A 57,671-nucleotide genomic window follows, 5' to 3' on the forward strand; every position below is an offset into this window, starting at 1 on the left:
TGTGCTGAAATCGGGTTGCCTGCCACATCGGATACGCTGGCTGTGGCAGTGAGTGTGCCATCGTTTAATGCGCTTGCATCAATCGGATCGGTAACATACTCGCCGTTTTGCACAAGTGCCGTGGATTCAACTTGGTTTGTGCCATCACTGATGATCACTGTCACGGTTTGACCGTCTTCCACATCGCTCACCGTGCCACGTACAACCATGGCGGCGCTTTCACCATTGCCATTAATCACGCCGTCGGCTGTTTTATCAATGCTGGTTGTAATTTCTGCTAACTTATCTATTTCGACTATATCTATTGCAATAGCTTCATTACCAGCGAGGTCAGACACCTCAGCATTGGCAACAATATCACCATCGTTTAAAGAACTTGCATCAATAGGAGCTGTAACATATTCACCATTTTCAACAATTGCTTGTACTACTATGTCTGGATTTACACCGTCTCTTAAGCTAATTGTGACAACTTGACCATCTTCAATGCCAATTACAGTACCACGCACTACAATTTCTTGGTTTTCGTTACTGCCATTAATAACCGAATCAGCCGTTTTATCAATGCTAGTTGTTATTGCTGCCGTTGTGTCTATCTCAACATTATCTTGTGCACTAACAGGGTTACCTGCTGCATCAGTAACCTCTGCAGTAGCGACCATCGTACCATCATTTAGGCCAGTTGCGTCCATTGGTCCAGTAACATATTGACCATTTTGAACTACTGCTTGAGTAATTACAGGAGGATTAATGCCATCGCTCAAAGTTACAGTAACTATTTGGCCATCTTCCACATCTTCTACAGTACCGCGTACAACCACACCTGCATTTTCTGCTGAATTTACGTTGTCTCGAAGATCATCGTCTTGTCCGTTAATGACTCCATCATCTGTTTTATCTATTGACGCGGTGATTATTGCGCTATTATCTAATTCAAAAGTATCTTCAGCTGTGGCGGTATTGCCTGGCGTATCTAACACAGTTGCTGTGGCAGTAATTTCACCATCTTCTAATGATGAAATATCGACGCCTGACAGCTCATAGTTTCCATTTTCAACAATTGCAGTAACAACGACTTCATTGCCTACTGAATCTGTAAATACGATGGTAACTTCTTGGCCATCCTCTACACCATTTACTAAGCCACTGAGCGAAATGTCGGTATTTTCAGAGCTGCCATTTATAATGCCGTCTTCGGTTTTATCGATACTAAGGGTTAACGTGCTTTGTGTGTCTTTTGCAAAAGTAACCTCTTGAGTTGCCTCATTCCCAGCGGCATCAAAAATGCTAATTTGTGCTGAAATTGCGCCATCTGCTAACGATTCAATATCACCACTGATTTGCCAATTGCCATCAGCATCAACCTCTGTTGTTACAACTACTTGCTGATTATTACTATCTGTAAAAGTAACAGTAACTAATTGGCCTGCCTCAATATCTGTAACCGAGCCGCTGAGTTGTACATTATTTTGCTCAGCGCTATTAATAACCCCGTCAACATCTTGTGCTACTAAGCTTGCAGCAACAGAGCTATCATATTGGGCTTCATCAGAAGCACTCGCGGGATTTCCTGAAATATCTTGAGCAGTTGCATTTGCGCTAATAGTGCCATCATTTAGCGATGAAATATCAACGCCGGTTATTTCATAACTCCCATTAACTACAATTGCCGTTAACGTAATTGGGGGGTTAACACCATCACTCAATACAACAGTTACAGCTTGGCCATCTTCAATACCGGTTACTAAACCTCGTACCGTCACGTTACTCTGTTCTTCGCTGTTTATAACACCATCTTGTGTTGAGTCTATCTCAACAGTGAGCTGTGCGGTTTTATCATGTAAAATAACTTGAGAAGAGTTACTCTCATTGCCTAATAAGTCTTGTGCTTGCGCTGTTGCTGTGATCTCCCCATCACTTAACGAAGAAATATCAACTGCTAGTTGATACTGGCCATTTTCAACAATAGCCTCAACAGTCACTTCATTACCATCAACATCTGTTAAAGTAACTGACACTATCTGACCGTCTTCAATACCTTCAACTGTTCCGCTGACCAGTACTATGTTCTCTGAGTTATTAATTACGCCGTCTTCGGTTTCATTTACTTCAATTGTTATTATTGCAGTTGTATCTTTAGAGAAAGACTTTTGTGTTTGAGTATCATTACCCGCTATATCAATAGTGCTAACTTGGATAGTGTAATTTCCATCGGCTAAGTCAGCAAAAGGTTCTGGGCCGACACTCCACTGGCCATTAGTAACCGTAGCCTCATACGTTGCAATGGGGTTACCTTGCGAATCAAAAATGGTTACTGTTACCAGCTGTCCATCTTGCACATCTACCACTTCGCCCTCGAAATCAATGGGCTGATTAGTGTTTAGGCCATCTTCAAAATCAATAAAAATATCTGCTTGAGTATCTTTAATTTTTGTCTCGCTAGCAGCGTCATCTTCATCTCCGCCAACTAACGACACTGTCGCAGTAACTTCACCGTCATTTAATGCTGTGATATCGATATTAGTAACAGACCACAAACCATCCTGAACTTCAGTTGTGACTATAATTTCGTTGCCGTCTGAGTCACTTAAAATTATTTGTACTATCGACCCATCTGGTACATTTTCAACAGTGCCGGAAAACTCCAAAGCCACAGCGTCATATTTATTAATAAAAATACCATCGCCACCGAGTTGCCCTACATTGAAAACAGGATCAGGTGTAAATTCAAGAAAGTCAGGATCTTCTACCTCAGCATCAGCAACGGGTGTGGTTTCGTAGCCAGATTCAGGAACTAGCTCTTGCCCTTGGCGGGCAATAAGTTGATAAGCCACTTGTGCGTCATTGGCATCATTTGATGATAAAGAAGTAACACTACTTGTATTACTTCGGGCATCAAATGTACTATTTTGACTTAAATCGGATACAAGCTGCGAAATAATATCCTGTGGGACCACAAGCTGTTCATTCGCTTCAGAGAAAACAAGCTTATTTTCTTCAAGTGCAATATCACTGCTGTTTAATACGGGTAGATCGGCAAATTGCTCTGGTACAGAGTCTACCTTGACCCAATCTCCATTATCCATAACAACCCATACATCACTTAGTAGTTCGACAATAACAACAGCTTTACTTATATTTTCCAAAGTGAATATCCTAAATAGTTAATGAGAGTAAACAGCGGCTTAGCTAAAAATAGATCTAATTATTATAAAATCCAGTAATTAAAACAAAATATTAACATTAATCAATACATTTTTACTGGCTTAATTATTGACAGATTAAAATAATAATACTTAATCATAATTAAATATCAATATTAATAATACAAAATAACTAGCAAAATATAATTACTGTACTAATACAACGTATGAAAGGACGAGTTGGATTCAATAAAGTTTATTTATTTGTAAATCTATAAATTAGCATTTCGACGGGGAATAAATTAACATCCCTAAAGGTAGTTTCATTTCCAAATTAGTCAAGAAAATGCAAAATGCACGTTTTATTCCCTTTCGAAAACAAGATATTGTTGATATGTGTAGTGATGAGTTGGCCAACGGCTCAGAGCAAACATCGTTTAAACAATTTTGTGATTTATTAGCAAGCCTTATCCATTACGATTATCACGCAACACTTGAGTCGCTTAAAAATAACTACGCCCCTTTTGATCCTAATAGTGACACGCGATCTTTAGCGCCGGTTTCACATGTTCAAAAAGCGCAGTGCCAACGTGATTTTGCAAAAGATTTTGCAAAGGTTTTAAACGCCGCTAACTTTGAAGTGATCACTAATCAAGATTTACAAGATGCATTAAACGAAGAGTCACTATTTAAAGTGCGCCTTGAGGTAGAGTTTGACGACTTTGAAGAAGTGGTTTTTTATCGCCGTGGCGAGTCGCAACTCACTGAAACCATAACCAGCTTTTGGGGCCTTCGTAAAAAAAAGCTGCATTTTACTAATTACGACCGCGTGGCGGTGTTCATTCGTTTTAAAGATAAAGCCCACTTTGAAGCTAAAAATAAAATACCTTTAGGGTTTGAACCAAGTTCGACCATAGTAAAGCTGTTTCAAAATGTACCAAAAGCCGACCTTGAAATGCTATTCCCTAATAGCGAAGTACGTATGCGCCCTATTGATAAAGTGATTATTGGCTCATCGGCTTTAATTGGCGGTGCCGTGGTTTTAATTACTAAGCTAGGCGCATCCATTTTATTGTTATTTGCGTTGATTGCTTATTGGGGTGGTTTTAGAAATGAGGCCGTAGAAATGACCCAGCAGCACTTTATTACCTTTGCTATTGGTATGGGGGTATTTGGCAGCTTTATTTTTAAAGAGTGGAGTAAATTTAAAAATCGTAAAATTAAATTTATGAAAGCGCTTAGCGATAACCTTTACTTTAAAAACCTCGATAATAACGCCGGTGTTTTTCATACCCTTATAGACGCCGCTGAAGAAGAAGACATAAAAGAAGCCCTGCTTGCTTATACGTTTTTACTTAAATCTACAAATGGCCTAAGCGCACAAATGCTTGATGAGCAAATAGAGGCGTGGTTTAAAACAAAGTATAAATGCGAACTCGACTTTGAAATTAGCGATGCACTTGCAAAATTGGAGCGTATGCATTTAGTCACGTGCAGTAATGAGGTGTATAACGCAATCAGTTTAGAGCAAGCAAAAACCGTTTTGGATAAGCGCTGGGATAATCTTTTTCAATATAATTAACCTGCATGGTTTACTTAACAACAAAAAAGCAGCTGAAGTTTCAGCTGCTTTTTACGTTATGAACTAAACAGCTTGATGCCTAGTAAACTTTGCATGCACTAACTTATAAAGTGCAGGCAATATTAATAGCGTAAGTAAAGTTGATGAAATAATACCGCCCACCACTACCGTTGCCAATGGCCTTTGTAGCTCAGCGCCAGTGCCAGTATTTAGCGCCATAGGAATAAACCCTAAACTTGCCACTAAAGCGGTCATAAGTACTGGGCGCAGGCGCGAAAGTGCACCTGTTTGTATCGCATCTATTAAACTAAGGCCGTCGGCTCTTAACTGTTTAATAAACGACAGCATAACCACACCATTTAATACTGCTACACCGCTTAGCGCAATAAAGCCAACGCCTGCCGATATTGACAGCGGCATGTCGCGTAACAATAACGCAAGCACGCCACCTGTCAGAGCAAGTGGTACGCCGCTAAATATTATTAACGAATCACGCAGTGAATTAAACGCGCTATAAAGCAAGCCAAATATAAGCAATAGAGTAACCGGCACCACTAGCGATAAACGCTTACTTGCCGATTCTAACTGCTCAAACGTGCCGCCATATTCAATCCAATAACCACTTGGTAAATTAAGTTCTGAATTTAAAGCTGTTTGTGCATCGCTTACAAAGCTTGCTAAATCACGCCCTTCTACGTTTGCAGTGACTACAACGTTACGCTTACCGCTTTCACGATTTACTTGATTAGGCCCTTTATCAATACTAATTGTTGCTACTTCGCCAAGCGGAACAAACGCAAGGTCGGGATTAGCACTTTTTGGCACAGCCACAGGCAAACGAGCCAGCTGTGTTACATCGCTAGACCAACGCTCATCTAAACGCACTAATAACGAAAAACGTTTATCACCTTCGTAAATAAGCCCAGTTTGTACACCGCCTACTGCAGCACTTACACTTTGCTGTATATCGGTTACGGTTAAGCCTAACAGCGCCATATGGTCGCGAAGCGGCGTAACCGAAAGCGTAGGCAAGCCTTCCATTTGCTCAAGGCGTACATCAGTTGCACCCGTAATGCTTCGCACAAGCGTTGTAGCTTTTTCCCCGTACTGTTTTAATGTTGATAAGTCATCACCATAAATACGTACTGCTACATCGGCCCGCACGCCTGCTATTAGCTCGTTAAAGCGCATTTCTATTGGTTGCGTAAACTCATAGTTATTACCAGGCACTTCATTTACTAAATGGCGAATTTGCTTAACCAGTTCTTCTTTAGGTAAAGCAGGATTAGGCCATTGTTCGCGTGGCTTTAACATTAAGAATGTATCGGCAACGTTAGGTGGCATAGGATCGTTTGCGACATCGGGCGTACCAATTTTTGAAAATACCTTTTCAACTTCAGGTATGTCTAAAATGGCTTGCTCTAACTCTTTTTGCATTTTTACCGATTGCTCAATGCCGGTGCCGGTAATGCGCAGTGCATGCATAGCAATATCGCCCTCATCAAGCTGTGGTAAAAATTCAGCACCCATATTTTTCACTTTAAAGCCAAGTGTAATTACAAGCACAGCAGCAATGCTTAGCATTACCCACGGTAACTTAAGCGATAAGCCAAGTAACGGTTTATAGCCTTTTTTAATACCGCGCATAACCGTATTTTCGCTCTCACTCACTTTACCGCGTACAAATACCGCAATAGCGGCAGGTACAAAGGTTACTGCAAAAATAAGTGCGCCAACTAATGCTGCAACCACTGTAAACGCCATTGGCTGAAACATTTTGCCCTCAACACCACTTAATGCAAATAGCGGTAAATACACCAGCATAATAATTAAAATGCCAAATACTGCTGGACTGAACACTTCTTTAGTGGCGGCGGTTACCACACTTAAACGCTCATTTAATGTAAGTAGCCTGCCATGTTTGTGCTGCGCAAGGCCAAGTTGCCTTAAACAGTTTTCAACCACAATTACAGCACCATCAACAATTAAACCAAAGTCGATTGCGCCTAAACTCATTAAATTACCCGACACGCGATTGCCAACCATACCGGTAATGGCAAATAACATACTAAGCGGAATAACCATTGCCGTAATAAGCGCACCGGTTACGTTACCCAGTAATAGCAGTAAAATAACAATGACTAACACTGCGCCTTCAAACAAATTGGTTTTTACGGTTTCGATGGTTTTATCTACAAGGCTTGTACGGTCATATACAGGCTCAACCACTACACCTGCTGGTAAGCTAAATTGTACATCTTTGAGTTTATTGGCCATGGCTTTTGCCACTACACGACTGTTTTCGCCAATAAGCATCATAGCGGTGCCAAGTACAGTTTCTTGGCCATTATAAGTGGCAGCCCCTGTTCTAAGCTCTTTGCCTAAACGCACGCTAGCAACATCCTTTATGCGTACAGGCGCATCATCACGCTTTGCAACCACGGTGTTGGCTATGTCATCAATGGTTTTTAATTGTCCTGGCGAGCGTACTAAGTATTGCCCATCAAAACGCTCAATAAACCCTGCGCCTTGGTTACTATTATTTAATTTAAGTGCTGTAATTACATCGCTAAGCGTAAGCTTATAAGCCAGTAGCTTTTCAGGTATTGGCGCTACTTGGTATTGGCGTTCAAAGCCGCCTTGGCTGTTTATTTCGGTAACACCTTTTACTTTTAAAAGCTGCGGGCGAATAATCCAATCTTGCAAAGTACGTAAATCTTCTGCGTTAAATGGCGTGCCATCGTCTTTGAGCGCACCTTTATTTGCATGCACAGAATAAGTAAAAATTTCCCCAAGGCCGCTCGCAATTGGCCCTAAGTTTGGCTCAATATTGGCAGGCAAGTCTGAGCGAATACTTTGAATGCGCTCTGATATTTGCTGGCGCGCCCAGTAAATATCGGTACCTTCGTTAAAAATAACAGTTACTTGCGAAAGCCCATAACGCGAAATCGAGCGGGTGTAATCAAGCTTGGGTATACCTGCCATTGCGGTTTCAATTAAATAGGTTATACGCTGCTCTGCTTCAAGCGGGGTAAACCCGGGTGCTTTAGTGTTAATTTGCACTTGCACATTAGTTATATCAGGTACGGCATCCACCGCTAAATTTTGGGTGTTATATACGCCAAAGGCTGCAAATAAAAGCGTGAGCGCAAGCACCATCATGCGGCGTTTAACCGCAAACGAAACTATCCAGTTAATCATGCTGCCTCCTAATGTGAATGGCTTGCGCCGCTTTTTAATATATCGGCTTTAATTACATAACTGTTTTGCGTTACATACTCACTGTTTGACGACAGCCCCTCAAGTACCTCTACCCACTCGCTGTTTTTAGCACCAAGTTTTACAGGGCGTACTTCAAACACATTGCCGCTTTTAATAAACACACTCGGTTTACCGTTAAACTCTTGCACAGCAGTAGCCTTTACTCGCACTGCAGCATTTACATTTGCGATACTAACGTCGCTATTTACGTGCATGCCTGGGCGCCAATGGCCGTCAGGATTTTTAAGCGCAATACGCGCACGTGCAATATGTCCGCCCGTCATCATAGGCGCGATAAAAAACACCTCACCTTCTGCGTGTAAATGATGATGTAGGTCGTATACTTTGGCGCTTTGTCCTATGGCAAGTTTTTCAATATTTTCAGGAAACGCGGACAGCTCAACCCATACCGTTTCAAGATTGACTATTTGCATTAACGCGCTACTAGCAAGCTCACCACGCTTTAAATATTGCTCGGTAACAACGCCTGTCATTGGGCTTTTTATGATGTAATTTTGCAGTGTTTCACGGTTGGTAATGCTTGCGAGTTTATCGCCTTTTTTAACGTGTTGACCAATGCTTACAAATATATCGTTAACTAAACCTATGTAAGGCGCCATTACTTCAACGCTGCCTTGCGCAGTGGGTGCTATAACACCAAATAAAGTATCGGTTAGTTCAACGCTACCCGCTTTTGCAATCTCAGTTTTAATACCAGCACGTTCAATTGCTGCCTCGCTTAGGGTTGTACGCCCCTCTTCTTGCTCATAGTGGTAGTTAATTTTTTGCCCTTTATAACTTGCCATTACATCAAGCTTAAACGAGTGCGGCTCATTCACGCTTACGGTACTGACCAAATAGTCATCTTCGGCTTTAAAGCGAATAAGCTGTGGTTTTTCACTTAAACGCTGTACGTTTATGGTTACGTCCAACTGATTTATATCCACAGCATCTTCGTTATCATACCCGTATACTCGTAGCTCGGTATTACCAGCAAACTGAGTTAATTTAAGCTCTAAATCAAGCACGTTATTGGTGAGTAAAAACCCGCCATGAGGGCCTTTTACTTGGTGTTCATCTTCATGGCCTTCTTCATGACCTTCTGCGTGATGATTAGCCGACGCCATAGCCGTGCTACTTAATAATGGGAATGCAAAAAATTGCGTAACTAATAATGCGATAAGTGTTTTGTTCATGATTGATGAGTCTCAATTAAAGATTGGCCAGTTAAGCGCTCAAGAGTAAGTAGTACTTGATATAGTTCGCTATGGGTGTTGATAAGAGCGCGTTTAGAATCAAATAAAGCTTGCTGCGCGTCTAGCAATTGCAATACCGAGATTTGCCCTTGTTGATAGCTCTTTAAGCTTTGTTCTATAAGCTTTTGCGCTTGAGGAATAACGTGCTGCGCTAAAAGTTGTGCCTGCTCAGTTTTACCTTGGTAGTACGCATACAGCGTGCGTATTTGTTGGCGCAACTGTATACGCAATTGCCCTTGTTGCTCATTAAGTAAGGTAAGTTGATGCTGCGCCGCCTCAATATTACCACTGTTAGAATTGCTTAATTGCAGCGGCATTGAAAACGAAAACACAAACGAGCTGGCGTCAGCTTGCTGGTTATAACGCACACCGCCGCCTAGCGTTAAATCACTTTGACCCGTAGATTTTTGCAGTGCCAAGTTGGCAGTTTGTTGCACATATTGTTGTTGTAGCAATGCAAACTCAGGGGCACTATTAACCGCATCAAGCAGTGCTTGCTCGCTTTTAAGAGGGGCAATGAAACTTAAATCACCTGCATAATAATCGCTATATACCTGTTTTTGCCAAAGCTCATTAAGCGCTAAACGGGCACGCTCAAATTCACTTTTTAACATGAGCATATTTAGATCTACTTGGCTTAATGCATAGCGCATACGAGTTACATCAGCACTTGAGGCAGCACCTGCTTTAGCACGCTTTTCAATTGCGTTAAGCGCCTGCTCAACAGTGTGTTTACGCTCACTGTTTAACGTAATTAACGCCTGAAATTTTAGTACTTGGTAATAACGCTCAGCGGTGGTGGCTAAAAGTGCTAACCGAGTGTTTTTATACTCAATTGTTTGCGCTTTTATATTAGCTGTTGCGTAATTTACGCGCTGTTGGCGTTTATCACCCAGCTCTATTAATTGGCTTAGCGCCAATGTGTATTGCGCCCCTTTAATGCCACTATAAGCCTGAGTGCCCATAATATTTTCAGCTTCAAAGCTTACAACGGGATTAGGCTTAAGTGCAGCTTGGTCTTTTAAAGCGCTTAAGATTTTTTGATGATAAGGATAGCGCTTAAGCACTGCATTTTGCTGCTCGGTATTTATTAGCGCTTGCTTAAGCGTTAATACGTTTTGAGGCTCTTTTTTTGCCAAAGCGCTCTGTGTGGATAATGCGCACAGTAGCGCCACCAGCATTAGTGGTTTTTTATTCATATAGCATGTCCGTTTTTTAACAAACAGAGTTGGCTTAATCACTGCACTTGTATTAAAAACATGCGCGATCAAGCAACCTAAATATGCACACAACTAGCCTAACAGCACTTATGCGCAGGCAGTTATTTACAAAGTATTTAAAATTAGAAACTAGCTATAAGAATTAGGTGGCGGAACATCTGGTGGGTAATTTAAACCATTGTAACAAGCATTGTTTGTGGCTTGGCTTTGCTCAGGGCTTATTGAATGGTTTATCGTACTGTAGTAGCCACAGTGGCAATGCTGATGGGCATGAATTTCAGTAGGTGATTGCGCATCATCGTCATTGGTATCGCTATGAGCGTGAATATGCGTGGCATGATCTACTTCTTCTTGTAAATGATACGCAGCAGCGTCACAGCTAATAAAGCTATGCACAAGCACTAAAAGTATCACAACTAAAAAGTAGTTTGAGCGCATTACCTACCTAAAACTATAAAATGCAATTTAAGAAAGCGCACAATACATTAAATTTATTCAAATGTAGAGAGCCGCTCACGTTATTTTCTAAATTCGCTTGGTGATACACCCACTGATTTTTTAAACCGTTTAGAAAAATTAAATATATTAGGATACCCCACATAAGCGGCAATATGAGCAACTGGCCAGCGGGTATTTAGTAGTAAGCTTTTAGCTCGTTTAATACGTAAATAAATTAGCTGCTGCATTGGGCTTTTGCCATATTGTGCTTGGCATAACCTATGTAAATGCGGCGCTGAGTAATGCACGTGTTCGCACATAGCCTCTATTGTCCAATCAAACTGTAAGCGTTCTTCTATCTCTAAAAACAAGCTGGTTAACCTGTTTTGCCCGCCTATTTGCGCTTCGCTTTGCAGCGTAGTGTTTAAATAATGGCTTAAAATAGGCATAACGCCTTCACGTAAAGTAGCGCTTTTCTCACTGTATAAAAGCTCCATAGCTAAATGCAATGACTCTAATTTTTGTTCATAAAGTACAAGCGCCTCAGTCAAATTTAAGTGCTTCCAACGATGAGTATTTGCAAGGTTTAACCAAATAACATCCCAATGCGGAGCATCAATTTTCACTTCAAAGCCTTGCTTAGCAGGTAACACAATCAGCGTATTTTCTGTCAACGTATATTTGTTATGTTCTGTTGTAAGCTTTCCTTGGCCTGACAATGTATAAAACAGGGTGTGCTCTAAAGGCGATGAGCGCGCAACACAATATCGCCCCGATAAATTAGAACACCCTGCTAGTGTTATGTGCAGATCTGGGGCTTGAGCGAGCGCCGCTACATCAATAAACCGCTCTGTACACTCGGGGCCAATATCAAGTACATCTACAATGGTGTTGCGCATAATTTAAATGATAGTTTTGGATAAATACAAGAGAGCTTTAAGCATAACCTCAATGCATTATTTTAGCTATATTTAAGCCACTACAATTGCCACACATGCAATAGGACACAAATGAACTCACTTCAGCACATAATTAACCGCCGCGATTGGGAAAATCCAATTTCGGTGCAAGTTAATCAAGTAAAAGCGCACAGCCCTCTTAATGGTTTTAAAACGGTTGAGCATGCCCTTACAAACACGCAATCACAAAAGCAAAGTTTAAACGGTCAGTGGGATTTTAAATTATTTGATAAACCCGAAGCGGTTGATGAGTCATTGCTAAGTGAAACACTCGCCAACAGCTGGCAACGTATTCCAGTGCCTTCTAACTGGCAAGTACACGGCTTTGATAAACCTATTTATTGTAATGTTAAATACCCCTTTGCCGTAAACCCGCCATTTGTACCAAGCGATAACCCAACAGGTTGCTACCGCACTGAGTTTACTATTACGGAAGATCAATTAGCGCAGCGTAATCATATTATTTTTGAAGGCGTAAACTCGGCGTTTCACCTATGGTGTAATGGCCAATGGGTGGGCTACTCGCAAGATAGCCGCTTACCCAGTGAATTTGATTTAAGCGATTTACTAGTTGCAGGCACTAACCGCATTGCGGTTATGGTAATTCGTTGGAGCGATGGCAGTTACCTAGAAGATCAAGACATGTGGTGGCTAAGCGGTATATTCCGCGATGTTAATTTACTTACTAAACCCCAGCACCAAATACGCGATGTATTTATAACTCCCGATTTAGACGCCTGTTATCGCGATGCAACACTACATATAAAAACGGCAATAGGTGCGCCAAATAACTACCAAGTAGCCGTACAGGTTTTTGATGGTGAACAAGCACTGTGTGAGCCGCAAATCCAAAGCACTAACAATAAACGTGTTGATGAAAAAGGCGGCTGGAGCGATGTTGTATTTCAAACAATTGATATACAAAACCCTAAAAAATGGACCGCTGAAACCCCTTATTTATACCGCTGTGTTGTAAGCCTGTTAGATGAACAAGGCAACACCGTAGAGGCTGAAGCCTACAACATTGGCTTTAGAAAAGTAGAAATGCTGAACGGGCAGCTTTGCTTAAACGGCAAACCGCTGCTTATTCGCGGTGTTAATCGCCATGAACACCACCCTGAAAACGGCCACACAGTTAGCACCGCCAACATGATTGAAGATATTAAGCTGATGAAGCAAAATAACTTTAATGCTGTACGTACTGCTCACTACCCTAACCACCCGCGTTTTTACGAGCTGTGTGACGAACTAGGTTTATACGTAGTAGACGAAGCAAACATAGAAACCCATGGCATGTTTCCTATGGGTAGGCTTGCCAGCGATCCGCAATGGGCTGGTGCATTTATGTCGCGCTATACACAAATGGTTGAGCGCGATAAAAACCACGCCTCTATTATTATTTGGTCATTGGGTAACGAATGCGGGCACGGCGCAAATCACGATGCTATGTATGGCTGGTCAAAAAGCTTTGACCCGTCGCGCCCAGTGCAATACGAAGGTGGCGGCGCAAATACCACCGCAACCGATATTATCTGCCCCATGTATGCCCGTGTAGATACGCATGTTGCCGATGACGCCGTACCTAAATACTCTATTAAAAAGTGGTTAAGCCTTCCAGGTGAAACGCGCCCACTCATTTTATGTGAGTACGCCCATGCAATGGGTAACAGCCTAGGTAGCTTTGACGATTACTGGCAAGCATTTAGAGAGTACCCGCGTTTGCAAGGTGGCTTTATTTGGGATTGGGTAGACCAAGGTTTATCTAAAACCGATGAAAACGGAGAGCATTACTGGGCCTACGGCGGCGATTTTGGTGATGAACAAAACGACCGCCAATTTTGTATTAACGGCTTATTATTTCCAGATCGCACGCCGCATCCAAGCTTGTTTGAAGCTAAATACAGCCAGCAGCATTTACAATTTACGCTGCGTGAGCAAGCTAAAAACCAATACAGCATTGATGTATTTAGCGATTATGTATTTAGACACACAGATAACGAAAAGCTGGTTTGGCAGTTAATAGAAAATGGGCGATGTATAGAGCAAGGCGAGCAAGTTATTAATATTGCTCCACAAAGCACGCAAACAATCACTGTTAATACAAAAACGGTGTTTAAAGCCGGTGCGCAATATCACCTTAATTTAGATGTAGCATTGATTAACGACTCAAGCTTTGCAAGTGCCGAGCATGTATTAAACACCGAGCAATTTAAGCTTATAAATAGCCAAAGTTTAAACGCTGATACATTTAAGCCCACTTTTGTAGCCTCAGCACATGGTGCTCTAAATATTAGCGAAACTAACACACAGCTTAGTATTGAAGGCGATAGCTTTAAACTAGTGTTTAATAGTCAAACAGGCCTTATTGAGCAATGGCTACACAATAAAACCCCAGTTATTAAAAGCCCATTAGTTGATAATTTTTACCGCGCAGCGCTTGATAACGACATAGGCGTAAGCGAAGTAGACAACTTAGACCCTAACGCATGGGAAGCGCGCTGGCTAAGAGCGGGTCTTGGCCAGTGGCAGCGTACATGTCACTTGTTTGAAGTTGTGCAATCAAAAGTAGATATACGTATTACCTGTGTATTTAGTTATGGATTTAATGGCGCAGTACAAGCAAAAACTACATGGCTTTATACGCTTAATAATACAGGTGCAATTAACTTAAATGTTGATGTGCAACTAAACGATGCTTTGCCGCCCATGCCGCGTATAGGGTTAAGCACAACGCTTAATAAACAAAGCGATACTCTAGTAGATTGGCTTGGTTTAGGCCCATTTGAAAACTACCCAGATCGCAAAGCAGCTGCGCGTTTAGGTTATTACAGCTTATGCTTAAATGAGCTACATACACCGTATATATTCCCAACCGATAACGGCGTACGTAGTGATTGCCAATTACTAAGCGTTAATAATTTAACCGTAACTGGTGCGTTTTTATTTGCGGCCAGTGAGTACTCACAAAATATGTTATCGCAAGCAAAGCACACTAATGAGCTAGTAGCTGATGATTGCTTACATATCCATATTGATCATCAACATATGGGTGTTGGCGGCGATGATTCGTGGAGCCCTAGTACCCATAAAGAATATTTACTTGAGCAAAAGCAGTACAACTACTCTTTAACTTTTTTGACTAAATAATATAGCCCTCAACTCAAACAAAAATAGCGGCTAAATTAGCCGCTATTTTTTAACTATAAATTCCTAGAGCTATTTATCAGCTAGCTTTTTAGCAATAACACTATCAACCGAAAAGCTACCAGCCCCTTGTACAGCAAGCGCAGCAGTTACAACTAATAAAGTAAGTGCGTATTCGTAACCATTGTTAGCCATAAATAAACCATTGTTAATGTGTACACTAAATATAGCAATCAACATTGTAAACGCCGTAACTATGGCTGCTGGGCGTGTTAATAAACCAAGTGCTAATGCAATACCGCCAAAAAATTCAGCGCTGCCTGCCATTAAAGCCAACCAGTATCCAGGCTCTAAGCCAATACTTGCCATCCACTGCCCTGTGCCTTCAAGGCCGTAACCGCCAAACCAAGCAAATAATTTTTGCGCGCCGTGCGCTGCTAAAATTAAACCCACTGGTACACGTAAAATAAGTGCTGCTGCGCCTGCTTTAGAGTTTAATATTTTTTGTAGTAGTGTCATGCGTTTTATCCTGTGTAAATTTATAAGGTGTTAGTTTTGCTAACCGATGAACACAGTTTACTATCATCATTTAAAAACATTAATATCGATATTATTGGTTAATTATAAACACTACGTTTAAAGTTGAGTTGTTGAGCGTGTTATTTTGTACATAGAGCACTTACACATGTAAGAGTGATTTTAATCGCGCACTTTTAAACCTTATTAAACAGTAAACTAATAGCTAAATAGTGCGGCTCTGCTAGTATAAAAAAGTAGTAAAAAATTGGATCCGCTTATGAGCTATGAAAGTAATAGATTGACTTTTTTCCCACCTAAAAATAAAGAAGCGTTCTTTTTTATTTTTATTCTTTTGCTCGCATTATTTATTACTTTTGATTCTCATGCTGCCGATGTATGCAAAATAAAGCACTTAAATTCATCCACGCCGGCCTCTGTGCTAAAGGTAAATACTCCTTCTGAACTGACAGCTCAGCGCGGTGTTAATCAATACCAAATTAATTGCTCACTTGAAAACGCTGGCGTACTCAGTTTTTTGCGCCCAGGACTTGATAGCTTTACTTGGCGGCAAAAAAATACGATAAAAGCGCCATTAAAATCAGGCCAAGTCGCCTATTTAATGGACTCAGGTACCTTTACAGCCACAATAACATTAGAGTCAAAGCTTAATTACACACCGCGATTTAAATGGCAACACACCCATACTTATTTTGAAAAAACGCAGCAACATTCGCTGATTATGGGATCATTTTATGGGCTATGCATAACGCTTATTTTTTATGTATTAATAATGGGGCACAGGCTTAACGAAAGTGTATTTAAGCTCTACAGCATTTATATTTTTTGTATTGGTAGCTTTATTTTATTACAAGAAGGGCAACTGTATTTATTTGTAACACAGCATGTATCTGGCGTTATTTTTAATTTATATCTGCTCAGTATTGGTTTAACTGTGCTAAGTGCCACATGGTTTATGCTCGCTTTGCTAGAAACAAACAAACGCTGGCCTAGATTAACTAAGTTACTCAAAGCATTAGCCTGTGCTGTCATGCTAAGTGCAGTACTTAAAATGCTATTTACAAACCTGTTTTTTTGGACAATAGCAGGGTATGTGATGTCTTATTGTTCACTCTTTATTGTGGCTGTTATTTTTACACTGGCAGCTATGCAAGCTCTCAAGGGGGTACGTGAAGCAACACTCGTTTTTGTAGCGCTTAGCCTTGTGTTAGTCAGTATGATCTTTAGGGTGCTGCTTATTAACCAAAGCCCGTTTATGCAGCGTTATGGGTTTGTGTTAGCATTTGCGGTTGAATCATTTTTGTTAGCCGTTGCGGTATCAAGGCGTATTAGCCGAATGCGAATCGCACAAAAGCGCGCCGAGACCGAAGCCGACTACGACCCTCTTTGTAGTATTTTAAACCGCAGAGGCTGGGCTAAAAAATCATCTTCGCTTATAGATTTACACACTAAAAAAGGCGGTGTATTGTGCTTAATGTATATAGATTTAGATGACTTTAAACAAATAAATGACACCTACGGCCACGCCGTAGGTGACGATGCTTTATGCAAAGTCGCCACTTGCTTAAAAAGTAGTGTTCGCAGCAACGATGCTGTAGGGCGTTTAGGCGGTGATGAATTTGTAGTGCTAGCGCACTTTTATAAAAATGCGCAGGTAAGCCCTAAAACTCATCATTTAAAAACCACCTTAAATAGGCTCACAATAAATCACAACAACGACCCTATTGCCATTAAAGCCAGCGTGGGAACCACCGTATTTAGTGAACCGCCCTACTCTATTGATGAAATTTTAAAAGCGGGCGACACTGCCATGTACCATGAAAAGTTACAACGAAAAGTTAAGCCACTCACATTAGTAGATGGCTAATTTTAAGCAATATAGCTTATTACTATTAAACCGTAACCGGCTTTGCAAATTGTTTACGGTTTACATAGTGGCTCATAATAATGGTAAACAACGTTGAGCACACTGCAGCCGCAGCGTATACCTGCCAAATCACAAATTCAAACTTAAGCGCCAGTGCAATTACAGCAAAAAATACGCAGCCGCCTAACGAGCCAATAATGCCACCGTTAAGCACCTTATACGCTGAGTATTTTTTATTACTAGCATGCGCAATACTGCCCATTACCGCTAATATCACCGGGAAGGTAGATAGCAAGCCACTCCACATAGCGCCTATATTTGCTGATAAAAACGTAACTAAAACAATAAAGCAACTGACCAATAGCATTTTTACAGGCAGCTCCCAGGCCGCGATAAAAGGTTTAGCATCGGGCGCAAACTTTAACTTACTTGAGGCCAGCGCAAGCACCCATAATGTTCCTAGCGAAAGCAGCGATGCAAAGGCAATACTCACCGGGAATAACAAGGTAAATGCACTAAAAGTACACCACAGTATTAATGCAGCAAACAGCGCTTTAACGACCCCATATTTTGCAAGCATGGCGGCATAACAAAAACAAAATAAGCCAATACCGCTCATGCCATACAGCGACGCAACAGCTGAATTACTCGCAAATAGCTTACCTTGCTCAAGCGCAATGAAATAACTAATAGGGCCTGATGTGATAGGTAACCCAGGAATAATACCACTTACAAAGCTGCCAAAGCGTTTTTGGGCATAGTGAATAAAAAATAAAAGTATCGGCGCAAAGGTGAGTTTTAACAGCAACATAAACAACCATAAAGTATGAGAGTTGCGTGTTAGTCTACGTTTTAAAGTCCGTACTGTAGAGTGAATAAATATCACTCATACGGTGTAATTATTTTCACCTATAGGTACAAAAAAGGCCACTACAAAAGTGGCCTTTTTTTAAATAAATATTGCTTATGCTTTTTTAAATAAAACCTCAGGGTTTACCATGGTTTTCATTTCAAGCACGTTGCCGTTTGGATCTTCGATAAAAAAGGTTTCTTGTTCAAACTCATCACCAACAAAACGACGATAAGGTTTGTCTAGGTATTCAAGCCCCGCATCTTCTATACGTTTTTTTAAACCGTTAAATTCGTCTTCTGATAAGTGAATACCAAAATGCGGTACCGCCACAGCCCCCATATCTACATCATGGCGCACAGTGGGTAGGCGCTCTTCGCTTTGGTGTAATGTGAGCTCATTACCCCAAAAGTCTATGTCTACCCAGCGCCCTTCTTCGCTGTTCCCTGTTTTACAGCCAAGCACATCACAGTAAAACGTTTTAGCCACTTTTAGATCGCCCGCGGGTATAGCCAAGTGCAAACAGTTAGACATAAATTACCTTTAATCTTTTAAATTTGTATATTAATAACCTCTATTATACATAAAATATAATTTATGAAACATTAACAGCCAAAAGTAAGCATAGTTAATACCACCAAAGCTTAAAAAATAGTCTTAATAACAATTAACGCTAGCCCCCACATTTTATTTATTAGAGATAGTTAGAAAGCGTAAAAGGATTAGTTTAAAATGTGCCACTATGATTAAATTCTTATTTTTAAAGTTTATAACTTTCTTTTTAGGCTTTGTTGCCTGCTTTGCCATGCACACTACTTTTGCTCTGCCTTTAGTTATTTCGGCGGCGCTAACGGGGCTTATTGGCTCGTTTATTCCTTTTCCTAAACAATTTAAAAACCACCCTTATGCGGCTATTTACGCAGGTAGCTTTGCCGGCATGTGTTCTACGCATTTGATTACAAGCTATTGGGAAATAGCCATAATTTCAGTTATTGGCGCCAGTTTATATGTGCTTACAATAAATATGTTTACCGGATTTGGCGGTAAGCTTGGCAGTGTTGCCTTTGCAAGCGTGGCTTTATTTATGTTGGCTAAAGGAGTGGTTTTATGAATTTAGAATACCCATTTATAGCCTTATTAGGTGCATTTTTAACGTTTTACTTAGCCAAACATAATCGTTTTGACGGCATACGAGCCTCGGCGTCGCTTTCTATTATTGCTTATTTACTATTAACTGCTTTAAACCTAAACCCCGACTTATACTCAGTCGTATTTTTTGGCGGCACATTTATAGGCATGAGTGCCCCACATAGGTTTGGTATTTATACCGTTACCAGCTCATCTATTTTATTTTCGTTTTTATTTGAATACCTAGTCCCAAAGCTTGATGGTTATGGCGGTGCGCTAGGGGTAAGTGCGTTTTTATCTATTTGTATTTGCCATATGTTTATTTTACTCGGCGCGCCAAGAAGTAAAAAGCCACTTGGCTAAATCACTCGTTTTTAACTTTAACACTACTGGTTGGGTAGCCAAATAGCACTTTGCATTTAGCTTTTAACCCTTTCGCCGTATAGGTACTTTTTAATAAATGAGCCCACTGATGAAACGTTATTATTAGTGGGTTATTGCTATTTAACTGCCCTACGATACCGTATTTACAGGGCTGATTTTTGTCTTCTTCTACAAATGTGCCAAATAATTTATCCCAAATAATAAGCACACCGGCAAAGTTTTTATCAAGGTAGTGCTTATTAATTGCATGATGAACCCTGTGGTGCGATGGCGTATTAAATACGCTTTCAAACCAGCCTAACTTGCCTACGATTTGCGTATGCACAAAAAATTGATACGCCAAATTAAGGGCCACTACGCTAAATACGGTTAAAGGGTCAAAGCCGAGCAGTATCATAGGCATCCAAAATACCCACATGCCGGCTACTGGGTACATTATGCTTTGTCTAAACGCAGTGGTAAAATTCATTTTAGTGGAGCTGTGGTGCACCACATGGGCCGCCCACAACCAATGAATATGGTGCGATGCACGATGAAACCAATAGTACAAAAAATCTTGCAGCAAAAATGCAAAAGCAACACTTAATATACTTAGCTTTATATCAAATAAGCGGTATTCGTAAAGCATATAAAAAAATGGCATAAGTAGCAGCAATGCTATTGCATCCGCGCCTTGGTGCAGCAAGGCTAAAACAGTGTTTGCTAGGCTATCTTTTATATTGTAATAGCGCTTAAATTTTACAAATTCAAAGCACACAAATACTAAAAACACAGGGCTTAGGGCAAGTAAAATAATTTCTGAGTTCATACTTTGCCCGCCATAAAGTAATGCTGCAATTTATTTAATGCCTGGGTTATATCTTTACTAATTAGGTGTTTTAGCAAAGCATTTGGCAGCCACCATGGCGCTTTACAGCGTATACAATAAGTAAGCTCGGTAGTGCTGCTTTTAGCGCCTGCATTAGCAACTAAATAAATATCACCTTGATGGTGTGCCACAGGCTTATCACCGATTATTTGATAGCAAATATGGCTGGGGTTAGCCATTATTATACGCTCATTAAACGTGGCATTTGCCATTTTTACTTGCCTAATGGCGCCTTTACCGCCTTTTAGCTCACCACTATTTTGTGTTTGTATTAGCTCAAACTTGGCATTAAAAAAACGATCTAACTGCTGATGATCCAACAAGGTGGTTATTATTTGCAAAGGTTCTGCATTAAGCGTTTGTTTTATTGATATAAAGATCATTGGTTACAGCGAAGATAATTACTCATGTAACTAGCATATAAAAATTGAACATGGCAAGCTTGCTCATACACGACCATTTTTTAGCTTTAGACGACAAATGCATACACTGGCTGATCATTACTTTTCGAGCATTTTAGATTACTTGCAAACCCAAGGTATTGATTCTAGTACAGCTCTTAATGCTATCGAGTTTACTGAATTTAGTCGCAAGCGTAGTCAGCAACTAGCACCGCGTATTAGCTTACAAAGTTACAACGCGCTGCTTGAGTACGGCCAAAAAGCGCTAAACGATCCGCTGTTTGGTTTTACTTTAGGTATGCACATTCGCCCCGCTGATTACGGTATATTGGGCTATTTAATTGAATCGAGCGATACGCTAAGTAGCGCTATAAAGGCACTGTTAAATTACGACAGCTTAGTGGCAGATATTGGTAAAGCGCAGTTTTTGCAAACTGCAGACACCGCCACGGTTCGCTGGCATGCTCATCCTCATTGTAATGAACAAGTTGTACTACGAAACATGACCGCTTGGGTAAGCGTTATTCGCCAGCTAATAAACGCATCGCTTTGCCCAAGCAGTATCAGCTTTATACATAATTGGCCTAAAAAGCACACACATCAGTTAGAGACGTGGTTTAAGTGCCCTATTACAAGCGGTACAGCACATAATCAAATCAGCTTTCCCAGTCGTTATTTAGACCTTGCCTTTAAAACCGACAACGCCATTGTAAATGCTACATTTAGGCAGCTTTCACAGCAGCAGTTATCACACTTTAAAAGCCATCAAAGTCTTGTAGAAAAAGTTAAACAGTTACTTTCTACTAAAACAACGCTACAAAATTGCCAGCTTATGAGTGTTGCAAGCGCATTAAACGTAACACCACGCACGCTACAACGCCATTTAAAAAAACAACATGTAACCTTTGCGCAATTACTAGAACAAGAAAGAAAAAACCGCTCCCACACGTTAATTGGCACGCTCCCACTTAGCGAACTCGCTAACCTGTTAGGCTTTAAAGATCAAAGCTCGTTTAATCGCGCCTTTTTACGTTGGCACCATTGCACACCCACACAGTTTATAAAAAGTAAATAATCGGCATAGCCACTCACATTAAATAAACATTAATGGTATACCTTTTAATCAACACTCTTTAAACTAGAGCACATAATAATAAAAATGTGGGTTATATTTGTGCGTGTTGTTATGAGTATTTGTATGTTTATGCTTTATAGCGTTATGTGCAACGCACAGACCATTACCTTTATCGCAGAAGACCTGCCGCCTTATCATTTTATAAATGAAAATAACCAACCTGACGGCGCATTAATCGATTTAGCCAAAGCCACCATTAAACACACAAAGCTATCCGCCAAGTTTGAAATAATCCCGATGGCGCGTATTTTTACAATGCTTAAAAACAACCCAAATGCAATAGCGTTGTCTCTTTTAAAAACCCCTATTAGGGCAAGCCAATACACCTGGTTAGGTGAATCATACTTTGCCGATGCTTATTTAGTTAGTTTAAAAAACCGTACCGACGAAGTTACCCACCTCAACCACGCAAAATTTTACCAAGTAGCCACCATACGTGGCTATTCTAGTGCTAACTATTTAAAAAATGCCGGTTTTGTAGAAGGTGAAAACCTAGTTCTTGTAAGCTACTATCAACAACTATGGCAAATGCTTTATAAAAAACGCATCGATTTTGTATTAACCAACACACTTACGTTAAATAACGAGCTAAAGCACTCAGGCCTTAATCCGAGTTTAATAACTAAACGCATCCATTTAACTGACTACCCTTCAAAATTACATTTTAGTGCCAACAAAGCGCTAGATAAACACACTGCACGCGCTATTAGCCATGCACTTAACACGCTAAAAGAAAACGGTGAATATCAGGCTATTTTAACCAAGTGGCAACTACCGCTTCCAGCAGCTGCCAACAAATTGTAACAAACAGGGTCTACAATTTTAGCAACGCAAACACTGCTATTTGGCTATGCGATTAATTAAAACACCTCAAGGCATAAAACTCAGTTACCAAGACGAAGGCGCTAAAAAAGCCCCCACAATCATACTTATTATGGGTTTAGGCGCACAAATGACCGTGTGGCCTGACTCGCTTTACTACACCTTAGTAAAAAAAGGGTTTAGGGTTATACGCTTTGATAACCGCGACACAGGCCTTTCTACCCATTTAGAGCATCACTCTAGCCCGAGTTTATTTAAATCGTGGTTAAGTAAACGCCTGCCCATACGCACGCAAACGCCCTATTTACTTGATGATATGGCAAACGATGTATTAGCGCTTATGGCGGCGCTTAAAATTAAAAAAGCGCATTTTGTAGGTGCTTCTATGGGTGGTATGATTGCTCAACTCATTGCGGCTCAGCATAAAAAAAAGGTGCTAAGTTTAACCACGATTATGTCAAGCTCAAGCTTACCCCGCCTTAGCGCTAAAAGCATTGGCGTATTTATAAAGCTTGCCAAATTAAAGCCCAAAACATCCAGCCTTGATGAGGCAATAAACTACAACATAAAACTTAATCAACTTATTGGCAGCCCCGCCTACCCTCAATCAGAAGACGCACTTCGTCAACATGCAACACAAATTGTAGAACGCGCGCATAATCCAAATGGCTACAAACGCCAACTGATTGCTATGGCTGCGAGTAAAGATAGACAACATTTAATTCGTAAAATTAAAACACCCACTTTAGTAATTCATGGCAGCGATGATGTAGTGATACCCGTAAGTGCAGGCAAAAAAACGGCAAGCCTTATAAAAAAAGCCAAGTTAAGAGTAGTCCCGGGGATGGGTCATAACTTTGCGCCAGAACTCATGCCGCTTATGACAAAGTGGATAGTTAAGCATGTAAAAAAAGCGCAGCGCAAACACCTAAATAAAAAACGTAAAAAACAAAATCAACAAAAAACCACATTGGTATAACCAAAAGAGCACTATAAAAATTACATAAATACAAAATTGGTAATGTTGATATTTTAAATTGGTATGTTAGATTAAAGTTAAGCGACGTTAATATCGTTCATTTTAAAATCATCACACAGAGACAACAATGAAAAATCTAACATCTACTTTTAAACTCACAGCACTGGCTGCTGTTACCCCTTTGTTATTTATGGGCTGTGCCAGTACTACTACACCTGTTGATAGTAATGTCGCAGTACCTGCGTCAAAATTTGATTTATCACAATGGAAAATTAACGTTCCTGTCGATCTTAATAACGATGGAAAAATAGATACAATCGACGTTGAAGAGATTCAAACCTACGCACACCCTGATTTTTTCTACCTTGATGATCAGGGCTATATGGTATTTACCTCGCCAAATAAAGCGCTTACCAGCGCTAACTCAACCAATACCCGCAGTGAGTTAAGACAAATGATCCGCGGCACAAATACCAAAATAAAAACTAAAAATTCAAAAAATAACTTTGCCTTAGCTGTACACCCGCTATCGGAGCGTTTTGGCTCGGTAGGCGGAAAAATGGAAGCCACCCTAAAGGTGGATCATGTTGCACTGCGCGCTAACGATCCTAATAAAAAAGCTGCGTATTCTGTAGTTGTAGGGCAAATTCACGCAGGTAAAGATCAAGCCTTAATCGACACAAAACTAGGTTTTGGCTGGGGTAACGAACCGCTTAAAATTTATTATAAAAAATGGCCAGGGCATAAAACCGGATCTGTTTTTTGGAACTACGAGCGTAACCTACCAAAAAAAGATCCTAACCGTACCGACATTACATACCCTGTTTGGGGTAACACGTGGGAAAACCCAAACGATCCCGGTGCGGCAGGCATAGCGCTTGGCGAAGACTTTAGCTACACAGTAAACGTACATAAAAACGTGATGTACTTAACCTTTAGCGCACAAGGCAAAAAAGACGTTAACTACGCAATTAACTTGGGCAATAACGTAGATGCCTATGGCAAAGTAGATGAAAAAGATCACCCTAATGGCTATGCTGCCGATTGGCATTACTTTAAAGCGGGTGCTTATAACCAATGTAGCACCAAAAGTGCTAAAGGTATTTGGTACCCAGGTTGTTTAGGCACTGGCGATTGGGCCACCGACAAACAAAATGGTGATTATGCCCAAGTGAGCTTTAAAAAATTAGTATTAAGCCCGTCAACTAAGCCGTAAGGGTTGTTGTCGTTAAGTAGTTTTTAAGTGATGTAAACAGTGGCGATGGTAAATTATTAATATCGCACCAACGCCACTGCATACATTTATTTGGCTCGTTTAGCACAGGCTCGCCGCCTTCGTAATCGGCTTTTACGTATAAAGTAATGTAGTGTTTATTGTCAGCACTAAAAATATCGTTAGTAAAATCAAGCTTAGTAATTTTACTCACATTTAGCCCTGTTTCTTCAAATACCTCGCGTATTGCGCATTGCTCAACACTTTCGCCAAACTCTAAATGCCCGCCAGGCGTTGCCCATGTATTTGCACCATGTGCACCTATTCGCTCACCTAATAAAATAGTGTTTTGGCGCATAATAATAACCGCCACGCCTACTCGTACTGTGTTACTCATAAATTATTTTCACTTATTTTAATTGCTCGCCATGCTGAGCTACACGCTTTGTATTGTCAATTTTGTATTTTTAACCCCAAATTGTTGATTAACTTTTAGCCGACCATAGTCGAATACCTATCGGTTAAAAAAAAGCCTACATTTTGTAAGGTCTCTCAAACACATTTAGTATTAGGAGCCCATGATGTTAGGCCCATATAAACAACAATACGAAAGCTTTAAACAAAACCCAGCACAATTTTGGCTTGAACAAGCAAAGCGCCTACCTTGGTATAAAAAGCCTGAACACGCCTACACACAAGACACTGACGACCTTTACCATTGGTTTGATGATGGCCAACTAAACACCTGTTTTTTAGCGCTCGACCAACACGTTATTGCCGGCTTTGGCGAGCAAACCGCGCTTATTTACGACTCCCCCGTTACCAACACGCAGCAAAAGTATAGCTACTACCAGCTACAGCAAGAGGTAGCTAAATTTGCCGGTGTAATGCAATCGTTAGGCGTTAGTAAAGGCGACCGTGTTGTTATTTATATGCCCATGATCCCCCAAGCTGTAATTGGCATGCTGGCCTGCGCCCGATTAGGTGCTATACATTCTGTGGTATTTGGCGGCTTTGCAGCACATGAACTTGCCATACGCATTGACGATGCAAAGCCTAAACTCATACTAAGCGCTTCGTGCGGTGTAGAGATAGATAGCGTAATAGAATATAAACCGCTGATTGATCACGCCATAGCTCTTGCCAATCATAAAATAGATCACTGCGTTATTTACCAACGCGAACAAGTAGCTGCCACGCTTATCCCCTCAAGGGATATTAACTGGGATGAAGCAATGCAAACAGCCACTGCAGTGGAGCCAGTGCCTGTAAGTGGCAGTGATCCACTTTATATTTTATATACATCAGGCACCACAGGTACGCCCAAAGGCGTAGTGCGCGAAAACGGCGGCCATGGCGTTGCTATGCACTACAGCATGGAAACCGTTTACGGTATGCAGCCCGGCGACGTGTTTTGGGCTGCCTCAGACATAGGCTGGGTAGTTGGGCATTCATACATAGTGTATGCCCCGCTAATTTATCGCTGTACAACAATATTATACGAAGGCAAACCAGTTCGCACACCTGATGCCAGTGCATTTTGGCGTGTAGTAGAGCAGTACCAAGTAAATGCATTATTTACAGCGCCCACCGCCTTTAGAGCCATTAAAAAAGAAGACCCAAATGCAGAGGGCTTTAAACAATACAACACCCGTAGTTTAAAGCGCATATTTTTAGCAGGCGAGCGGCTCGACCCGCCAACGTATAGCTGGCTTAAAGAAAAAACAAAGCTGCCCATACTCGATCATTGGTGGCAAACAGAAACTGGCTGGGCTATAGCCTGTAACCCCGTAGGCATAGAAGAATTAGTAACAAAACCAGGTAGCTCAACCGTGCCAACCCCTGGGTTTGATGTGCAAATATTGAATATGCAAGGCAAGCAATGCGCACCAAACGAGCAAGGCGTGGTGGCTATAAAATTGCCGCTGCCGCCAGGTTGCTTACCCACCATTTGGCAAAACACAGCGCGCTTTAAAACCGGTTATTTAACTCAGTACCCGGGGTATTATCTTTCCGGCGATGGTGGTTACATAGATGATGATGGTTACCTATTTATAATGGGCCGCACAGACGATGTTATAAACGTAGCAGGCCATAGGCTTTCAACTGGCGAAATGGAAGAAATAGTCGCATCCCACCCTGCCGTTGCAGAGTGCGCGGTGTTTGGGGTTACCGATACACTAAAAGGCCAATTACCGATGGCCATGATCGTACTTAAAAACGACTTTACCGGCTCCCCTACCGATGTAGAGCAAGCGCTTGTGCAAACAGTACGCAACCAAATAGGCGCTATAGCGTGCCTTAAAACGATAGTAAGCGTAGAGCGATTACCAAAAACTCGTTCAGGTAAAATACTACGCAAAAATTTACGTCAATTGGTCGATGGCGACGAACTACAAATTCCTTCAACCATAGACGATGCCGGTATTTTTGAAGAAATAAACCAGCAACTCATCCTGCGTTAAATCCAACCTAACAAAGCCATTTTATATTTATATAAAGTGGCTTTTACTGAAATTTATTCCTTACTTGTACTTTCTTACTTAATACTAAGAACATTAAACAGGATTGTGCATGCTTCGCTTAATACAAACACTACTTGCCACCAGCCTACTACTTACAGGTTTTATGGCACAAAGTTACGAAATTGAAGATTTAGGCGATGGCCTCCACCGCTTTATTGACGACAGACACCGCTCGGTATTTTTAATCACTCCACAAGGCGCAATAGTTACCGACCCACTTAATAAAAAAGCCGCCACTTGGTTAAAGGAGCAAATTAAAACCCGCTTTAACGTACCCGTTAAATACGTTGTATACAGCCATAATCACAGCGACCATATTTACGGTGCAGAGGTATTTAAAAGCCCGCACACTACCTTTGTAGCACACAAACTTACTGCGCAAGATATTAAAAACACGCAAATAAAAACGGTTATGCCTAACCTTACTTTTGATGACGAGCTAATACTTACCCTTGGCGGCTCAACCTTAAAACTTAACTACCACGGCCCTAACGATGGCCGAGGCTCAGTGAGTATGCTGTTCGAAAAACAAAAAACATTATTTGTAGTCGACTGGATTGTTATTGGCAGAATGCCATGGCAAAAACTATGGAGCTACGATATTCAAGGTATGATTAATTCAACCCAAGCGGTTTTAAATTACGACTTTAATACCTTTGTGGGCGGCCATGCCGATATGGGTAATAAAGCCGATGTAGTACGTTATTTAAGCTATATAGAGCAGCTTTACAGCCAAGTAACCGCTGCAGCGCTCGCGGGGCAAAGCCTAGAACAAATAAAACAAAACGTTAAGCTCGATGAATTTTCAGATTTAAAGCAATACCAAGCCTGGCTGCCACTTAATATTGAAGGCGTATACGAGCGCCTTATGGAAGAGTCAGGCATGGGCTGGCGCAGCGATTTATAAATTGTATGCGTATGCATGCGTTGCTTAAATACAAGTGCATACGTATTCACATTGAATTAACAACGCAAGCTTGTGATAGTGCACTTTTTGTATGCTAAGGCGCCACCATGAAATTAGTTGCTTTACTGTTAAGCTTATCAATATTTGTAGTGCATACCAGCTATGCAAACACGGCCAATGTGCAAGTAAGCAAAGGCCACATTGAGGTAATCGACAATATAGAATCACAGTTTGTAAAAAACCGCTTTTTAAATGTTTGGCTACCGCCAGGTTACAACAAAAACACCACTTACGACGTACTCTACATGCACGATGGCCGCATGCTATTTGATGCTAACAGCACATGGAACAAGCAAGAATGGCGCGTAGATGAAGTAGCCGGCACACTAATAGAGCAAGGTAAAGTACGCCCATTTATTGTGGTCGGCATTCCAAACGCCGTAGAAAACCGCCACAGCGAATACTACCCACAAAAACCGTTTGAGGCCCTAAGCAAGCAAAAGCAAAACGCCCTTTACCAGTTAGAAAAATACCCAGGCCATAAATTATTTGCCTCTAAGGTTTACTCAGATAACTACTCACGCTTTTTAGTTAAAGAAGTTATTCCTTACATTGAGTCTAACTACAACGTAAACAAAGGCGCGCAGCACCGCTATATTGGTGGCTCTAGCATGGGCGGGCTTATATCGTGGTATACACTACTTAATTACCCTCACGAATTTGCCGGCGCTATTTGTATGTCGACCCACTGGCCAGGTATTTTTAGCCACGACGACGAAGTATTTGCACAATTTAAAAATTACATTGCCAACAACATCGCAAAGCTAAGTAACCACAAAGTGTATTTTGATTACGGCGACAGCACCTTAGATGCCATGTATCCTAAGCTACAAGGGCAAATTGATGATTTATTTATGGCGCAACAATACCCAGCAAAACTTTGGCAAAGCCAGTACTTCCCAGGGGAAGATCACACCGAAAATGCATGGGCAAAACGCCTACATATTCCCCTTGAGTTTATGTTTAGAAAAACCAAACAAGCTTCAGCCGAGTAATCATTTACAGGTATTATCCTATCAGTAATCACAAAAAAGCGGCTTAACGTTCATTGCGTTAAGCCGCTTTTTTAATACACTTTTAAACCGTTTAAAAACGTAGGTCGGATAAGCGCAGCGTCATCCGACAACTAACGGCGTTTTATAACTAATTATGGTTTAATACTTTAAAGCTCAATAGGCTTACCAAGCATTCATAGGAACTTCTAAAGGAACTTGGCTACCATCCTCATTTTCTAAAACTAACTGTAAGATATCTCCTGACTCCTTGCGCATTAATTTTTTTGCTTTACTGGCAGGGCAGCCCGGAATTTTACAGCCTTCTATAGAAATAATTTTTTGCCCTGCAATAATCCCTGCTTTTTCAGCGGGAGAACTAGGCTTTACTTCTTCAATAATAAATGACATTACTTTTGGGCTAAAAAAGCCATCCGCCCCAACGTTCCCTACAACTCCAAGCTTCACTTCTTCTGCTGCCAAGGCATTAAAAGAAATAATTGATATTAAAATAATTATAATTTTGAACATAAAATAAACACTCCCTGTTAGCCAACACTAAATATGTTGGTATCGTTTTTTGTATTGTTTGCTAAATATATGACTATTAATCATTCTCTGGGTCGCCGCGTTTATTATATCGCTCTTTGAATGACTCATAGTCTTCGCTTTCAAGTAATAAAACATTTTGTAAAGTATAACTAGCTGCACCGTATATAAAATTAGCTGAAACAGAAACACTTTCCCCTATTTCAAAATCAGAACGATTAAACCCGCTAATTTCAGACTTGTTTATAGCAGCACACAACGAAGCTAACTTCTTTGGACCACTATTAATATTTATGCATAACTCTGATATTAGTTGACCTTGCTGATCAACTTCGGGATACATTAGTATTATCCAGCTATCGTCCAAATTTTCACTATTTCCATCAACTAGTCGATGAATGTGTAATTTTTTTGCTTCATCTGAGCTCAGTACATTTTCAGAAATAATAAGCGATGTGTTTTCAGCACTACATACCCAAAATGGGCAAAGTAATATAAAAACTAAAAGTATCTGCATACATTTCCTAAAATAAAACATTCAATAATCGCAACTAGTTTGTACTGGATTGCCCTGATTGCTATAGAGCAATTTCCCATACCGAGTTTTACACTCTACTATCGCATACTATTTAATCAAATGTTTAATTTCACATAAAAAACCGCGCTAACCCTTTATAAAAAAGCTTTAGCGCGGTTATCAATACTTGAAACCTAATTAACCAAGTAACTAGCTAAAATCGACCACCACTTCATAGCGCCCTGGCATGTCGTTTACATCGTAAACCCAACCGTGGCGTTTAATTATTTTTTCACTTAATTGCAAGCCTAGTCCGTACCCTATGCTGGCGGGTTTTACTGAAGGCTCGCTCGCTTTAGGGGCATCGTCCTGCTTACTACAATTAACAATAGTGATTTTACTGCCTTGCTGCGTAATGTGTACTTGGCCCGCTTGTGTATGCTGATAAGCATTACGAATTAAGTTAGTCAGTACAATGTGACACGCAGTAGCATCGGTTGTAATTAAGCGCTCTTGCTGGGTGTTTAAAACCACCTCAACGTGCTTAGCATTAAGCAGGTAATTAAGCTCATTACTTAGGGTCGTTATTTTATCACTCAGATTTACAGGCTCAGGGCTACTTTGCTGATCTTCGTTGCGGCTTAGCCATAATAGCGTATCGGTTAAATCGCTCATGGTTAAACCAGCGCGCTCTATACGCTTAAGTGTAAGCTGCTGTTTATCGCTCAACGGGGCTTTTTCGCTTAAACGGTTGAGTAGCTCTACGTTGCTGCGAATAACCGAAATTGGCGTACGCAGCTCGTGACTAGCATAGCTTAAAAAGCGCTGTTCGCGCTCTACGCTTTCGTGCGCCGAAAGCAAGCTACTGCGTATTAATGTGGCTAAAACATTAAGCTCATGGTAAGTAAAATCAGGCGGGGTTTGCTGTAAATTAGCTTGATTTAACGATTTAGCCCACCCTCGTAAGGACTCCACGGGCTTGGCTATTTTTTTCATTACCATAAACAAAAAAAACGCAAATAACACAATAGCTGCCAAGCCCGTTACAACAATCCATAGCATGCGCTGTTCGGGATCTATATTGGCAATGACCGTGGGGCGGTCTTTTTCGAGCATAATACGCGATACATAACGTGGCTCGCCCAATTCATTTGGATAATACACAACAAAAAAAAGATTCTCAGGCAATGTAAACATCGACGACTGATCTTTTCTTTTGTGCAGTAAGCCTATTTCTGTAGGCTTTGAAAAACGCTGTTTAATTATGCTTGGCATATCTTCCCAGCGGCTTGCAACAGTAAAACCTATTATGTCTTTTGGCTCCCCTGCTTTTACCTGCGTTGTTTGCGTAAGCTTTAGCATTATCCCGTTTAAGCCTTTATCAAGGCCATCAACAAAGTAATTTACACTTAAAAATGAATAGCCGATGGCCATAGCAGAGCTAAGCACCACCATACTGGCAAAAAAGTAAATTCTTAGGCTTGGCCTTATTTTCATTGCGGTTGCTCTTGGGTTGGTTTTATTGCAAAGCCAACACTTGGAATGGTTTCAAGCTTTACTTGTTTAGATGCCCCTTCTAACTGCTTACGCAAATGGTAAATATGCACTTTTAAGCTATTACTATCAGGCTGTTCTTCGCCCCAAACAGCTTGCATAATAGCGCTGCGTGTAACAGGCTGCGGCGCTTCGCGTACTAGGGTCTCTAACAATTTAAAGGCGATAGGCGATAACTTTAGTGTTTGCCCCTCCACCTCGGCACTGCGCTTTGCTAAATCTAAATTTAAATTAGCTAAGGTGAGGCGTTTTACCTCACCGCTTTTACGCTTTGCCAATACTTGTACACGCGCTACCAGCTCTTTCATGGCAAAAGGTTTTACTAGGTAGTCGTCGCTACCAGCATCGAAGCCTTCTAGTTTATTATCGAGGCTATCGCGAGCAGTGAGCATTAATACCGGCGTATCTTTACCTTGTTCGCGCAATGTCCTACACATTGTTAAGCCGTCCATTTTGGGCATGTTTACATCTAAAATAATCATTTGATAGTGGTTAATTTGCAGTAAATTTAAGCCCATAACGCCGTTGCTTGCGTGGTCACACTCAATGTCTTCTATATCGAGATAATCAACAATTGTTGTTGCCAGGTCTATGTCGTCTTCAACCAGTAGTACGTTTATCATTAAGAGGTTGCTCCTTGAGTGCGTTTTCCACTTAAAAAGTCTATCACATTGGCAATTAAGCGCTTAATCTCAACTTGAATCATTAGCAAGGCCGGAATAAGTATTAACGTAATAACCGTAGCAAACAAAATACCATAGCCAAGTGATGCCGCAGCAGGGATTAAAAACTGCGCCTGCATTGAGGTTTCGCCCAATAATGGCACTAAGCCCGCATAGGTTGTAATAGAGGTAAGCATTACTGCACGTAAACGGCTTGTACATGACTCTATAATGGCATCGTGGGTGTTCATGCCCTCATCTTTTACAAGCTCGTTAAAGCGCGAAACAAGTAATAAGCTGTCGTTTACGACTACCCCGCTTAGCGCCAAAATACCATTTAACGAGAGTATACTTATGGTTAAGTCGTTCCACCAGTGGCCTAAAATAGCCCCTACAACACCAAATGGAATCGCCACCATAATCAACATAGGTTGAATGTAAGATTTAAGCGGAATAGCAAGCAATACGTATATAACTAATAACGCTGCTATAAACATAGTGCCCATTGAGCCTGTAGTTTCATCTTGCTCTTCGGCTTCGCCGGCAAAGTGAATACTTAAGTTAGGGAACTGCTTAGTAAGCTCAGGAACTAAATCGCGACTTAAATTATCAACCAGCTCATTAGAGGCCACTACGTTTTTGTCAACTTGCGCACTTAAGTAAATTGCACGTAGGCCATCAATGCGGGTTATTTCATCTTGTTGATATTCGCTGCTTATATTTGCTACGTTAACCAAAGGCACTACGGTGCCATCGGGTAATCTAATACGCGACTGCATTATATCAGCCGGTGTTTTACGGGCATTTTCAGGGTAGCGTACACGTACTTTTACTTCGTCTTTATCGCGTTGGTAGCGCTGTACAATTGCACCACCGAAAGCTTGTAAAACTTGCTCTGATAGGCTCGCCGTATCCATACCTAAAGCGCGCCCTTGTGCGCTTAAGGTAAATTTAAGCTGTGGCTGACCTGGGTTTAAATTATCGTCTATGCCATTAACGCCAGCGGTGTTTTGTAAGCGCTCTTTAAATAATGCGCCTGCAGCCATTACGGTTTCATCATCCCACGCTTTTAGCTCTACTTTAAAGTTATCAACCATTTTACGTGTGGCTAATACTTGTAGTTTTTTACTGCCCTCTGGCATGCCAGCAAGGCGTTGCCACTCTTGTGCAAATTCATTTGCTGTAAAGGCACCTTCGTTCAGTAATTCAACCGTAACGGTACCACTTGTATCGCTACTACTCACAAGTTGTAAGCTGGTTATTTCGCTATCTTGCGAATCAAACTTATCCATTAAGTTTTGCTCAGCTTGAATTGCAGCCTGCTCAAGCGCTAACAAGTTTTTATTAGTTTGCCCATACGCCGCATCGTTTTGCATAACAAGCTCAGCGCTGACGGTATCGCCGGCAATGCTTGGGAAAAACCCCACTTTCACTGCGCCTGTCATTGGCATACCAATAACCAGGATAAAAAAGGCTATAAAAGCAGCAACTACCGCATACCTAAAACGTAGCGAGTATTCAATAACGCGGCGATACACATTTTCGCTAAACCAATTTAGGCCGCTGTCGGCACCGTGCTGCACCTTAGACCACAAGCCGCTTATGCCCGATTTTAACTGACGCTTAGTGCTAATATGGGCTAAATGCGACGGTAAAATAAGTTTTGATTCAACAACCGAAAGCAGTAAACAAATAGTCACTACGGTTGCAAACTGGGCGTAAATTTTACCTAGGTTGCCTGATACATTCGAAAGTGCCACAAACGCAGCCACCGTGGTCAATACGCCAAAGATGGTGGGCACCGCCACCTTCATGGTGCCTAAAATTGTGTTATTGAGGGTATCGCCATGCTTTTTACGGGTGGTATAAATACTCTCCCCTACCACCACTGCATCGTCGACCACTATGCCTAGTGCCATAATAAAACCAAAGGTGGTCATTTCATTTATGGTCAGCGCGGTGTAACTGTCGGTCATAAAGTACAGCGTGCCAAAAAATACAAATGGTAAGCCGCCTGCTACCCATAGCGCAACGCGTACGTTTAAAAATATCGCTAAAATTACAAACACCATAATAATACCGGTTACGGCGTTTTTAGTAAGTAGCGATAGGCGCTCGGTGATCATGGTGCTTTTATCTTGCCAGCTCTCAAGCTCTACATTTTGTGGTAATAAACCGCGCTCATGCCACGTATCAATTACACTTTGAGCTTGCTCAACAATCATGGTTATATCGCTGTTTTCATCCATTAAAATTTCAATGCCTACAGCATTTTTTTGATTGTAACGGCTTAACGAGTTGGTATCTTCTGCGAAGGTGTCGGTAACGGTTGCTACATCACCTAATTTAATTTGTGTGCCTGATTGCGTTGTTAGTAACACAATATCAGCAAAGTCGCGCTGCCAATAAGCTTGGTCAGCGGCTTTTAAACGTATAATTTTATTGCTATCGCGTAAGCTAGTCGAAAGCGGGCTCGATGATTCGTTATTAATTACTTCACTTACGTCGCTAATGGTTAAGCCGTAGGCTTGTAATTTACCTTCGTCGATTTCTACCGACATCATAGGGTCAAGCACGCCTGATTGCTCTACATCGCTAATGCCTGATTTAGCTAATAAATCAGCTTTTAATTGCTCACCAAGGCTTTGCAATGTATGGCGATCGGCATCACCAAATAATTGTATGGATAATGCGTGATCTTGCCTGCGGGCTTTGTCGATCACCGGCTCTTCGGCATCTGCCGGAAAGTTGTTTATGGCATCTACTTGGTTTTTAACGTCGGTGAGTAGCTCATCAAGCGAGTAGTCGGTTTTTTTCTCTATGCTTACATGGCTGCCGCTGGCATCTGATGTAGAGGTAATACGCTTAATACCCGGTACGGTTTCAAGGGCTTCTTCTATTTTCAGCGCAATGCCTTCCTCTGCTTGCAGGGCGTCACCACTGTCGTAAACCACCGATACAGAAATAGTATCCGGCTCAAGACTTGGAAACGCCTCTTTACGCAAGGTAGAGAGGGAGATTATACCCATTACTATTACACTAATGAGTAATAAATTGGCGGCCACTGAGTTATTAGCAAACCAGCTAATAATGCCGTTCAAAGGGTTAGTGTTATTAGGTAATTGCGGTGCTTGATGCGGGCTCATTATGGCATCTCCTCAACAACGGGGTTTACTAACATTTCGTTTAGGTAGCTCACTAACGGGCGTGCAACTACGCGTAAATTGGTATGCCCTTCAATAGGAGAGATATAAACGTAATCACCGCGCTCAAATAGTTTTTGCGCTTTAGCACTTACTAACGTATTTTGCTCATTTACGTACCAAATTAAACCATCTTGCGATACGGCTGATGCAGGCAATTTAATTACGTTATTAAGTGTTTTACCCGCAATTTGCACCGCTAAAAAAGTACCAGGTAACAACGGTTTTGCTTGCTCAAAAGGTTTATCTAGTGCAACCACTACAGTACGCTGACGCGAGCTGTCATCAAGGTGTTGCTCAAAGCGAGCTATATAACCTTGCCACTGATTTTGTGTTGTTACATCACTTAAAATAACCTCACCCGACTTATCGCTTGCTAAGTTTTGCCACTGACTTAATGAAAGCGGCACGCTAATTTCTACTTTGTCGGTGCTATTTAATGTAGCCAGTGTATCGCCAATGCTTACATATGTACCTAGGTCTATATCGCGCGATAAAATAACAGCATCAAACGGCGCACTTATATGGGTGTTTTTTTCATCACGCTGTGCGGTTTGTAATGCGTATTGCGCATTATCGGCCGTAGCTTGTGCAGCTTCTAGCTGAAGCGTTCTAAATACTAAGGGTGAGCTAGGCGCTTGGGTAACGCCCGAGCGCTGCCATTCACGTTTTGCTTGGTTTCCTAAGTCTTGCTCCTCTTGCAGTGCAAGCTTGGCATCTGCCAATGTGGCTTTAGCGCTCGCGACTGCTTGTAAGTATTCGGTGTTATCTATTTGTGCAAGCACTTGGCCTTTTTTAACGACATTACCTGTGGCAAATTGCTCACTCATATCCGTTATTTCGCCTTTAACTTGTGCTTTTAAGCTAAGTGCCCAATGTGCTTTAGCCTCACCGTGGCCACTAACATAGGCTTGGTATGTACTTGGCACAGCATTTATAACAGATACATTGGGTGCCACAGATTTAGCCGGCTCTGGCTTTGGACCATTTGCTTGCTGCGCCATTTTTTGGCCGTTATATGAAATAGCAAGCCCTATGCAAACAATGGCAACTAGGGTTACAACAACAGGTACTGGCGAAATTTTCATGACGATGCTCCAAGGCCCAAAGCAAGGCCTAAATCTATACGGTTAGTTAAAAGGGTGTAATTTATTTGGCTAAGCTGAGCTTGTAGGTCGTACACCTGCTGCTGCACAGTGAGTAGGTCTAAAATATCAACCAAACCTTGCTGGTATTTGCTTTGGTAGTTGCTATAGCTACGCTTAGCACTGGCAAGTGCGTTACTGATTTGAAGCTGCTGCTGTGTTAATGATTGCTCTTGCCCTAGTGCGTTTTCTACTTCGTTTACAGCGCTTAATAAGGTGTCTTGGTATTCCCAAAACGCTTGTTCGGCATTTAGTTTTGCAATATCAACTTGTGCACGCAATGCGCCACCTTGAAACAACGGCGCACTTAAACTGCCTAGTAAGTTCCATACTGGGCTGGTTAATAACGCTTTGCTGGGTGTGGTTGCTAAATCACTAAGTGATGCCGAAAGCGTAATGCTAGGGAGTAAATCTTTATAAGCTACATCCACTAAATAACGCTTAGATTGAATATTATAATAAGCACTTTGTAAGTCGGGGCGACGCGCTAAATCTTGCTCTGGTAATGCACTTAGCGGCTCCATAACCTCAGGTAAAACAGCGCTAGATGGTAAGTTTTCAAGTTTATCAACGCCCACTAATAATACTAAAGCGCGTTTTGCTTGCGCTATTTGCTCTTGGTAATCGGCAATAGTGGCTCTAGTTGAGGCGGTATTTGTACGCGCGGTATCAAGGGCTTCTAAATCACCTAAACCGTATTGGTAACGCTCAACAATACTTTGCTCGTTATTTTCTAAAACCGTTAAACGCTGCTGCTCTATGTTGAGTAAATCTTGCTGCAAAATAATATTTAAATACGTGCGTATCACGCTGGCTACTAAGGTGTCTTTAGCGCTTTGGTAAGTGGCCTGATTACTAGCTATGGTCATGTCTTGCGCGGCAACGTTATCAGCAATTTTTTGCCATACGTCGGCTTCCCAGCTAACCCCTAGCGATGAGCTGTACTGTGTGCCGGTTGTTTCGTTGCGCTGAGCGTCAAAGTCGGCATTGATGCTAAACCATTGGCTTGCTGCGGTTACATCACGCTGTGCATAAGCAAGTTTTAGCGCCACATGCACTTGATTAAACGACGGGTTATTTGCAATGGCTTGCTCAATAAGGGAATCAAGCCCCGCTATATTCACTAAATCGGTAATATAACTTACCTTGATTGCATCTTCTTGAGTGTATTGCCAATTTGTATGCTGCTTTAGAGACTGCTCGGTGCTATTACCTGTATAACTTGGCTGGCTACTACACGCAGCAAGCGTGCAGCTAAATGCAAGCAATAAAACTGTTGAACGCTTTTTAAAATAAACCATTTAACTGTGCCTAATTTACATCATTGCACACAGTTTATTAGGCCAAGGGTTAAGAGTGGGTTAAAAGGGGTTAACTACTTTAGATAAATTAATATTTGCCACGTTCTGTCAATTTACGTAGGCTTCGGCAAAAATCCTTATACACATCTCACATGCTAAAATTAATTTTTACTCTTTTTTTAATACTTCCTACTTTATTACAGGCTAAAGTCACCTTAAACGATAAAACGCTTATTTATAGTGGTCAAATCAACCAACAAAATAACAATACGGCAGCTGAGTTGTTAAAAAACAATCCCACTATTCATACTTTTACTATTACCAGCGGTGGCGGAAATATTGATTTAGGGATGGATTTAGCTGAGCTAATTTTGGCGCATAAATTAACCGTAAATATAAAGCAGTTTTGTTTTTCGTCGTGTGCTAATTATGTATTACTTGCTGGGCACCCAACTATAATAGAGCCCGGTGCAATTATTGGATGGCATGGTGATGCAGCTTCAGCAAAGTGGTTAGATAGTGATATTGATGCCATGGTAAAGCAATTAAAAGAGCCTCAAAAAAGCCAAAAATGGAAAGAATTACGTGCTCATTACGATGAGGTCATTAATAAAGCAAGCCTGCGCGAAAAAGCTCTCTACAACAAATTAAACGTAAATCACGACTTACTCACTGTTGGGTTAAAACCCAATTTACGCAGTGCTGCCATAAAGCAACGTGCTCGTGGTTGGACGTACTCACCTAAAGTGCTTAACTATTTTGGAATTAGCAATATTAGCTATAATAATTGGCAACCTCGTTCAGTTAAAAATTTTCCGCTTCTTATCATTAGCGACTTAAACTAATAACTATTCCTCTCTTACTAACCTCCTATTTTACTCATAATAAAGCCCTGTTAATAACAGGGTTTTGCTTTTTAGGAACATTTTAAACCACCAGCTAATATTACCTATTTATAATACAAATGGAGATTAAACTTTTAAATCTAATTGATATGCATTATCATTCGCAACATCATTAACTTTCTATATTAACAATAATGAACAAGCTAATTAAGTTTACCCCAATACTATGCGCCCTTGCTTTAGCTGGCTGTGGAGGCGGCTCTGGCAATACAGCCCCGCAGTTTGCACAACCTAATTTAAGCTTGAGCAGTAAACGAAGACACTTCATTTACTGCTCAAGTAACAGCCACCGACGACGATGCTCTTAGCTACACACTGGCTAATGCTCCTAGTAACGGCACTATAGCAGTAGAAGCAAATGGTGAATTTACATATACGCCTTTTAGTAATTACTATGGCGAAGATAGCGCAACTATTAGCGCAAGCGATGGCAGCTTAACCGCAAATGTTGTGGTACGTTTTAGCGTAGAAAATGTTAATGATGCGCCGCAGCTACTAACCACTAATGTGTTTGTTACCTCTTCAACCACTACGCAAGGGATTATTACTACGCAAGATTTAGATGGTGACACCGTAACTATTAGCTTAATTACACCACCGAGTAATGGCGTAATGAGCATAAATAGCACCACAGGTGAATTTACCTATGAAGCACAAACGCTAAGCAGCATTGATGAGCAATTTGAAATTAGTTACACCGATGGCCTAATTAGCGAGCCGTTAACTGCAATTATTTCGTTAAGCCCTTCTTATGTAACTAACGAAGACAAACTTAATTATTACTACAGCTCTAGCCTATCTCACTTAAAACAAGCTGATGAGCTAAGCGCCAATATTGCTGATGAACTGTCTCGTTACGATATATACGCAACACAAGCTGCCGCCTATGCGCGTGCAGGATTTTTAGATACTGCTAACGACTATTTAGCACTAATAAACGAGCAAACAGCACGTTCTTCGGCACTAAAAGATGTAGCGCAAGCACTTGATGAAATAGGCCAAACAGAACAAGCAAACGATTACCGCGACCAAGCGGTGGCGGCCTACAACCAATACTTAGCTGATAAAGGCTTCGATAATATTGCCTCATCAGACGCATCAGCGCTTTACTCTTTAGTAAAAAGCTATCTAGGCGCCGATCAAGTCTCACAAGCAAGTAATTTGTTAAACACAATTTCGTTATACGCTGAGCAAGTACGCGAAGACGAGTACACATCAAGCTATGGCTACTTTTTAAATGGCGTACGCTTATCAATAGATGATGCCCTACAAAGCTATGCACAAAGCTTAGATGAAAGCGATTTAACACAAGCTAAATTACTTGCCAATAACTACGCGCAACTTGCGGTAAAAGCGGGTTACAGACTGGTACGTAGCGGCGAATACGAAGGCCAACCATACGAGCAATACAAAACGTTGCACGGGGCATGGGCTGCGCAATATCTTTATAGAGCTGGCGAATTTGAAGCGGCAAAAGATTACACTAACCAAGTACTTGCTATGTATGGCTCTACTGGTTTTGATAGTAATTATGCCTATTCTGCATCGCCATATAGCGCCGCTACTTTAGATAACTACACCTACCCGATTCAATTTTTAGCAGGCTTAATTGAAGGCTTATACCAAAGCGACGAAAACCCAGCAATAACGCTGTCAGACAGCGAAACCGATATAAACAACGCGCAAGAGCAAGTATATGGCTTTAATATAGCTAACCGCCTACTTGCTGGTGAAGATATAACGAGTGCCGCTGCACAAGCTCGCAGCTTTTTTACTGAAAATGGCGATTACAACGAATTTTTTAGAGCACTTACCGAACTTGATAACGTCCCAGGCACAGGCCTAATTTTAAGTGAAGCCGGCAGAAACGACTTAGCACAGCAAATATTTACCTATGCGGGCGACTTTTTAGCCTCTGATGAATACATTAGCAAAGAGTCATCAACCACGTTTTTAACCGGTTCAAAGGGCTGTAAATTGTTAGTTGATTTAACTGCGCAGGTCGGTGGCGATACAGCAAATGCCGCTAATAAATGCTTAAGCATGCTTAATACGCTTAATGATGGCGATATACGCACGCTAAGTAATAACTCATCAATTACAGCGCATAACCAAGTAATAGTATCGCTTATTAAAGGCGGCTTATCGGAGCAAGTAGCTGGTGTACACAATCAACTACTTAGCTACATTGCACTAGATGAAGATACCGAAGACAGATTTGAAGCCCGCTTAGAAACTTTAGGTTACTTAGTTAATGCAAACCAAACATCACTGGCAAGTACCACTTTAAATGATGCGATTACTGAAATAACCCCTGAGCTAAATGCATTAACAAGCGATCAGCTAGAAACTATTTTAGCCGCTGTTAAAGCCGAAGTAATTGGCTTAGAAGAAGCTCAAACAGGTGAATTTGAACGTTATTCTATGCTTTCAAGTATGGGTTCAAACGCAGCGAACATTAGCGACTTTTCAGCAAATTATAGTAATGCAAAAACACAAGCTAGCACGCTTTTAAATGCGCTTGAGCCTCTTATTTTGGGCTTTGCCGATACAATTATTGCCGACAATATGGAAGACTTAGTTAACAGTTTTACGTTAATTAACGATATTAGCAAAGCACAAAGCTTAATTAGTAACGGGGTTAATGGCGAGGCCGACCAGCTTGAGCTTTACATAGGCATGACCAACTTAGTCGCCTCTCGCGATGACTTTAGAGGCATAGCGATAGCAAGCGTAGATACCGACCACGACGGCCTACCTAACTTCTTTTTACCTAACGCCAGCGATGAAGACATAGCCTTAGCTGGGTTAATTGCCGACCAAGACGCCGATAACGATGGCGTAATTGATAGCGAAGACACTACCCCACTAGGTATTTAACTAAGAGCCGTAATAAATGCAGACACCGACTACCCTCGCGTGTCTGCTTTTGCTTTCTCAGGGTGTATACGCCGCAGAGCAGCAACAGCAGACCGAGCCAAAACCACAGCCATGTAACGAACTTAAAGATGAGCAAAAAGAGCGCTGTGAAGCACTTGAGCACATTGAAGTAAAAGGCCAGTACATAGGCATTGAAGTACCCGAAGTTATTGGGCGTTCTTACTTAAATCGTGATTTTATAAACGCCACACCTAAAGGCAATGGCGATATAAATGAGCTAATTGCATTGCTCCCTGGTGTACAGCTAAGTAACGAAGCCTACTCTATTGGTAGCTTAGCTGAGATCAGCGCGCCGGAAATATCAATCTCAGGGGCGCAACCTTGGCAAACAGGGTTTTCGTTAGATGGGTTAAATTACAATAACCGCATAGACCCAGCCAGTAGCAGCCGATTAAGCTCTTCATCAGACGATGTATCGGGTGGCGTGCAAAGTATGAACGTAAACTCCGATGTAGTTGAATCTATTACTGTTTACGACCATAACATTCCGGCTGAATTTGGTGGTTTTTCGGGTGGTATTGTTGATAGTAAAACCAAAAGCGTATTTGCAAACGACAGTTTTAGTTTTGGCGTGCGGGGGAATCAAAGTAGCTGGGGGAGTTATCATTTTATAGAGGCCGATCAAGATAGTTCACAGCAAAATGTTGACCAAAGTACGCTTGAAGAGCCTAAATACGAAAAAATTAGCTATAACCTGCGTGCTAATAAACAAATAAATAAGCGCCATGGCGTAATGATGAGTGTTAGTTACTTAACCAGCGACATCAGCGATTTATCGCTAGGGGAAGTAAAAACGCAAAGCAGAACAAACATAAATGCGATTGTGAAGTATGGCTACCGAAATGGCTGGGTAGATGCATTAGATTTAACACTAATGTACTCCCCCTACGAAGTTGATAATTTTATTACGGATGCCAAAGACAGTGACTTTCATTTAGAAGGCGGGGCTATTGGCGCCGTTGCGGCATTAACCGAGCATTTTGACTTTGCATCGTGGCACAGTAATCTTAATTTTAGTATGAGTGACAGCAGCCGAGAAGGCCCTGCGCACTTTTATAGCTGGCTACAAGCCAAAGGGAAAGATTGGGGGCAATACGCCGACCAAGGTGATGCACAAACACGTTATTCTCGCCAAGGGGGATACGGCGCGCTTGATAATACCCAATACACCACCAGCTGGAAAAACACTCTTGATTTTAAAACGCTGGAGTTTGCTGGCACTGAGCACCGTATAAAAGCCGGTATTGAACTTATTCGCCAAGAAGTAGAACGCGAACGCATACAAAATAGCTACAGCTACGATTCGCCTATTATTTGGTCTAGCGCTAGCACACCTCTTAATTGCAGTGGTTATACGCTTGATTGCCAAGCGCTGCAAACCACTATTTCTATTGACGAACTTGCAGCGCAACTTGGTGGCGAAATTGATTTTAATAATCAAGCGCACATTAGCGCTTATACAAATAATGTAACCGCAACAGCACAGTATTTTAATGGCCGTTTAGTTACCCCTGCAGAGTATATAAATGTAACACTTAATCGTGCCTCATTTTATGCTACCGATAGCATCACACTAGGTCAGCTAAGCCTCAATTTAGGTATGCGCTACGAATATGATGACTTTTTAGCAAATCATAATATTGCACCACGTATATCGCTGGGTTACGATGTTTTTAACAACAACCGCACTATTATTAGCGCAGGCGTTAATCGCTATTACGATTCAGCTATTATTGGTTATAAAGTCAAAGAACAACAGCGTTTTTCATACCGAGAATACCGCCCAATTGAAAACGGTTACCTTCAAGGGTGGTTGCCTTCTAACTATACTGGGGCGTTTAAATACCGCTTTGATGATGTAAACACCCCGTACGATGATGAACTCGCGCTAGGTATTGCCCATTCATTTGAAAAAGCGGGCAATGTATCGCTCAGATATGTAAAACGTAAAAAGCATCAGCAATTCTCTCAAGTTACCGATGAAGAAGCTGCTAGCGATGGTTATAAATATATCCGTATGACCAACGAAGGCGATGGCAGCTCAGAGCGTTATTCTATTTCGTGGAGCGCACAATTTGGTAGCCATTCATTATGGGCTAACGCCTCCTACGCTGAAAACAAAGTCTCTAACGACGACTACAATGCCACGGCTGAAAACACCCCTCTTGATGAACTTGTTTACTACGTAAATGCAAGTGGCAGCAGCGAGCTTGTAACACTTGGGCAGCTTGAGCAAATTCGTACAAACTTTGGCACTCCGATAACCGGTGCACTAGGTTGGAATGTTGATTGGAGCAATTCATTAAGCACAGGCCTTAACGTAACCTTTAGTGATAGCTACACCAGCGCAGTGAGTACCGGCGCAAGCGAAAGCATAAGCCTTGAACAAAGCTGTGCAAATTGCCCTGTAGAGTCAACACTTGTTGATGTATACGAAGAACAAGAAGTTCGTGCCAGAACCATGCTAGGCCTAAGCCTACGCTATAGCCACAACCTGACAAAAACCCAGTCAGTTGAAATAAGAGCAGATATTTCTAACTTATTAAATGCACGTACTTACACAGTAAACGAAGGTGCATCGGGTATTGAGCCTGGGCGTATGTTTTGGCTAGGAGTTAGCTATAACTATGATTAGGTTATTAAGCATTTTTGTATTGTGCTCATTTAGCTTAAATGCCAAATCAACAAGTAGTAACGATTTACGCTCACTGTATAGCAAAGGCCAAGCACATTGGCCTGCTATACAAACCAGTGATGGCAGACGTGTAGAGCCCATGTCGCTTTTACCTGTAGCCTCGCCTAAACCTGAACACGTTGCGTTAGGCGATAAGCTTTTTCATGATGTGCAGCTCTCGCGTAATAATACCGTTAGTTGTGCCACCTGCCATGAACGCGATAAAGGCTTTCATGATGGCCGCACAACCGCCATAGGCATTGACGATCAAGTTGGTACGCGTAATACCCCCGCTATTTTTGGTATAGATCAATGGCAAAGTTTTTTTTGGGATGGTCGCGCCAGCACCGCAGAGCAACAAGCACTAATGCCCATAGCAAACCCTATTGAAATGGACTTAGACCCAAAGATAGCTTTAGCGCGAGTAAATAAAGACAAAAGCTACCATGCATTTAACAAAAGCGCTTTTAATAGCAGCACGTTAACCACAGAGCAAATGGCAAAAGCCTTAGTTGCATTTGAGCGAACATTAGCCGCGCCAAGTAGCCGCTATAAAACGTTTTTAACGCAGCTTAATAAAAACCCACAACACGCAATTAATAGCTTGAGTGATAGTGAACTAAATGGTCTGCACCTTTTCAGAACGAAAGCCAAATGCATGACCTGCCATAATGGCCCGCTGCTCAGCGACAACCAATTCCATGGTACGGGGCTGCATTATTATGGCCGCCGTTTTGAAGATAAAGGCCGCTATGATGCCACCCAAAACCCTGAGCATATAGGCCAATTTAGAACGCCGTCGCTTTTAGGTTTAATGCAAACATTTCCGTGGATGCATAACGGCTTATTTGATGATTTAGCCGGTATTGTCGCCTTATACAACCATGGTGGAGTAAGACCGCGACCACGAAAAAGCCAACTAAACGACCCACACTTCCCCAAAACCACCGACCTGCTTATAAAGCTTAATTTAACTAAGCAAGAACAAGCCGATCTCGTGGCATTTTTACGTATATTATAAGCGCTGATTTACTCACTTAAAGTGCGCGTGAGTAGCTTAGCGATATGAAATCAAGGCCAGGGTTGGGCTTTTTAATACCTGCGTTTGAATAATGAAAATACTTGAGCGACACGCTGTGTTGCTCAGCCTCACCAAATTTCATGGCAATGCCTAGGCGGTCTTCAAATTGATAATGGGTGCTTATGTTTTTACCCGCAAATTTAGTGTCGTCTAATAGGCTTAAGCCAATACCAAACTCGGCAAAAACCCGGTTTCCAGCAATACTGCCAATAGGATAAAAAATTACAGGCGAGAGCGATAAACCTAAATTAGCGTCGTAGCGTTTTGGGTCATCGTATTCAAAAAAGTTGGCATTGGCTTCTAGGTAAATCTCTAGCTCTTCAAAGCCTTCTATTTGGTAATCTAAGGCATATTGATAAGCCACCTTAACCCCTCGCACGTCTCCTTCACCTTGTATGTAGCTCATCGAAAAGTAATTTTGTGCAGCCGTTGCAGCGCCTGCGTATAGCGTTATAGCTATTAAAAACAATTTATAAAGTTTCATGTTATTCACCTCAAGCAGCTCTTTTTTATTGCAATTGCTTGACCTAAACACAGCAAATTCGGCTGCTATAGATAAAGCAATGATTCAATGAGGTGCATAGTAATTGCATTTAACTATTTTGATAATTGCAATTTAAGTGGAATAACTTTCTTCAATATATTGATAATTAAACAGTGATTGAGCGCTCACCAACATGCGTTGTTAACCGCTTATATTGCTGCTTAAATAGCTGCCAACCCACAATACCCGACAAGGTATTGCCGCATGCCATACCGATAAATAACCCTGTTAAACCGTAAAAATACGAGCCTAACCAAAGTAGCGGTAGGTAACACAAAAATAGTCGCAATATGGAGATAAATAAGGCCGTTGTTGGAAACCCCAGCGCGTTACATACCGATACTGTGATCATACACACACCTAAAGCTGCATAACTCAGGGGCACAAAAACAAAGTAATCTGTCAGGTTAGCAACAATTTCACTATTATTGCTAAGCACATGTGCAAGTGGATTAGCTATGCCTAGCATAATAACTGCTAATAAAATTTGTATGCCAATTACAAAGCCGCACGCAAGTTTTACTACGCTTAATATTTGCCTAAGCTCCCCCCGCCCTTTTAAATTTCCAACAATAGGCGGCAGTGCCATGGTAAGCGCTAAAATTAAAATAATCGCAATATATTCAATACGGTTTGCAAGCCCCCACGCAGCTACAGCAAACCCACCATATGCGGCAATAAGTGCAGTTACTATCATGGCTGAAATAGGCGGAATAAACTGTGAAAGTAAGGCCGGTGCCATCATTTTTGCAATGGCTTTTATTGCCTGCTCGGTACGATTTTTTAAAACGCCAAAAGTTAGCAGTTCTCGTTTAATAAGCGTGCAAAACACCACGATTAAGCCTATTGCAAAAGCAACACAGCTTGCCCATGCAGCACCCGCTAAACCCATATCAAAAGTAAACATAAACAATGGATCGAGCGCTATATTTAACACGCTGGTTAGCACCATAATTCGCCCTGGTAATAAGGTTTCGTTATGAGCGCGGCAAATGCTGTAACCAAAATAAAGAAGCGCGCCAAGCCAGCAGCTTATTAGCCAAGGTAGCCAGTAAAGCTCGGTTAAATTAAATAAAGAAGGCGTTGCACCCAGCGCTAAAATAATATACTGCTGAAAAAGCCACAGCGCCAAGCACAATAGCGTGACTATTGCGGTGCCAATAACCACAATTAAGCTACCTAGGTAGCGTGCGTAGTTAACTTTATTTTCTCCAAGTGCTGTGGAAATAGTTGCAGTTGCCGCAATACCTAAGCCTACTTGTACTCCCACAATTACCTGAAAAATAGCAATACTAAAGGCAACTACAGCGAGCGGCTCAGCGCCTAGCTTAGCAATAAAAATACTATCAACCAGCTGGCTCCCCATAATAGAAAACAAGCCAACTAACATAGGCCAAGTTTGCTTAAATAAATGCTTTAATAGTAATGATGTATTACGGTTCATAAGGCAGGCTCACTCTAAACTTAAAAATTTAAACGAGAAAAATACCGAAAAAAAAGGCGCTTATAGTAAGCGCCACAGGAAAAGTCACAATGAATAAGCCACTAGTATATTTACACAACTAACCATTGATAATATAGTTGTTTAAATAATCAGTTTATTGAAAAATTTGATAATGAATATTGCCCATTTAAACCTGTTTGTCAGAATCGCAACCACGCACAATATTAGCTTAGCTGGCAAGGAGTTAGGTTTGTCGGCTGCAGTTTCTAGTGCACAAATAAATAAGCTTGAAGAAACGCTCGGCGTTAAACTTATTCATCGTACAACCCGAAAAGTATCGCTAACCGAAGAAGGCCAAGCTTTTTTACCCCATGCCGAGGAAGTCCTTGCCAATGTAGAAATGGCGCGCGCCTCGGTAGGAATTGGCAGCGTAACGCCACAAGGAAAATTGCGCATTACCGCCCCTGCTTCGTTCGGGCGTATGCATATTATTCCTGCATTGGCTGGATTTATTGAGCAATACCCCGACCTCACTATTGATTTACGTTTAAGTGATAGCATCATTGATATGGTCGGCGGCGGGTTTGATATAGCAATACGTGACGCTGCTCTTAATGATTCAACCCTTATAGCCCGAAAAATCGCTCGCGATAAACGCTTAATTTGCGCATCGCCCAATTACCTTGCAAAACACGGCACCCCAACAACACCGCAAGATTTAAAAAATCATACCTGTGTTAATTTACATGGTTTAACGACATGGTCGTTTATTACACCCGAGGGCACACAAAACATTAAAACCAATAATGTATTACAAGCTGACAACGGTGAAGCAGTGCGCGACGCGTGCGTGCAAGGCTTAGGTATTACGTTAATGTCGAGCTGGTGTGCCTATAAAAAACTACAAAGTGGTGAGCTGGTACAAATTTTACAAGACTACCCACTTGCATCCGACACCGCTATTTGGAGCGTTTATCCAAGCTCACGCTTATTAGCACCAAAAGTTAGGGCTTTTATAGACTACTTTAGTGGCTACTTTGGTGACGAACCCTACTGGGAAAAAATATAATTATTTAATTAAAAATAAAAACGCACACCTGTGCGTTTTTTTATGCCTAAACTTTACATATAAAATGTTTATTAGGTTAAATATTAGGCTAATAAAGCAGTGGCTCACATGTGTAGTCAGATGAGCTATTTAATGGTGTGATTTTATTGAATTACTTAACAAGCACTCTCAATAGTGCTGACCAAAAGCCAACTGAGCAGCTTAAACATATCAATAACTATGAAACTTACATTTTATTTGCACAATTTATTGTCATACTAAAACCAAGGTAAATAAATGGTTTTGGGGTAAGTATGAGAGCAATTAAACGAAGTCGTTTCAAAGTACTTGGTGTTAACACTAAAAAGGGCACACTCGCCCTGAGCATATTAAGTGCCATGCTACTTTTATCGGCATGTGACGAACACGCTCAAAACGATAATACAGCAGTTACCTCTCATAAAAAAACGCTCAAAAACACGCTTATTAATACCGATGCATTTAATATTAAAGCCATGGTAAAACTACCACAAACTGTTGAATGTACGCTTGAAAACGGCTCGCAAACCCAATGTACTCAAGTGGTTTTAAAATATCAGCCCGACAACATTGAAGTAGGTCCTTTTTGCCCAGAAACACTCGACGACGTTGGCGGAATTTGGGATTGGGATGGCACCGATGCAGGCCTATACAGATTAGATAAAGCGTTTTTAACCATGCTTAACGAGCAAGGTTTTACCTTTTACGATGAAGACGGCAACGTGCATATTGTTGATAACGCGACCATTCGCCCAACAGTTGATCATGCATGTATTAATGTATCGGTAGATAAAAGCGTAGAAATTACCGCCCTTTTACCACTGCACCCTGTTATGTCTGAGCAATCAACAGCGTTGGGCACAGTATCTAAGGTGGGTATAGCGCTTGCGGGTGTGCCTATTTTTTCGGATGCGCCAAGTGTGCAACATACTGGGCATTTACCCGCGCTTGATACGTGCGCAGGCCATATCGATCCGGGTGGTTGGTACCACTACCACGGCACCGCCAGTGATATAGACAGCGTATATAAACACGAACATGTAAACGCCAACTGTAATAATTTAACGCAAAAGCCAAGCGCCCTATTTGGTTATGCCTTTGATGGTTACCCGATTTACGGAAGCCAAGAAATTGATGGCACAACCCCCGCCGAGCTTGATAGCTGTAATGGCCACATAGGCCCTACGGGTGAAAGCGGAACAGTTACTTATCACTATCATGCCAGTAATACGTTCCCTAATTTACCTAAGTGCTTAAAAGGCGTGGTTGCACAAAACAACTTTGCGACCACAGCACAAGCGGGCGTAGGCGCTAAGCCACCTGAAGGCACTAGAACAACGCGCCATGAACCACCTGGTGGCGGTGGTCCTAAAGCCGGAATCTCACCACCTGGGTTTGGTGAGGCAGCTAAAAAGCTAGGCGTTAGCGAAAAGGCGCTTATGCAAGCAATGCAAAATGCTGGTGGCCCTAATGCCGATTTAACGATTGTAGCAAAAACACTTAACGTGACACCGGCGCAATTAAAAGCGGCCTTACCCGAAAAACCAAAACGCTAAATAATAGACTTACCAAAATATTTAACCATGTTGATATTTAAGTTTATTCTCTTTAGTCAGAGGTTTTGAGTAAAAACAAGGTGAATTTACGCGTCAATAGCTGGCCTACTGCAAGTAAATTCAACACAGTTAGCGCTGAAAATAGCTGCTCGAGATAAATTTATTATCCAAAGTTCAGGTTAAATACAACTTACAGCAAGTGTTAAAAGCACTTGCCGTAACAATTAGTTACGCTGCTTAAAGCCTTATAAAAGTGCCTAAAATCGTCAAAAATGTGAGAAAGCGTTGGCTTGTGTCAAGAACAGTAAACGTTAGTAAAAAGCTGTAAACACAGCCGTGTTATCGGTTACATGTCAGTTACCATTCAGTTTAAAGCGCTAGTATTGAACCCAGTTATGTAACAACATACACGAGGCACTAGTATGAAACTGACTCAATTACTCCCTGCTCTACTTGCCATAAGTGCAGTATCTGGCGCTGCATATGCAGCACCCAATGAGCGAGAAAACGCAAAAAGTTTTAATAATGAGCGCGCAAAACGCATCGAATACAAACGAGATGAGCGCCGCGATGACAAAAAACAGCGTATAGAATATAAAAAAAACGACCATAAAGAGCGCAAGCAAGCCAAACGAGAGCACCGCAAAGAGCAAAAGCGCAAAGTTGCCCATTACAAACAACAGCAACGCACTCGTAATTATTTTAAACATAACCGACACAAGGTAGTAACCTACAGACCTGGGCATTATTTTAATCATTTACCGCGTAACAGTGCATCAATCAGATTTAATGGCATTACGTTTACATTAAGTGATGGTATTTATTATCGTAAAGCAAAAAGAGGCTACCACGTAGTTAAGCCACCAAGAGGTTTAAGAATCCGCTCACTACCAAGGCATTATTCGCACTTTAAGCGTCACAATACCACTTACTACACCTACCAAAATGTATATTATGTAGCAGATAATAATGGTTACAGAGTGGTTGATGAGCCTAAAATAGTGGTTAACCAAGCTATAAAGGTAGGCAGTGCTAAAAATTATGAGTTAGGCCAAACCTACGACATCCTCCCTATTTCAGCAGAGGCTGTCACGATTAACGAGCAACAATATTTTAAGTACCAAGATATTTATTTTTTACCGCAAATAAACGGTGACGAAATAAAATATTTAGCGATAAATTTAGGGTAATAATATTATTCAAACGAAGGGCAAGTTGCGCTAAGCATCTTGCTCTTTTGACATTAAGTTGGCCATTCGTTGGTTAATTTCTTGCTCGCTTAAATCTTCTTTGTGGGTGCCTATGGTCCAAACATGCCCGAATGGGTCTTGTAGTGTGCCGGCTCTATCACCATAAAACTGGTCATGTACTGGGCGTACTTCTGTAGCGCCAAGTTCAATTGCCTTTTTGAATACGCTATCTACATCCTCTACATAAAGCATTAAACTTACCGGCGTTCCACCAAGTTTTTGTGGGCTTTTAAAAGACTCATCAGGACATGAGTCCGAAATCATAATGTGCGAGTCACCAATAATAATTTCAGCATGGGCTATACCGCCCTCTGGCAGCGGCATTTGCATAACAAGTTGTGCATCAAATGCATCGCAATAAAAGCATATGGCTTGCTGCGCGCCTTCTATAATTAAATACGGAGTTACTGAACTAAACCCTTTTGGAATTGCTGAAACAGTCATTACGCTCTCCATTAGTTTTGGGGGTATATATTCAGCCTATAGGCTAAAAACAATTATTTCAACGTGGCACCCACTTAAGTCACTTTATCCAAACTAGCTAATTTAAGTTCTATAACTATACTGGCTGTAATATATACCTTACTACTTTTAAATAATTAGGACTTTTATAATGGTAGCTAAAATTAGCTTAGCGCTTAAAAAGTATAAAGTTCTGAAATGCTTATTTTTAAGCTGGTGTGTTTTATTGGCTCACCAAAGTGCGGCAAAAGTTGTAATTGGCATTGTAGGTAAAACAAAAAATGACACCTTTTATCAGCAAGCATTCAAAGGCTGTTTACACTTTGGTCGTGAGCATCCTGAAATCGAGTGCAAGTACGATGGACCAAAAGATTTTCAAGATATTCGCAGCCAAACTATGGCAATAAATAGATTAATTGACCAAGGAATTGATGGTTTAATCGTAGCAACAACCGACTCTCAGCACTTGGTCACTCACTCATTAATGGCGCTTAAAAGTAAAAATATTCCCGTTATAACGTTTGATTCAGACCTGTTAGAAAAACACCAACAGTACCGCCTAACCTATGTAGGGAGTAATAACTTCGACTTTGGAGTTGCCCTGGGCGAGCAAGTAAAAAAACTTACCAATAAAGCAAATAATACGATATGCATACAGTCGGGACATCACACCACTCCTAATTTAAACAAGCGTATTGCTGGGGTTAGGTATGCACTGTCTGAGCAAGCCAAAACAAAGCTAACAGGTAAAAATGGCTGGCGCGAAGATAGTCGTTGCCCAATGTTTAGTTTGGGTAAACGTGAAAAGTCACTAGAGCAGTTGATGAGTTTATTAAATACGGACAACCCGCCCATTTTTCTAGCTGTAGCGGGGTTTGCACAGTTTAACCCACACTATGTTAATGCGCTTGGTCCATACAAACAAATGATTGAAAATAAAGATATTATAATCGTCTCAGCCGATACTGAAGAAATACAACTCAATGTATTAAGTAGAGGGTTGTCCTCCGCTAACATAGGGCAAAATCCATTTGAAATGGGCCGCTTGAGCACCAAATTAATGCACGACTACATTTTATACAATAAAAAGCCCACACAGTCCCACTATTATACTGACTTTCATTACTGCACAAAAAATAACGCTTCAACGTGCACAATAAACTATTAAAAGCGATAAGTAATTATCAGCGAGTATTAACTTGCTTTTTAACAACGGCGAATTTCTTATAATTAACTAATAGCAAGCTATTTGGCTAATACTAAACACCACGTTGTCAAAACAATAAGGGTGATAGAGTTTTGTAATAAACCTATTGTATACCACTAAAAAGCCCATACAACACTCTCTTTTCATAAAAAAAACCACACTTTTTACAAAGTGTGGTTTTTCTTTTCTACAAACACTTGTTTGTTAACGCTGCCAAAATCTCAAATTGCGTAATGTTTCAATAAAGGTATTTGCGGAGTGCGTGTTTAAATCTATCCAACCATCATCAACCTTACCATCATCAAGCCCTGCGGCTTCAAACAATGCCATAGCATCTTGTGTATAGCCTATATACTTCATATGCGCGAATGCATCGCTTACAAAGTCCTTAGCCTCAGGAATACCGGCAAGCTTCTTAGCGCCTTCTTGCGTTGCAAGTACCATCACCGCATCGTAAAGCACCGAAGGACCGCCATTAATTACTTGATCAGCTGCTACATGCTTACCTTTACTACAACATGCTCCACCCACTTGTGCGGCCACAATTTCGTAGTTAGCGCCTTCAGCGTCTAAGGCATTTATAACTGAGTTGAAAATATCGGCATCAAAACCATCGCTTACTAAAATACCTAATTTACGACCTTTAAAGGTATTAGGCGCATTTTTTAAAATACTAAGTGCATCCGACACAGGTAAATCGTTACGCGTTGGCATAGCCGCTTCTGCAGGCTCTGGCATGTCTTGCAGGCGTAGACCCTTAGCCACTTCTTGCGCTAATGTTTTGTCTACATTTAATAAATGCGAAACCACTCGCTCACGAATTGGCACATGCTCTACTTTTGAAAGCTCAAATACAAACGCATATTGAATGTGCGCTTGCTCTACTTCTGTTTGGCTTAAGTAAAATTGGCGAGCTTGACTGTAGTGATCGCTAAATGTTTCTGAGCGATAACGCAGCTTATCTCCACCGCTTACTTCTGGCTCGCTTGAGCTTTTAAAGCCATGCACTGGGCATTCGCGTGGGTTATGTTCATCGCCGCTCCACGAGTTTGGCTCGTAGTTAACACGCCCTTTAGGGTTATGCATTGCCATATGACCATCTTGTTGAAAATGGCGCATCGGACATTTAGGCGCATTAACCGGAATATGCGTAAAGTTAGGGCCGCCTAAGCGCTTGGTTTGCGTATCTAAATACGAAAAATTACGTCCTTGCAGTAATGGGTCGGGTGTAAAATCAAGCCCCGGCACAATGTTTTGTGTACAAAATGCAACTTGCTCTGTTTCGGCAAAAAAGTTGTCGACTACGCGGTCAAGTACCATGCGCCCAACAATTTTTACGGGCACTTGCTCTTCCGGTATAAGTTTAGTGGAATCAAAAACATCAAATTCAAATTCATCTGCAAATTGTTGGTCAAACACCTGTACGCCTAGCTCCCACTCTGGGAAGTCGCCTTTACCAATAGACTCCCACATGTCTCTGCGATGAAAGTCAGGGTCGGCGCCATTCAGTTTAAGTGCTTCATTCCACACAACTGACTGCATACCGGCTTTTGGTTTCCAATGAAACTTAACAAATTTCTCATCCCCTTTGGCATTAATAAATTTAAAGGTATGAACACCAAAGCCTTCCATAAAGCGTAAAGATCGCGGTATAGCTCTATCTGACATGGCCCACATGAGCATATGTACCGACTCGGGCGATAAACTTACAAAGTCCCAAAAGTTATCGTGCGCGGTTTGTGCTTGCGGAAAGCCACGGTCTGGTTCAGCCTTAGCAGAGTGAATTAAATCGGGAAACTTCATCGCATCCTGAATAAAAAATACAGGTATGTTGTTACCCACTAAATCCCAGTTTCCTTCTTGGGTGTAAAATTTAACAGCAAAGCCGCGAACATCACGTGCTAAATCGGGAGACCCTTTATTTCCTGCCACAGTTGAGAATCGTGCAAACACTGGAGTTTTTTCACCTTTGCGCTGAAAAATATCTGCACAGGTTAAATCTTCAAGCGTGTCGTAAGTTTCAAAATATCCGTGTGCGCCGTACCCTCTTGCGTGGACCACACGCTCAGGAATGCGTTCGTGATCAAAGTGAAATAATTTTTCACGCATTACGTGATCTTCCAGAAGCCCTGGGCCGCGCTTGCCCGCACGCAATGAATTTTGGTCGTCGCTTACAGGGCAGCCCTGCGCGGTGGTCATGGTAGGGTGTTCATCCGACGCCTTTTGATGCAACTCGCCGCCATGCCCTTTATTGCCTGCGTATTTAAATGATTCAGCCATGTTTAGTCCTTCATACAATTTGATTTAATGGGTCAATAGTTTTTATAAGCTTTAAAACTAAAAGCGACCTTGCAAATGCAATATCAAGACCAGCCTACTAACCTAGTAAAAAAGGAGGGTAAAGGTAACAAAGTCGTATTTTGGCTAATTTATAAAAGTAAAATTTACACAAGCATGTAACTTTTTCAGACAAAAAAAGAGCACTTAAAAGTGCTCTTTTTAAAAAGGATTTATATTAGTCTTTATTCTCGTTAACTAAAATAACTTTACGATGCGGGAATGGAATTTCGATATTGTTATCATCAAGGGCTTTTTTAATCAGCTCGGGCACTGTGTATAAAATTTCAAAGTAGTGCTCACCTTTACAAAACGGCCTTACTAAAAAGTCTACCGAGCTATTGTTAAGTGTTTCTACTTCAACAAAAGGGGCTGGGTCTTTTAAAATATGTGGGTGAGCCTCAAGCACACTATCAATAACCTTGCGAACAGCATCGGTGTTTTCATCATATGCCACACCAAAATGCATATCTACGCCGCGAATAGGATGGTGCGAATGATTAATAATCTGCGCTCCCCAAATTTGGCTATTGGGGATAATCACTTGCTGATTATCGAACGTTTGCAAAATAGTGGTAAACATATCAACCTCGGTAACTTTACCAAAGCGCCCTGCAGCTTCTATAAAGTCGTTTACTTTATAAGGTCTGAATATAAGTAACATCACACCGGCAGCCAAGTTAGACATAGCACCTTGCAGTGCTAACCCTATAGCTAAGCCTGCTGCACCTAATAGTGCAATAATTGAAGCTGTTTGCACACCAAAGCGGTTTAACACGGCAATAAATACAAACGCTAAAATAACATAGCGCGCCATGCTACCTAAAAACCTAAATAGTGTGTCATCAAAATGAGTGTATTTATGGCATAAACTTACAATCATATTACGCACTTTGCCTGCAAGCCATAAACCTATTAGTAATATAACGATTGCCATTAAAATATTTGTTGCCCACATTATTGCTGCGGGCAAATACTGATTTACATCAATATTATGTATTATCTCGTCCATTTTATTATTCCTGTTAGACTGGTTGTAATTAAAAAAGCTTACCAGCACCACTTATTAACTTTTTATTAACCAAATTGCAAATTTATACCTACTTACTAAATTAGCCTTTCATTTATCTCACCAATAGCAGCTGTCAAAACCAAATTAGTATATAAATTGACCGAAAATATTTTTTGTTGCGTATATGTTGTTCAATTTGTAAATAAAGCCAATGTGTTCTAAACCTTTAAGAGACACCTTGTTAAGGAGCGTTGTTATGCCAACAACAAATACGATTAATAAACACTCTGAATTTGCCCGCTGCATTGAATGCAATAAGGTAAACACATTTGCAGCTTTTCACTGGCTCGCACTGGCGTTTAAAGACATGACCCGTGCGCCCATATTGAGCCTAATTTACGGGGTTATATTTACCCTAATTCCTGTAGCTATTATTTACTCGGCAATGTTTACAGGGACTTATTTAGTGATACTGCCCGCAACCGTGGCATTTGCATTAATAGGCCCTGCCTTTGCCGCAGGTCTTTACGATGTAGCATGGGAGCTTGAGAAAGGGCATAAACCCACATT

Annotated in this window: 45 protein-coding genes and 1 pseudogene (1 of these 46 running past the window's edge); 22 read left to right on the forward strand and 24 right to left on the reverse strand. The window is 41.2% G+C overall.

The features are described from left to right. Positions 1 to 3,146 (reverse strand): Ig-like domain-containing protein (locus AN393_RS14090; protein ID WP_235576205.1); only part of this gene is annotated, 3,146 nt, incomplete at its 3' end. Positions 3,147 to 3,489: 343 nt separating this feature from the next. Here AN393_RS14090 and AN393_RS14095 point away from each other — a divergent pair. Next, on the forward strand, positions 3,490 to 4,725 hold the full coding sequence (locus AN393_RS14095; protein WP_055018423.1) for a TMEM143 family protein: 1,236 nt from the start codon (positions 3,490 to 3,492) through the stop codon (positions 4,723 to 4,725). Positions 4,726 to 4,788: 63 nt separating this feature from the next. On the opposite strand, the gene AN393_RS14100 is transcribed toward AN393_RS14095, so the two are convergent. From AN393_RS14100 to AN393_RS14120, 5 genes are all read right to left on the reverse strand, one after another. Continuing rightward, the gene (locus AN393_RS14100; RefSeq protein ID WP_055018424.1) at positions 4,789 to 7,926 is read right to left on the reverse strand and encodes an efflux RND transporter permease subunit; all 3,138 of its coding nucleotides are present in this window, start codon (positions 7,924 to 7,926) and stop codon (positions 4,789 to 4,791) included. A gap of 8 nt (positions 7,927 to 7,934) precedes the next feature. Continuing rightward, positions 7,935 to 9,182, reverse strand: coding sequence for an efflux RND transporter periplasmic adaptor subunit (locus AN393_RS14105; RefSeq protein ID WP_055018425.1), 1,248 nt, complete (start codon positions 9,180 to 9,182; stop codon positions 7,935 to 7,937). Continuing rightward, entirely contained in the window at positions 9,179 to 10,441 is a 1,263-nt protein-coding gene (locus AN393_RS14110; RefSeq protein ID WP_055018426.1) for a TolC family protein, read from the reverse strand. The genes AN393_RS14105 and AN393_RS14110 overlap by 4 nt, the downstream gene beginning before the upstream one ends. A 150-nt stretch (positions 10,442 to 10,591) precedes the next feature. Continuing rightward, positions 10,592 to 10,900: a hypothetical protein gene (locus AN393_RS14115; protein ID WP_055018427.1), complete on the reverse strand. Its 309-nt coding sequence runs from the start codon at positions 10,898 to 10,900 to the stop codon at positions 10,592 to 10,594. Between the two features lie 80 nt (positions 10,901 to 10,980). Further along, positions 10,981 to 11,799: a helix-turn-helix transcriptional regulator gene (locus AN393_RS14120; RefSeq protein ID WP_055015084.1), complete on the reverse strand. Its 819-nt coding sequence runs from the start codon at positions 11,797 to 11,799 to the stop codon at positions 10,981 to 10,983. 111 nt (positions 11,800 to 11,910) lie between these two features. Here AN393_RS14120 and AN393_RS14125 point away from each other — a divergent pair, with 111 nt between their 5' ends. Beyond that, a complete protein-coding gene (locus tag AN393_RS14125) occupies positions 11,911 to 15,006 on the forward strand; it encodes a beta-galactosidase (RefSeq protein WP_055018428.1) in 3,096 nt (1,031 codons plus the stop codon). A 69-nt stretch (positions 15,007 to 15,075) separates the two neighbouring features. Here AN393_RS14125 and AN393_RS14130 read toward each other — a convergent pair whose 3' ends face one another. Continuing rightward, positions 15,076 to 15,522 (reverse strand): DoxX family protein, encoded by a 447-nt coding sequence (locus AN393_RS14130; protein ID WP_055015082.1) that lies wholly within the window; start codon positions 15,520 to 15,522, stop codon positions 15,076 to 15,078. A 277-nt stretch (positions 15,523 to 15,799) separates the two neighbouring features. Between AN393_RS14130 and AN393_RS14135 the strand changes: the two genes are divergently transcribed. Then, the gene (locus AN393_RS14135; RefSeq protein WP_055018429.1) at positions 15,800 to 17,407 is read left to right on the forward strand and encodes a diguanylate cyclase; all 1,608 of its coding nucleotides are present in this window, start codon (positions 15,800 to 15,802) and stop codon (positions 17,405 to 17,407) included. A 25-nt stretch (positions 17,408 to 17,432) separates the two neighbouring features. On the opposite strand, the gene AN393_RS14140 is transcribed toward AN393_RS14135, so the two are convergent. After that, the gene (locus AN393_RS14140) at positions 17,433 to 18,218 is read right to left on the reverse strand and encodes a hypothetical protein (protein ID WP_235575981.1); all 786 of its coding nucleotides are present in this window, start codon (positions 18,216 to 18,218) and stop codon (positions 17,433 to 17,435) included. A 153-nt stretch (positions 18,219 to 18,371) separates the two neighbouring features. Then, positions 18,372 to 18,791: a VOC family protein gene (locus AN393_RS14145; protein WP_024033213.1), complete on the reverse strand. Its 420-nt coding sequence runs from the start codon at positions 18,789 to 18,791 to the stop codon at positions 18,372 to 18,374. Between the two features lie 271 nt (positions 18,792 to 19,062). Here AN393_RS14145 and AN393_RS14150 point away from each other — a divergent pair, with 271 nt between their 5' ends. After that, a complete protein-coding gene (locus tag AN393_RS14150; RefSeq protein WP_055018457.1) occupies positions 19,063 to 19,368 on the forward strand; it encodes a hypothetical protein in 306 nt (101 codons plus the stop codon). After that, positions 19,365 to 19,748, forward strand: a complete 384-nt coding sequence (locus AN393_RS14155; protein ID WP_055015080.1) for a hypothetical protein — start codon at positions 19,365 to 19,367, stop codon at positions 19,746 to 19,748. Before AN393_RS14150 ends, AN393_RS14155 begins: the two co-directional genes overlap by 4 nt. A 1-nt stretch (position 19,749) precedes the next feature. Here the strand turns inward: AN393_RS14155 and AN393_RS14160 are convergent, their stop codons facing one another. Next, a complete protein-coding gene (locus AN393_RS14160; RefSeq protein WP_055018430.1) occupies positions 19,750 to 20,577 on the reverse strand; it encodes a sterol desaturase family protein in 828 nt (275 codons plus the stop codon). Continuing rightward, on the reverse strand, positions 20,574 to 21,020 hold the full coding sequence (locus AN393_RS14165) for an SRPBCC family protein (RefSeq protein ID WP_055018431.1): 447 nt from the start codon (positions 21,018 to 21,020) through the stop codon (positions 20,574 to 20,576). Before AN393_RS14165 ends, AN393_RS14160 begins: the two co-directional genes overlap by 4 nt. 97 nt (positions 21,021 to 21,117) lie before the next feature. Between AN393_RS14165 and AN393_RS14170 the strand changes: the two genes are divergently transcribed. From AN393_RS14170 to AN393_RS14185, 4 genes are all read left to right on the forward strand, one after another. Next, positions 21,118 to 22,113 (forward strand): AraC family transcriptional regulator, encoded by a 996-nt coding sequence (locus AN393_RS14170; protein ID WP_055018432.1) that lies wholly within the window; start codon positions 21,118 to 21,120, stop codon positions 22,111 to 22,113. A gap of 123 nt (positions 22,114 to 22,236) precedes the next feature. Continuing rightward, positions 22,237 to 22,977 carry a substrate-binding periplasmic protein gene (locus AN393_RS14175; protein ID WP_408003154.1) on the forward strand — a complete coding sequence of 247 codons (741 nt, stop codon included), beginning with the start codon at positions 22,237 to 22,239 and terminating at the stop codon, positions 22,975 to 22,977. Positions 22,978 to 23,023: 46 nt separating this feature from the next. Then, on the forward strand, positions 23,024 to 23,974 hold the full coding sequence (locus AN393_RS14180) for an alpha/beta fold hydrolase (protein WP_082422738.1): 951 nt from the start codon (positions 23,024 to 23,026) through the stop codon (positions 23,972 to 23,974). A 127-nt stretch (positions 23,975 to 24,101) separates the two neighbouring features. Further along, entirely contained in the window at positions 24,102 to 25,190 is a 1,089-nt protein-coding gene (locus AN393_RS14185) for a polysaccharide lyase family 7 protein (RefSeq protein ID WP_055018433.1), read from the forward strand. On the opposite strand, the gene AN393_RS14190 is transcribed toward AN393_RS14185, so the two are convergent. Then, positions 25,180 to 25,584, reverse strand: coding sequence for an NUDIX hydrolase (locus tag AN393_RS14190; protein ID WP_055015074.1), 405 nt, complete (start codon positions 25,582 to 25,584; stop codon positions 25,180 to 25,182). The two genes, AN393_RS14185 and AN393_RS14190, sit on opposite strands and share 11 nt — an antisense overlap. 184 nt (positions 25,585 to 25,768) lie before the next feature. Here AN393_RS14190 and AN393_RS14195 point away from each other — a divergent pair, with 184 nt between their 5' ends. The 3 genes from AN393_RS14195 to AN393_RS14205 all read left to right on the forward strand — a co-directional run bounded on the left by AN393_RS14195 (position 25,769) and on the right by AN393_RS14205 (position 29,674). Further along, entirely contained in the window at positions 25,769 to 27,652 is a 1,884-nt protein-coding gene (locus AN393_RS14195) for an AMP-binding protein (RefSeq protein ID WP_055018434.1), read from the forward strand. A 109-nt stretch (positions 27,653 to 27,761) separates the two neighbouring features. After that, a complete protein-coding gene (locus tag AN393_RS14200; RefSeq protein ID WP_055016352.1) occupies positions 27,762 to 28,619 on the forward strand; it encodes an MBL fold metallo-hydrolase in 858 nt (285 codons plus the stop codon). 107 nt (positions 28,620 to 28,726) lie between these two features. Continuing rightward, positions 28,727 to 29,674 carry an alpha/beta hydrolase gene (locus tag AN393_RS14205; protein WP_055018435.1) on the forward strand — a complete coding sequence of 316 codons (948 nt, stop codon included), beginning with the start codon at positions 28,727 to 28,729 and terminating at the stop codon, positions 29,672 to 29,674. A gap of 183 nt (positions 29,675 to 29,857) precedes the next feature. Here the strand turns inward: AN393_RS14205 and AN393_RS14210 are convergent, their stop codons facing one another. From AN393_RS14210 to AN393_RS14240, 7 genes are all read right to left on the reverse strand, one after another. Further along, the gene (locus AN393_RS14210) at positions 29,858 to 30,202 is read right to left on the reverse strand and encodes a PDZ domain-containing protein (protein WP_055018436.1); all 345 of its coding nucleotides are present in this window, start codon (positions 30,200 to 30,202) and stop codon (positions 29,858 to 29,860) included. A 76-nt stretch (positions 30,203 to 30,278) separates the two neighbouring features. Beyond that, complete coding sequence (locus AN393_RS14215) at positions 30,279 to 30,737, reverse strand: hypothetical protein (RefSeq protein WP_055018437.1); 459 nt, start codon at positions 30,735 to 30,737, stop codon at positions 30,279 to 30,281. Between the two features lie 210 nt (positions 30,738 to 30,947). Beyond that, the gene (locus AN393_RS14220; protein ID WP_055018438.1) at positions 30,948 to 32,234 is read right to left on the reverse strand and encodes a HAMP domain-containing sensor histidine kinase; all 1,287 of its coding nucleotides are present in this window, start codon (positions 32,232 to 32,234) and stop codon (positions 30,948 to 30,950) included. After that, a complete protein-coding gene (locus tag AN393_RS14225; RefSeq protein ID WP_055018439.1) occupies positions 32,231 to 32,914 on the reverse strand; it encodes a response regulator transcription factor in 684 nt (227 codons plus the stop codon). Before AN393_RS14225 ends, AN393_RS14220 begins: the two co-directional genes overlap by 4 nt. Further along, positions 32,914 to 36,099, reverse strand: coding sequence for an efflux RND transporter permease subunit (locus AN393_RS14230; protein ID WP_055018440.1), 3,186 nt, complete (start codon positions 36,097 to 36,099; stop codon positions 32,914 to 32,916). Before AN393_RS14230 ends, AN393_RS14225 begins: the two co-directional genes overlap by 1 nt. After that, positions 36,099 to 37,244 carry an efflux RND transporter periplasmic adaptor subunit gene (locus tag AN393_RS14235; protein WP_055016358.1) on the reverse strand — a complete coding sequence of 382 codons (1,146 nt, stop codon included), beginning with the start codon at positions 37,242 to 37,244 and terminating at the stop codon, positions 36,099 to 36,101. The genes AN393_RS14230 and AN393_RS14235 overlap by 1 nt, the downstream gene beginning before the upstream one ends. Beyond that, entirely contained in the window at positions 37,241 to 38,602 is a 1,362-nt protein-coding gene (locus AN393_RS14240; RefSeq protein WP_055016359.1) for a TolC family protein, read from the reverse strand. Before AN393_RS14240 ends, AN393_RS14235 begins: the two co-directional genes overlap by 4 nt. A 152-nt stretch (positions 38,603 to 38,754) precedes the next feature. On the opposite strand from AN393_RS14240, the gene AN393_RS14245 reads away from it, so the two are divergent. From AN393_RS14245 to AN393_RS14265, 5 genes and pseudogenes are all read left to right on the forward strand, one after another. Then, entirely contained in the window at positions 38,755 to 39,447 is a 693-nt protein-coding gene (locus tag AN393_RS14245) for a hypothetical protein (RefSeq protein ID WP_082422740.1), read from the forward strand. A gap of 369 nt (positions 39,448 to 39,816) precedes the next feature. After that, a pseudogene (locus tag AN393_RS20580) lies at positions 39,817 to 39,912 on the forward strand (Ig-like domain-containing protein); the annotation flags it as partial. A gap of 45 nt (positions 39,913 to 39,957) precedes the next feature. Further along, positions 39,958 to 42,387, forward strand: a complete 2,430-nt coding sequence (locus AN393_RS14255) for an Ig-like domain-containing protein (protein ID WP_235576206.1) — start codon at positions 39,958 to 39,960, stop codon at positions 42,385 to 42,387. Positions 42,388 to 42,403: 16 nt separating this feature from the next. After that, positions 42,404 to 45,082, forward strand: coding sequence for a TonB-dependent receptor plug domain-containing protein (locus AN393_RS14260; RefSeq protein ID WP_055018442.1), 2,679 nt, complete (start codon positions 42,404 to 42,406; stop codon positions 45,080 to 45,082). Beyond that, positions 45,075 to 46,142: a cytochrome-c peroxidase gene (locus AN393_RS14265; protein WP_055018443.1), complete on the forward strand. Its 1,068-nt coding sequence runs from the start codon at positions 45,075 to 45,077 to the stop codon at positions 46,140 to 46,142. Before AN393_RS14260 ends, AN393_RS14265 begins: the two co-directional genes overlap by 8 nt. A gap of 16 nt (positions 46,143 to 46,158) precedes the next feature. On the opposite strand, the gene AN393_RS14270 is transcribed toward AN393_RS14265, so the two are convergent. Both AN393_RS14270 and AN393_RS14275 read right to left on the reverse strand, forming a co-directional pair. After that, a complete protein-coding gene (locus AN393_RS14270; protein WP_055016364.1) occupies positions 46,159 to 46,686 on the reverse strand; it encodes an acyloxyacyl hydrolase in 528 nt (175 codons plus the stop codon). 166 nt (positions 46,687 to 46,852) lie between these two features. Next, the gene (locus AN393_RS14275) at positions 46,853 to 48,190 is read right to left on the reverse strand and encodes an MATE family efflux transporter (RefSeq protein WP_055016365.1); all 1,338 of its coding nucleotides are present in this window, start codon (positions 48,188 to 48,190) and stop codon (positions 46,853 to 46,855) included. 172 nt (positions 48,191 to 48,362) lie between these two features. On the opposite strand from AN393_RS14275, the gene AN393_RS14280 reads away from it, so the two are divergent. The 3 genes from AN393_RS14280 to AN393_RS14290 all read left to right on the forward strand — a co-directional run bounded on the left by AN393_RS14280 (position 48,363) and on the right by AN393_RS14290 (position 52,023). After that, positions 48,363 to 49,259: a LysR family transcriptional regulator gene (locus tag AN393_RS14280; protein WP_055016366.1), complete on the forward strand. Its 897-nt coding sequence runs from the start codon at positions 48,363 to 48,365 to the stop codon at positions 49,257 to 49,259. Between the two features lie 293 nt (positions 49,260 to 49,552). Then, positions 49,553 to 50,833: a YHYH protein gene (locus AN393_RS14285; RefSeq protein ID WP_055018444.1), complete on the forward strand. Its 1,281-nt coding sequence runs from the start codon at positions 49,553 to 49,555 to the stop codon at positions 50,831 to 50,833. A 422-nt stretch (positions 50,834 to 51,255) separates the two neighbouring features. Beyond that, a complete protein-coding gene (locus AN393_RS14290) occupies positions 51,256 to 52,023 on the forward strand; it encodes a DUF6515 family protein (RefSeq protein WP_055018445.1) in 768 nt (255 codons plus the stop codon). A 30-nt stretch (positions 52,024 to 52,053) separates the two neighbouring features. Here AN393_RS14290 and AN393_RS14295 read toward each other — a convergent pair whose 3' ends face one another. Continuing rightward, positions 52,054 to 52,527: a VOC family protein gene (locus AN393_RS14295; RefSeq protein ID WP_055018446.1), complete on the reverse strand. Its 474-nt coding sequence runs from the start codon at positions 52,525 to 52,527 to the stop codon at positions 52,054 to 52,056. A gap of 169 nt (positions 52,528 to 52,696) precedes the next feature. Here AN393_RS14295 and AN393_RS14300 point away from each other — a divergent pair, with 169 nt between their 5' ends. Further along, positions 52,697 to 53,713 carry a substrate-binding domain-containing protein gene (locus AN393_RS14300; RefSeq protein WP_055018447.1) on the forward strand — a complete coding sequence of 339 codons (1,017 nt, stop codon included), beginning with the start codon at positions 52,697 to 52,699 and terminating at the stop codon, positions 53,711 to 53,713. 243 nt (positions 53,714 to 53,956) lie between these two features. On the opposite strand, the gene AN393_RS14305 is transcribed toward AN393_RS14300, so the two are convergent. Beyond that, entirely contained in the window at positions 53,957 to 56,032 is a 2,076-nt protein-coding gene (locus tag AN393_RS14305) for a catalase (RefSeq protein ID WP_055018448.1), read from the reverse strand. A 235-nt stretch (positions 56,033 to 56,267) separates the two neighbouring features. Continuing rightward, the gene (locus tag AN393_RS14310) at positions 56,268 to 57,101 is read right to left on the reverse strand and encodes a mechanosensitive ion channel family protein (RefSeq protein WP_055016372.1); all 834 of its coding nucleotides are present in this window, start codon (positions 57,099 to 57,101) and stop codon (positions 56,268 to 56,270) included. 256 nt (positions 57,102 to 57,357) lie between these two features. On the opposite strand from AN393_RS14310, the gene AN393_RS14315 reads away from it, so the two are divergent. Beyond that, positions 57,358 to 57,671, forward strand: partial view of a DUF2189 domain-containing protein gene (locus tag AN393_RS14315; protein WP_055016373.1) — the 5' portion only. The gene runs 466 nt beyond the window's last position; the window shows 314 of its 780 coding nt (coding positions 1-314); it begins with the start codon at positions 57,358 to 57,360; the stop codon falls past the right edge of the window.

Source organism: Pseudoalteromonas sp. P1-25, from assembly GCF_001401805.1.
In the GTDB taxonomy this organism is placed as follows: Bacteria; Pseudomonadota; Gammaproteobacteria; order Enterobacterales; family Alteromonadaceae; genus Pseudoalteromonas.

What these genes read in the sequence shown, in the direction of transcription:
- AN393_RS14265 (WP_055018443.1), top strand. Translation starts at nt 45,075, where the DNA reads ATGATTAGGTTATTAAGCATTTTTGTATTGTGCTCATTTAGCTTAAAT.
- AN393_RS14155 (WP_055015080.1), top strand. Translation starts at nt 19,365, where the DNA reads ATGAATTTAGAATACCCATTTATAGCCTTATTAGGTGCATTTTTAACG.
- AN393_RS14165 (WP_055018431.1), bottom strand. Translation starts at nt 21,020, where the DNA reads ATGATCTTTATATCAATAAAACAAACGCTTAATGCAGAACCTTTGCAA.
- AN393_RS14235 (WP_055016358.1), bottom strand. Translation starts at nt 37,244, where the DNA reads ATGAAAATTTCGCCAGTACCTGTTGTTGTAACCCTAGTTGCCATTGTT.
- AN393_RS14215 (WP_055018437.1), bottom strand. Translation starts at nt 30,737, where the DNA reads ATGCAGATACTTTTAGTTTTTATATTACTTTGCCCATTTTGGGTATGT.
- AN393_RS14295 (WP_055018446.1), bottom strand. Translation starts at nt 52,527, where the DNA reads ATGACTGTTTCAGCAATTCCAAAAGGGTTTAGTTCAGTAACTCCGTAT.
- AN393_RS14160 (WP_055018430.1), bottom strand. Translation starts at nt 20,577, where the DNA reads ATGAACTCAGAAATTATTTTACTTGCCCTAAGCCCTGTGTTTTTAGTA.
- AN393_RS14185 (WP_055018433.1), top strand. Translation starts at nt 24,102, where the DNA reads ATGAAAAATCTAACATCTACTTTTAAACTCACAGCACTGGCTGCTGTT.
- AN393_RS14200 (WP_055016352.1), top strand. Translation starts at nt 27,762, where the DNA reads ATGCTTCGCTTAATACAAACACTACTTGCCACCAGCCTACTACTTACA.
- AN393_RS14275 (WP_055016365.1), bottom strand. Translation starts at nt 48,190, where the DNA reads ATGAACCGTAATACATCATTACTATTAAAGCATTTATTTAAGCAAACT.
- AN393_RS14095 (WP_055018423.1), top strand. Translation starts at nt 3,490, where the DNA reads ATGCAAAATGCACGTTTTATTCCCTTTCGAAAACAAGATATTGTTGAT.
- AN393_RS14105 (WP_055018425.1), bottom strand. Translation starts at nt 9,182, where the DNA reads ATGAACAAAACACTTATCGCATTATTAGTTACGCAATTTTTTGCATTC.
- AN393_RS14285 (WP_055018444.1), top strand. Translation starts at nt 49,553, where the DNA reads ATGAGAGCAATTAAACGAAGTCGTTTCAAAGTACTTGGTGTTAACACT.
- AN393_RS14140 (WP_235575981.1), bottom strand. Translation starts at nt 18,218, where the DNA reads ATGTTGCTGTTAAAACTCACCTTTGCGCCGATACTTTTATTTTTTATT.
- AN393_RS14120 (WP_055015084.1), bottom strand. Translation starts at nt 11,799, where the DNA reads ATGCGCAACACCATTGTAGATGTACTTGATATTGGCCCCGAGTGTACA.
- AN393_RS14210 (WP_055018436.1), bottom strand. Translation starts at nt 30,202, where the DNA reads ATGTTCAAAATTATAATTATTTTAATATCAATTATTTCTTTTAATGCC.
- AN393_RS14190 (WP_055015074.1), bottom strand. Translation starts at nt 25,584, where the DNA reads ATGAGTAACACAGTACGAGTAGGCGTGGCGGTTATTATTATGCGCCAA.
- AN393_RS14145 (WP_024033213.1), bottom strand. Translation starts at nt 18,791, where the DNA reads ATGTCTAACTGTTTGCACTTGGCTATACCCGCGGGCGATCTAAAAGTG.
- AN393_RS14225 (WP_055018439.1), bottom strand. Translation starts at nt 32,914, where the DNA reads ATGATAAACGTACTACTGGTTGAAGACGACATAGACCTGGCAACAACA.
- AN393_RS14180 (WP_082422738.1), top strand. Translation starts at nt 23,024, where the DNA reads ATGCGATTAATTAAAACACCTCAAGGCATAAAACTCAGTTACCAAGAC.
- AN393_RS14135 (WP_055018429.1), top strand. Translation starts at nt 15,800, where the DNA reads ATGAGCTATGAAAGTAATAGATTGACTTTTTTCCCACCTAAAAATAAA.
- AN393_RS14150 (WP_055018457.1), top strand. Translation starts at nt 19,063, where the DNA reads ATGCACACTACTTTTGCTCTGCCTTTAGTTATTTCGGCGGCGCTAACG.
- AN393_RS14170 (WP_055018432.1), top strand. Translation starts at nt 21,118, where the DNA reads ATGCATACACTGGCTGATCATTACTTTTCGAGCATTTTAGATTACTTG.
- AN393_RS14260 (WP_055018442.1), top strand. Translation starts at nt 42,404, where the DNA reads ATGCAGACACCGACTACCCTCGCGTGTCTGCTTTTGCTTTCTCAGGGT.
- AN393_RS14220 (WP_055018438.1), bottom strand. Translation starts at nt 32,234, where the DNA reads ATGAAAATAAGGCCAAGCCTAAGAATTTACTTTTTTGCCAGTATGGTG.
- AN393_RS14310 (WP_055016372.1), bottom strand. Translation starts at nt 57,101, where the DNA reads ATGGACGAGATAATACATAATATTGATGTAAATCAGTATTTGCCCGCA.
- AN393_RS14125 (WP_055018428.1), top strand. Translation starts at nt 11,911, where the DNA reads ATGAACTCACTTCAGCACATAATTAACCGCCGCGATTGGGAAAATCCA.
- AN393_RS14100 (WP_055018424.1), bottom strand. Translation starts at nt 7,926, where the DNA reads ATGATTAACTGGATAGTTTCGTTTGCGGTTAAACGCCGCATGATGGTG.
- AN393_RS14175 (WP_408003154.1), top strand. Translation starts at nt 22,237, where the DNA reads ATGTTTATGCTTTATAGCGTTATGTGCAACGCACAGACCATTACCTTT.
- AN393_RS14115 (WP_055018427.1), bottom strand. Translation starts at nt 10,900, where the DNA reads ATGCGCTCAAACTACTTTTTAGTTGTGATACTTTTAGTGCTTGTGCAT.
- AN393_RS14270 (WP_055016364.1), bottom strand. Translation starts at nt 46,686, where the DNA reads ATGAAACTTTATAAATTGTTTTTAATAGCTATAACGCTATACGCAGGC.
- AN393_RS14110 (WP_055018426.1), bottom strand. Translation starts at nt 10,441, where the DNA reads ATGAATAAAAAACCACTAATGCTGGTGGCGCTACTGTGCGCATTATCC.
- AN393_RS14280 (WP_055016366.1), top strand. Translation starts at nt 48,363, where the DNA reads ATGAATATTGCCCATTTAAACCTGTTTGTCAGAATCGCAACCACGCAC.
- AN393_RS14305 (WP_055018448.1), bottom strand. Translation starts at nt 56,032, where the DNA reads ATGGCTGAATCATTTAAATACGCAGGCAATAAAGGGCATGGCGGCGAG.
- AN393_RS14205 (WP_055018435.1), top strand. Translation starts at nt 28,727, where the DNA reads ATGAAATTAGTTGCTTTACTGTTAAGCTTATCAATATTTGTAGTGCAT.
- AN393_RS14195 (WP_055018434.1), top strand. Translation starts at nt 25,769, where the DNA reads ATGTTAGGCCCATATAAACAACAATACGAAAGCTTTAAACAAAACCCA.
- AN393_RS14240 (WP_055016359.1), bottom strand. Translation starts at nt 38,602, where the DNA reads ATGGTTTATTTTAAAAAGCGTTCAACAGTTTTATTGCTTGCATTTAGC.
- AN393_RS14300 (WP_055018447.1), top strand. Translation starts at nt 52,697, where the DNA reads ATGGTAGCTAAAATTAGCTTAGCGCTTAAAAAGTATAAAGTTCTGAAA.
- AN393_RS14245 (WP_082422740.1), top strand. Translation starts at nt 38,755, where the DNA reads ATGCTAAAATTAATTTTTACTCTTTTTTTAATACTTCCTACTTTATTA.
- AN393_RS14290 (WP_055018445.1), top strand. Translation starts at nt 51,256, where the DNA reads ATGAAACTGACTCAATTACTCCCTGCTCTACTTGCCATAAGTGCAGTA.
- AN393_RS14230 (WP_055018440.1), bottom strand. Translation starts at nt 36,099, where the DNA reads ATGAGCCCGCATCAAGCACCGCAATTACCTAATAACACTAACCCTTTG.
- AN393_RS14130 (WP_055015082.1), bottom strand. Translation starts at nt 15,522, where the DNA reads ATGACACTACTACAAAAAATATTAAACTCTAAAGCAGGCGCAGCAGCA.